The sequence below is a fragment of the bacterium genome, assembly GCA_030648955.1.
Lineage (GTDB): Bacteria > Patescibacteriota > Minisyncoccia > Phycocordibacterales > JAUSHB01 > JAUSHB01.
The window spans coordinates 1-57,671 of record JAUSHB010000021.1 but is presented as its reverse complement, the minus strand read 5'-3'; the positions used below and the strand labels follow the sequence as shown (position 1 = coordinate 57,671).

Below are 57,671 nucleotides of genomic sequence, written 5' to 3'. Positions count from 1 at the left end.
CAAGCGATACAAAAAACTGTGTTTCACCAGGGTCTCCTTGACGGCCTGCGCGACCGCGCAATTGATTATCGATTCTCCGCGCTTCGTGTCGTTCGGTACCAAGCACAAAAAGTCCACCGAGATTTTTCACTTCCTCATATACTCCTTGCGTAGAAGGATTTCCTCCCAGTTTGATATCAACACCGCGACCCGCCATGTTGGTTGCAATGACCACCCCGCCCTTCTTTCCCGCTTGCGCGATAATTTCTCCTTCACGTTCGTGGTTTTTTGCGTTAAGAACTTCATGTTTAACTCCTTCTTTTAAAAGGTACGCCGAAAGAAGTTCGTTTTTCTCGATAGACACCGTACCGATGAGCACTGGTTGTCCTTTGTCGTTTAATTCTTTTACTTTCTTTGCGATTGCCTTAAATTTTCCCTCTTCGGTCTGAAAAATAAGATCTTCACGGTCAACGCGTGACATTGGTTTGTTTGATGGAACAGAAACAACCTCGAGACTATACACCTTAAAGAATTCCTCAGATGAAGTCCTCGCCGTACCAGTCATCCCTGCAAGTTTTTCATACAATCTAAAATAATTTTGAAATGTAATGGATGCGTAAGTACGAGATTCTTTTTGCACCGCAACGCCTTCTTTTGCCTCAATTGCTTGATGCAGCCCTTCAGACCACCGTCTGCCGGGCTGCAACCTGCCGGTAAATTCATCCACAATCATCACTTCCCCACTCCGCACAACATAATCCTTGTCTCTTTGAAAAAGTGCTTTGGCACGAACCGCTGTTTCTAGGTGGTGGACATATTTAACCCCCTTATCGGTATAAATATTGTCAACACCAAGGGTTTTTTCCGCCTTACTTATGCCATTATCGGTAAGAGAAATTGCTTTGAGTTTCTCGTCCACCGTATAATCATCTTCAACCTTAAGTGTCGTTGCGATGCGTACAAATGTACCATACAAATCTTCTGAATCTGCATACGGAGCGGAAATAATGAGCGGGGTGCGCGCTTCATCAATCAAGATTGAGTCGATTTCATCAACAATCGCGTAATGGTAATTTCTCTGCACGATATCTTGCTCGGTATACGCAATATTGTCACGCAAATAATCAAACCCGAATTCATTGTTCGTTCCGTAGGTGATATCGGCTTCGTATGCCTGCCGTCTGGTACACGGTCTTAAAAATTCATGGAGAACTTTGAAGGCGCCAACCTCGTCGCGTCTTGGGTCAAGATCTTTATGGTTAGGATCATAGATAAATGATGAGTCATGATTGATCACCGAAACCGAGAGTCCGAGGAATGAATAAATTTGTCCCATCCACACAGCATCTCTGCGTGAAAGATAATCATTTACGGTAACCACATGCACTCCCTTTCCTGTTAGCGCATTAAGATATGCCGGAAGTGTTGCAACGAGTGTTTTCCCTTCGCCGGTCATCATTTCCGAAATTTTTCCTTGATGAAGTGCGATGCCGCCCATGAGTTGAACATCATAGTGCCGTTGTCCGAGTGTCCGACGCGCCGCTTCACGTACCGCCGCAAAAGCTTCGGGGAGTATATCGTCGAGTGACACACCCGCCTTTAATTGATCTTTAAACCAGGATGTTTTTTTTGTAAGATCCTCATCGGAAAGCGCTTGCACTGATTCCTCAAACGCGTTGATACTCTCCACAAGTGGTTGTAGGTTTTTAATCGCCTTCTGGGTATCGTCTCCAAATAATTTCTTCAGTAGTGACATAGCTATTTTTGAAATGTTGGCTTATTCTAGCACGAAAAAACCCTCAGCCCAAGGCTGAGGGTTTTTTCACGTAATTTCAAAAAATCTCTTGAAATTTATCGTTTACGCTTCGTGGTCTTCTTTTTTGAAGCCTTCTTTTTCGTTGCTTTTTTCTTTGCCATAATGATGTATGTCTGCAATTTTTTATTAAATAAAAAATGCAGTGTTGGCTTAGATATTAAATACAATAATGTTCGACCTTGCACGTAACGTAAAACATTTTAATGAGTACGTTCGACAATTTTTTAAAATAATTATTGTTTTTCAACTTGCTCGTTGCCGTATTCCTCCACTAATTATCCTACATCAAGAATTAAAAACAATACGCAACAAAAGAAAAGTGTGGATAACTCGAGCACAAGATGAAAATGTAAAAATCAAAGTTTAAAATTACAAATTAAAATTTAAAGATTTACTAAAATATATTGTGCGCCTTGCTTTGTTATTTTACATTTTGATTTTTTATATAATTATTACTTCTCGCTCAAGTGCGATGCCCGTTCGTTCAAACACATCACGTGTAATACATTCCGAAAGATGCACAATGTCATGCGCAGATGCATTGCCATAATTTGCAATTACTAGTGCATGCTTTTGGGTAATTCCCGCGTCTTTATAGCGAACGCCTTTCCATCCGCACATTTCAATGAGCCATGCAGCGGATATCTTTACTTTCCCTAAATACTCATGACCTTTTATGCCGGGAAATGCATTTTGAACCTTAAGATACTGATTTTTTGAAATTATGGGGTTTTTAAAAAACGAACCGGCATTGGGAAGCGTTTGTGGGTTTGGGAGTTTTTGTGCGCGAATTTTAATAATTGCCTCACGCATTTCAAGAATGGAGATAGTTTCTGGAGATCGGTCCAAAAAATATTTTGCAATATCGCCATACCGAAGATTGGGGATACCGTTTTTAGAAAGACAAAATACGACTTTCATCACAACAAGTTTTTTGCCTGCCTGCCCCGCTGGGGCGGTAGGCAGGCCTGCAGATTTTTTAAAAATACTCGTGCGATACGCAAACGCGCATTCATCACGAGAAAGTGTGACGAATATATCTCTCTGTATATCGTACGCACGCACCCATTCTATTGTGTCTTTTACTTCAACACCGTACGCACCAATATTTTGCACCGCTGACGCACCAACGGTCCCAGGAATTGCTGAAAGATTTTCAATTCCCCAAAGGTTATGTTTCACACTCTCTGCCACTAACGCATCCCAAGAAACCCCTCCACCACCATGCGCAAATATTTCCCTACCATGTTCTTCAAATACAATACCTGGTATTTCAATCTTTATAACAACTCCCAAAAATCCACTATCAGGGAAAATTATATTTGACCCGCCACCGAGTACAAAAAACGGAAGTTTGTTTTTGTGCGCGAAGCGTACTGCTTCGCACATTTCATCCTCCGTATGCACAGAAATAAAGTATCGAGCCGACCCCCCAATTCGCATGGTTGTATGGGAAGATAGTGATACATTTTCAAGGGGAAGTACCATTAGTATTTGAAGAAATAATTATGTAAATATATGACCGGCGGGGGCGAACTCCAAAATAAATGTCTTATGTGAGTGCAACCGCCGGTCATACTTTTACACAATTATCCATATAGTATACAAGTAATCGGACGTATTATGCAAAAAGCCTATGTAATACCTACTTACACTACCATTTAAAAACGTAAAACCCGCCAGAGGCGGGTTTTACGCAGACATTCATTGATTTTGAAAGTACCCATTCAGAGCACTCACAATGAGAAGGGTAGCATAAATCCTTAAATAGTCAAGAAAAATATTTTCGATTACGGATTTTTTCCGGCTTTAATTTCTTTAATGTAATATTCTCCCTGATCTTTAAATCCTGCATCAGCGTCTATTGCTTTTTGTATTTCCGCGATTGCTTTCTGGCGTTCACCTTTCTCCAAATACAGTGCGGCAAGAGATGTGTGGTAACGATAGTTTGAAGGGTCGGCGACTATGTATGCATTAAGTACTGCCTCCGCATTTTTATAGTCTTTTGTGTCGAGATACGCCCGAAGTAATCGCTCGTCAGGTATTCCTCCACCGCCTAATCTTTGTCGGATTGGAAGAAGAATATTGTCCGCTTGGGTTTTGTCCTTGTTGTATATAAGCGTTAGCGCGTAGATAATCCTTGCATTTTCATAGTTCGGCTCAAGTTCATATGCGATTTTTGCCGCATCCACTGCACTGGAATAATCTTTTTTTGTTAAGAATGATCCAATCATTTCAAAATATACCTGCTGTTTTTTAGGAGTAAGTATTTGTGCATTTTTTAGATATCGCAATGCTTCGTCATGATTACCTATTTGGTTTAAAAACGAACCCATGAAGATTTGGTACCGCGCATCATCGGGAGTACGAGCTATTTGCTTATCAAGTTCAGCCATCGCAAGTGTTACAAAATCATTCTTAGTTGTTTGGTCTGCATCAGATGTGAGAATGCGAGAAGCAGCCATAGTGAGTTGTTCACGCGCTTCTGAAACACCCAATGAGTCATGTGCGATTGATTTTTTGAAATAATCCAAATTGACACCCAAATTGCTTTGTTTTTGCAAAGCTTGAATAAGGTCGAGATTCGCGGATAGGGGGTGAAAGTTAACGAAATAAAGAACGAAAATAGTTACGATAATTGCAATGGGAGAAAAAATAACATCTGTTTCAATGGCACCTCTTCCCTCTTTTGAATTGTCAGCTATTTTCTGCTTAATCGGTTTCTGTAATACCAAGGGGGATGTTGCATGAATACTATGGAGATACGCAAGAACGGAAAAAAAGAGGACGTAGCTCGTGAGATTGTCGAATACAAAGAGATTATTGAAAAAATACCCCGCGAGAAGACCGGTAAAAATACTTTTTTCTGTTATAGAAAAAAATGATTCCCCCCTACGCCATAGGTAATACAATGAGGTGATAAACAAAGAAAGGTACGCGAGAAGACCGGGAAGTCCTCCCGCAATGAGCCAGTCAAAAAACACGTTGTGTGCACGATCAAACCATGGCTCTTGTTCGTACATCTTCGGATCATAATATTTATTGAAAACGAAGTTAAAGCTCTCTTGCCCCCATCCGAATATTGGTCGTTCTTTAAAACCTTGCAGTGCCATATTCCATACCATAAAGCGGGATTTTGTTGTTGTCTCTTGAAATGAAATTGAGGTGAAGCGAGAAAGGACAGGGCTTTCCTTTACCCACGATGCATTGCGAAACGTAAGAACGGTAGCAGGCACAAGAATCGCGACAATAAGCACGCCGATTGCCCACTTGCGAAGAATCACATTTCCTTTTTCGAATAGCGCAATAAGTAGCGTCGCGAGCATCACCCCACCCAAGAGTCCTAAGATAGCTCCTCGTGTCGCGGTGTGGTAGAGCATAAACAAATCAAGGAGAATGACACCACCATAGACCCATCGCATCCATGAAGCACCCCTATACCGCACAGCAAGAAATGCAGTGATAAAAATATGAAACAGAAGATATGCGGCAAAATATGTCGCATTACCGAACGTCGCATCTATTCGGGTGGAACCTTGATGAACTTCGAGTTTCCCTGCCATTTGCAATCCCCCATATCCAACAAGAATTACATTGGCCACAAGCGAAGTCTGCCAAAATCGCACCCAAAGTTTTTGTACTGTGAGTACGGAACTGGCAACTAAAAAATATGCAAAAAAATGAGTGAGCGCCACAAACCCTTCCATGCGCTCATAGTTGCTCCAAAAACTTTTAAACGGATTCTCGCTCAAAACATCAGCGACAGCGATGATCGCCACAAAAGCCCCGAATCCATACAACACCAAAGATTTTTGAGGACGATATGTTGCGTCTCGAAGCGCGAGAATAACCCACGCGCCAGTGATAAGTTCAACGATAATCCTAAACGCAAAGTTTTTCCCCGTGATAAAGGGAAAAAACATGGAGTCGGATACGTAGAGCGGGAGAAAGAGAATCAAAAACAACCCTCCGAAGATAAACCATTGTAAAAATTTATTTATGTTCATCCTGTAGTGAAATTTTAGGTCGTCCGTTCAAAATGGACTTTTTCAAAAATTAAAATTATTCTTTGGTAAATACACACTTGAGTCTCGTGAAAGAATTCTTGCTGTACGACATGAACTGAAATTCTACCACGGAATCCGTTGGTTGTAACTATAGCATATATTTAAAACAAAAAGCACAGGTCGCAATTGAATGGCCTAAATCTCTTGAGCGACTTTTTTTTGTTTGTTTTTGAGAGCGAAGCGAATTAGAAAACAAGAAATACTCTTATATAGTGTAGAACAAAAATTGGGGGTAATTTTTGGGTGGTACCAATTGACACCTTTTGACACTTCTGTATGATTATCTACAATGAATGAAATAAATCCCCATGAAGTATACACAACGGGAGAGACGCGCCGTCTCCTGAAGGTAAGCGAGAGTACTATTAAAAGATTGCTTAAAAAGGGTCTCATTAAAGCAAACAAGGTTGGCGGGCAATATCGAATTTTAGGAAAAGAAATCATTCGCGTTGTTTCTCCTACGCTCGAGAAAGAAGCAGTAAAATCTTACCTTACATTAAAGAAAAAGGTTGTAGGGAAAATTAATAAGTGGTAAGTTGCTGTATAATATGACAGTTACCAATTTTCAACCCATGACAACAACAATCATACGACCCAAAAAAGTATTCAGCCTTGAGGACCTCAAGGAGGTTTGGCGCTACAAAGAGCTTCTCTATTTTTTTACCTGGCGGGACTTCAAGGTACGCTACAAGCAGACCACTATTGGTATCCTGTGGGCAATCTTTCAGCCATTTATAACTATGGTTGTCTTTAGCATATTTTTTGGCACATTTCTCAAGATACCATCAGACGGAATTCCCTATCCGATCTTTGTCTACACAGGACTCCTCTTTTGGACCTTTTTTTCGAGCGCCCTTTCAGAAACAAGCGGCGTTCTTATTAACAATCAATCAATCATCACCAAGGTCTATTTCCCGCGACTCATCCTTCCTCTCTCGTCGGTCACAACTAAATTTGTCGACTTTGCTATCGCTGCAGTTATCCTCGGAGGCATGATGGTTTACTATGGTTACACACCACAACTCATAAGTATTCTTGTTCTCCCTATCCTTCTTGCCGTCACCTTTATGGCGGCAGTAGGAGGCGGGCTTTTTCTTGCCGCGCTCAATGTGAAATACCGTGATGTCCGCTTTGTACTCCCCTTTTTCATCCAACTTCTCCTTTTTATAACCCCCGTCATCTACCCAGCAAGTATCGCGGGAAAATATTCATGGATCCTCGCAATGAATCCCATGATGGGCGTCATTCAAAACGCCCGAGCAGTACTTTTGGGTACTGCGTCCATTAATTGGATTCTCATTGGTATCTCTTTCGCCGCATGTACCGTACTTCTTATTATTGGTGTCATCTACTTCAAAAAGGTTGAGCGTTATTTCGCTGATATCATATAAGGTAAACATACGAATTATGCGAATAATACCAATATGCAAATGACTACGAATAAAAAGATGGGCGAAAAAGTAATCTATCCAGAATTGTCTTACACAGTAACAGGTATCCTTTTTGCTGTTCATAATGAATTAGGACCGTATGCGAGAGAAAAACAATATGGTGATTTAATAGAGGAGAAATTAAAAGAAACCGATATACTCTACAAAAGAGAGGTGGCAATAGCTGACTCGGGAAATATCTTGGACTTTATCATAGACAACAAGATTGTACTGGAGTTAAAGTCTGTCAGGATTATCACAAGAGAAAATTACCGACAAATCCAAAATTATCTCCAACAGGCCCAAATGAAACTCGGCTTACTTGTTAATTTCCGAAATAAATATCTAAAACCAATAAGAATTATTCGTATAGATTCGTATAATTCGTAACATTCGTATATTAGTATGTCAAACTCAATTATCGAAATAAAAAATATCGGCAAGAAATACAACATCACACACCAGCGCGGCGGATATGTTGCCCTACGTGATGTGTTAACAAATATTGCAAAAAGTCCATTCCGATTTGCCAAGCATAAAATAAAAAGAGTTGTGGGGATGGGAATAAAGGAAGAATTCTGGGCGCTTCGCAATGTTAATCTCAATATCAATAAGGGTGACATCGTCGGTATCATCGGACACAACGGTGCCGGCAAATCAACACTCTTAAAGATCTTGACTGGCATCACACCTCCAACCGAAGGCGAGATAATCATGCACGGAAGGGTTGCTTCCCTTCTTGAGGTTGGTACGGGTTTCCATCCGGAACTCACTGGGAGAGAAAATATTTTTCTCAATGGAGCAATCCTTGGCATGACAAAAAAAGAAATTGCGAGGAAGTTTGACGAAATCGTCGCTTTTTCCGGGGTTGAGAAATTCCTCGATACCCCCGTAAAATACTACTCAAGCGGTATGTATGTCCGTCTCGCGTTTTCGGTTGCCGCACACATGGAACCAGACATACTTCTCGTTGATGAAGTTCTCGCCGTTGGCGATACAGAATTCCAAAAAAAGTGCCTAGGTAAAATGGAGGAGGTCACCCAAAAAGACGGTCGCACAATCCTTCTCGTAAGTCACAATATGGCCGCGATCGAACGGCTATGCCGTAAAACAGTTCTTCTCGAAAACGGGAAAGTCCGGATGGTTGGAAAAACGGAAGATGTCATTGCTGAGTACCTCAACACAAAAGAAACGCTTTCGAAACAACCCCTTGCCGAAAGAAAAAATAACAATGGAAGCAAAAGGGCTGTATTCACTCACTGCGAGATGAAAGAATATGACAAAGAAAAGCGCCGGCTTACATTTGAGATACACTATAAAAACAACTCAAAGGAAGCATTCAAAAATATAAAGATATCTTTTGATATACTAGATCAGCAGGGAGCACTTCTGGCTGACATTACCAATACTGTACTTGATCAAAAAATTGACCTTAACGCCGATAAGGGGGTAATCCATCTTACTATTGATGGCGTTAATCTTTCCACTGGAAACTATTATGTCTCTCTTTTCCTTGCCACCGATGCGGTAAATTCAGAAATCCTTAATTGGGTACTAGACGCGTGCATGTTTACCATTGACAACGATTCTTTTTACGAATCCCGTCGCTTGCCTCCAGTGCCAATTAAACTATTATTCGACTTTAAATATTATTAATATGTGTGGTATTTTTGGCGTTACCGGCAACTCTCTAGAATCACACAGAAAAGGCGAGATTGAGCGAGCGCTTGCCTCCCTCTCTAAGCGTGGTCCTGACGATCATGGCATATTCTCTTCCCCCGCCTGCATCCTCGGACAAACACGCCTCTCGGTTATCGATCTCGCAAGTGGGCACCAACCCATGAAAGATAGTATGCGCGACCACACCATAACGTTCAATGGCGAAATATATAATTATCGTGAACTTCGCGACGCGCTTTCACAAAAGGGATACATATTCTCAACTAATTCAGATACCGAGGTCATCCTTAAGGCGTATCAGGAATACGGCGATGACTGCCCAAAACATTTCGATGGCATGTTCTCATTCGCGATTTGGGATAACGAAAGAAAACGGCTTTTTATGGCACGTGACCGGTTTGGTAAAAAACCTTTCTACTACACGCTGGATGATCAGGGTAATTTTGTGTTTGCGTCTGAAATAAAAGCCATCCTCGCAACGGGGAAAATAAAGGGTGTGCTTGACCATGAAGCAATTGATAATTATCTCGCCTTGATGTACGTTCCACCATGGAAAACTGTGTATAAAAATATAAAAGTAATTCCTCCCGCGGGAAGCGCGGTCTTCAAAGACGGTTCCTTGAACATAGTACAATATTGGCAACTTGAAAAGAGCTCGACCTCGATATCGTATGAAAAAGCAAAGGAAGAAGTGCGTCGCCTTCTTACCGAGTCAGTTAAAAAAAGAATGATCGCCGACGTGGAGATCGGGTCGTTCCTCTCCGGCGGGGTTGACTCAACGCTCGTCACAACTATCGCACAATCTTTTTCAAAAACACCGATCAAGACTTTTTCGGTCGGCTACCAAGACTATATTAATGAACTTCCTTTTGCCGCAGAAGCAGCACAGAAGATCGGGACCGACCATCACACGCTCCAAGCAAAAGATGATATGGTGCAAGAGCTCAAAATCGCCGTCGAATATTTTGATGAACCACACGCTGATTCATCAGACTTTCCGCAATACCTCCTCTCAAAATTTACCGCAACAAAAGTAAAAGTTGCTCTCTCGGGCGATGGTGCCGATGAACTATTCCTTGGCTACGGGTGGTATACACGGCATAAAAACCTCTCTTATCGCGCGCATTTCAAAGAAAAAGTTTTTATGAGTCCTTTTTCCGGCTACCTTAATGCGGTGCAAGTATTCACCCAGAGAGAAAGAATGAGGCTTTGGAAAGATGGTGGGCATGTAAATAAAGACTTCATTAACAGTGAGGTAAAAAATTCAAAACTTTCATCTGCAGAAAAAATAAATCTGTTTGACCTTACCACCTATCTTCCCGGACAACTCCTCGTTAAAGCAGACCGAATGGGAATGATGAATTCCCTCGAGGTGCGCTCCCCTTTTCTTGACCACCATCTCGCAGAATTTGTTTATAGCCTTCCCGATGACTACAAGACAAGTACCACGACATTCAAGCGCATTCTGAAAGACATTCTGAGTGAAACAATGCCGCAGGAATTCGTCCACCGCAGAAAACAAGGCTTCGGCGCGCCGGTGAAAAAATGGCTGCGAGAAGAAGCTTTCAAAAATGAAATCTACGCAAAGCTCTATAGTACGAATGCGGACATCTACTCTATGATGGACGAGCAGTTCGTAAAAACAATGATTGACGACTTTTACCTCAAGGGTAATGACCGCTATAATTACAAGATCTGGGTTCTTTATTGTCTGGAATTATGGCTTAGGGGACATAAAAAATACCATGCCTGAGATACTGGCCGACAAAATACCGCGACACGCGGCGCCGTTTAAAACTCCGATCCTTTTTATATTATTCAATCGACCTGACACGACTCAGCGCGTTTTCAATGAAATAAGAAATGTCCACCCGAAAAAACTTTTTGTTGTGAGCGATGGAGCAAGAAATGAAGAAGAAAAGAAACTTGTCGAAAAAACCAGAAAAATAATCAACCAGATCGACTGGGATTGTGAAGTTCACAAAAATTATTCCGACAAAAATCTTGGCTGTAAAATCAGAGTATCATCAGGCATTGATTGGTTCTTTAAAAACGTTGAGCAAGGAATCATCCTCGAGGATGATTGCCTTCCTTCGGAATCATTTTTTAGGTTTTGTGAAGAACTGCTCGAGCGCTATGCCAACAATGAGAAAATAATGCATATAAGCGGCAATTTTTTCCAACAACAAAATAAGAACTTTAAATTCTCCAATAGTTACTATTTTTCAATCCTCCCCCACATGTGGGGCTGGGCGACATGGCGCCGAGCGTGGAAACATTACGACGTAAATATAAAGAGCTGGCCAGAAGTCAAAAAAAGTGGGAGGCTTGCGCAAGTGTTCAATAACCAAGGTGTCTACGATCACTGGTCGTATGTCTGGGACAGATATCATAAAAAAATAAAAAACAGCTGGGATGGGCAGTGGGCTTTTTCCTGTATTGCTAATAACGGGGTTTGTATCAACCCGATAATCAACATGGTCTCAAATATCGGATTTGGCAGCAACGCAACCCACACAAAAGAATCGACGTGGGTGGCGAACTTGCCGACACAGGAAATGGTGTTTCCGCTCGTTCACCCGACAGAGATCATCGTTAATCACCAAGCAGACGCCTTTACCTTTAGGAACGTACTCAATATAGATAAAAAACTACTGCATCGGATTGTCCGACCTTTAAAAACAGCCTTTCCTGGACTTTATCAAAAAATCAAACGGCTGTTCGGTAAACAGTGAGTATTGTGTTTTTTGTCATGTGTTAGGGTATACAAAAATATCATATATAAATAAGAAAGATTTAAAATGAGAGACCAATTCAAAAACTTCATCAACAACCTACTCAGAAAAACGGGGTATCAGATCTCCAGATTTGATACGGCTCCGTATGTGTTCCGAGATAAGCTTAAAAGCTTTCTCGATGAAAATGTACCGCGAGGTAAAATACTGGATATTGGTTCCGCGCAATGGAACTACCCCAAGGAACATTTTCAAAATGTCACCACACTTGACCTAAAGCCCCCCGCTGACATCATTGGAAACATTATGGACCTGCCATTCGACAATGGAAGCTTTGACTGTATTATCTGCCTAGAAACCTTAGAACATGTTGAAGATCCTCTCAAGGCCATGAGCGAGATGTATCGCGTTCTTAAGCCGGGTGGTAAATTCATCGGGTCGGCGCCATTCGCTTATGAGCTTCACGGCGAGGAGTACGGCGATTACTGGCGATTTACAAGACAATGTTGGGAAAAATTGTTGATGAAAAATTTAAAAAATGTCTCAATAGAACCATATGCGGGAAAAACACTTGCTCCGATGGGGTACTTAGTGGTAGGAATCAAATAGTATGAGTGATCCAAAAAACAAAATCATAGAAACCCCGGCAGTCGCGTTTATGATCTTCAATCGACCAAACTATACGAAGGCGGTGTTTGCAGAGATTCGAAAAGCACGACCCCCAAAATTATTCATCGTCGCTGACGGCCCCCGCACACCCTCGGAGGAAGCGGTGTGTAAAGAAACAAGGGCCGTCGTTCAAACTATTGACTGGCCATGTGAAGTAAACAGAAACTATGCTGAAAAAAATTTAGGACTTAAGGAACGATTTCACTCCGGCCTTAATTGGTTTTTTGAAAACGTGGAGGAGGGGATTATTCTCGAGGACGACTGTCTCCCCCACCCTTCGTTTTTTAGGTTTGCAGGCGAAATACTTGAAAGATACAGAGATAATGAACAAATCATGATGGTCTCTGGCGATAATTTTCTGCCTAACCTTAAAAACGATGAAAGCTACTTTTTCTCGCGCTATTTCTCTGTCTGGGGGTGGGCGACATGGCGGCGCGCATGGGGAAAATACGACGTTGAAATGAGGGGTTGGGGGAGTCGTAAAAACAAAGAAAAAATTAAAAAAGTATATCCTCAAAAATTTATGGTTAAACATATAATCAAGTTGCTCGACGATGAATATGCTAAAAAGCATACATGGGATCCGCAGTGGTTGTATGCATGTCTTATGCATGATGGTCTTTGTATAACACCGCACGTAAATCTAATTTCAAATATAGGAGTAGAGGGAACTCATCAAGGAGGATATAATCAGAATCTACCAACCTATGACATGTATGCAACGGGCGGTCTGCGCCACCCGGAAACAATTACAGAAAATACAAATTACGACAACACATTCTACGAAAGGGATTTCAAACCAAAACCACAAACACTATGGACATATCTGCGACGCAAGGTTATTGCGATTCTCGTTAAGTATGAATTCATAAAAAAAATATATCGATCTTTCGTTAAAATAAAAAAATTCCTCACCCCCGCAAAGCAGGGATGAGGAATAATAATCATTTAAGTTTCTGTCATTCGAAGGATATTTAGGGGAATTCCCCCCATTTGTCCCATTGAATGTTCATATTGCACAGCAGGCGCTCCCGGATTGAAAGGGATGTTCAAAATTTCACGAACATTCCTCTCGACTCCATCACGCAGTGTCACCAATTCCTCCGGTGAAAGAAAATCAGTAAAGACGTAGGATTGGTAACCGCCATCCGGCTTACCCTTATAGTAATCACTGATCGTCATATAATCGATCTCAACCTGATGAAGCCGGTCATTTGTTTTCGGACAAACATATGTCCAAATGCCCTGCTTATCCGGGTCTGGAACAGCGTGATCATAATAAGGGGTACCAGGGTAGCACGTGATAATGGTAACATCGAAGTCAGCAGGGCATACTTCCAAAAGCCAACTTTCAGTATCACAGACTGTTTCATTTGTTTCCCCGGGATGACCAATAGACATCAGAGCCTTAACCTTAAGGTTATGTCGACGGGCTATCTCAACGCAACGTGTATTTTCTTCCCTGGTAGCGATTTTGTTAATATTTTTCAGAATGCGCGGTGAGCCAGATTCAAATCCTGTTAAAATCCAGCGAAATCCGGCTTCATGCATCGCTTCTGCTTGTTCATCGGTAAAGAGCTCTGATTTTATAAAACCACGCAAACGCCATGTCGTATTAAGGTCACGTTGCGTCCTTGCAATTAACTCCATCAGTTCAACAATTTTTTTGTTAACATTCAACTCATCATCATAAAACATGAAACCGCGACGGCCCGTAGTTTTATAGAGATGAACCATCTCTTCTACAATATTCTCTGAAGTACGTGTTCTAATCCGCCGCAACATGGGAGATTCCCTTCCGCCGCAAAAACCACAATTAAACGGACATCCGAGCTGGGCAATGAGCGATAAAGCGGATACCCCCTCGATTGAATAATGATAACTCTCAATATCAACTAAATGCCGTGCAGGAAATGGAAGAGCGTTGAGGCGCGTATTGTCAAGAAATAAACTTGATTTTACATTATCTGCATCAACAAGTTTTGGTGCGCTTGGATTACAAGCAAGAAAAATTGCTTCTTCTCCATCTCCCGCAAGAAGCGTATCGAATGATGCTTCTAGCTTTTGCATTGCCAAAACAGCTCTTCCTGGAACACCCTGTAATACTTCCCTCTTGTATGCCGCATTTACGAGTGTCACATGGGGACCGCCGAGAATTGTTTTAGCATTGGGTCGTATCCTTTTAATTACTTCGACAATTTCTGCTACAGCAGGAAGTTGCGGAGTTGTTGCAGTAAAGCCGAAAATTTCAGCCCTTGAGCGTAGTGCGTGCTCTAAGGCGACATCTTTATAATTAATGATCCCAGAAAGATCTAATACTTCTACCTTTGTACCTACTTGCTCGAGAACAGCTGCCACCCGTAAAACTCCGAGGCTCATAAATACACGCTCGTCCAAAAGAAATATGGAGGGCGGTATGATTAAACAAATTCGCTCCGGAATATTTTTGTTCATAACATTCACCTCACGTTGGTTGGTCTATATTAAACTGCAAAGAACTCTACTCTATTATTTAGAGTAGAGTATTTTTAGATAAAGTCAATCCTAAGGGGTAATGATAAGGTTTGGTTATATAAAAAATAGTGTGATAAAATAAACCCACTAACTAAAACCCTATGAAAAACTTAGCGAGGAGACTTAAAAAAAAGATCTGGAATTATCTAAACTTTGATAACAAGATCCGAGCAGTTGAAAAATTGATCGTACGAGAATCAAATATTCAAAAGATGTTATTGGGACATATTCTTGTTGAAAATTTACTCAAAAAAGGTGATTTAAAAAACATACACGAAGCAGAGTTTAAAGTTTTTTCACAATGGGGCGATGATGGAATAATCCAATATCTAATAAATAAAATTGACACCCCAAAAACATTTGTTGATATCGGAGCAGGAACATACACCCAGCCAGATACCAGATTCTTATTAGAGCATGATAACTGGTCTGGAATTGCAATTGATGCTTCACCAGTAGACTCCCTTAAAAATAGCGAGTTGTACCCTTGCTACGATATAACCGCCAAGCAAGCATTTGTTACCGCAGAAAATGTGAATGAACTCATCGATTTTAAAGAAGTTGGATTACTTAATATAGATATTGATGGTAATGATTATTGGATATGGAAAGCTCTGAAAATTTCGCCTGCAATAGTCATTATGGAATATAATCCCTATTTTGGATTAAGACCGATTACTGTTCCTTATGATAAAGACTTTAAAAGAAATGTTGCGCATCACAGTTCTATGTATTACGGTGCATCGTTGATGTCGTTGTGCGACTTAGCAGAAGAAAAGGGGTACTCTTTTATTGGGTGTAATAGTAATGGAGGAAATGCTTATTTTGTTAGGAAAGACAAGATTGGTAAATTAAAAGTAGTTACACTGAAAGAAGGTTACCGAGAAACAAAGTCTAGAGAGCATCGAGATAAAGGTGGCAATCTTACTTTTACTAAACCACAACAGGCGGTGGAAGATCTTCGTGGGATGCCTGTTTTTAATACACAAAAAAATAAGGAGGAGGTATTTTAATACGTCACTATTTTTTATTTTTATGCCCACACTCAGCATCCTGCGAGCTTACAGTAATAAACTATCAAACAAGCTCTGGGGTGTTGTTCATGTACCAGCTATAGGCAAGAAAAAAGGTGACGTTCTTCTTTCTTACATCACTGAACCATTCACACGTGCGCCATGGGAGCGCTTTACTGACCCACATACCAACAAATGGGAATGTGCTGAGATTGCGCGTTTGTTTTCTATACGTGGATACGCAGTCGATATTATCAATTTCAATAATCCCAAATTCATCCCTCGCAAGAAATATGCGGTGTGCATAGATATTATGCAAAACTTTGAACACTTGACCAAATACTTACCGACTAACTGCAAAAAAGTTATGCACATCACTTCTGCTTATGGCGAATTTCAAAACACCACTGAGAAACAACGACTTCTAGACCTTAAGCGACGCAGAAATATCTCCCTCAAGCCACAACGTACAGAGATTGTCTCAAGCAACCCAGCATATGCTGATTTCCTCGAGGGGCTCGGGAATCAAACCACACATGCCACATACGCTCAATTCAAGAAACATATCTATCCAATCCCCATATCAGTTGCGCGGGAATTTGATTTTCCGGAACAAAAAGATTTTGAGACTGCGCGTACGCATTTTTTATGGTTCGGCGGGGGCGGCGCAATACTTAAGGGACTTGATATTGTAATCGAGGCATTCGCTACCCTGCCTGAATTATCTTTGCACATCATTGGCCCAGCTGCCTATGAAAAAGATTTTGAGCAGGCGTATGTAAAAGAATTTACCTTACCGAATATTACCCGCTACCCTCGCCCACGCATCGACAAAGGTGGTGTAATGACTGTGGGTGGTATTCCATTTACTGAGATTGCAAATAAATGCGCAGTAATGATTTACACTTCAGCTTCCGAAGGGACGTCGGGCGCGGTTGTACAGGCAATGCATGCCGGACTTATCCCGATCATCACAAAACAAACAGGGATTTCCGAGGATGCGCCGGTCATCATTTGCGATACACCTACCGTAGAATCGATCCGCAATCTCGCTATGCAAACCGCCAAAACCGACCCCTCCGTTCTCCGTAAAAATGCACGCAAGGCATGGAGTTATGCGCGCGAGCATCACACACAAAAAACTTTCAGTGAAGCATACTCACGTTTTATTGATGATATACTCCATCTATGAACGAACCTTTGATTTCAGTTATCATACCAACACACAATAACGCAGATACTGTTCATACTGCGATTGATTCAATTGTACGACAAACCTATAAAAATCTCGAAATAATCATTATTGATGACAATAGTACAGACGACACTAAAAAGGTTGTTGGATCAGTTACACAACAGGATGCGCGGGTCAGATACTATTCTTTGCCAGAAAATGATGCGGAGCGTTTTGACCCCATTCTCAACCGCAATACTAATGCCGGATATGCGGCACGCAATTTCGGTTTCACAAAAGCGACAGGCGCCCTCATAACCTTTCAAGATGCTGACGATGCATCACTGTTAAATCGCATCGAGGTGCAGTACGACCTTCTCACTAAATACAATGCGATACATCTTTGTACAACCGTCGCACCTTTTGATAAAAAGCGTATTGGAACTACGCTCAATATGAAAAATTATCCATCAGTAGAAGACAATATGGTTGGCCCAGACGAGCTCTACGCTCTCTCGCAAACAACAAAGGGCCTAATTGCAAAACTTTCCCCGATTCTCAACGCGCGTATCTCTTTTCATTTCAAACGTCTGCGCGTTATTAACAAACTTTTCTTTGGCTCGCTCGCGCCCTATCCCAGCGCAGGAAACAGTCCGCTTTTCAAGCGCGAAGTTATTGAGAAAGTGAAATTTAGAAAACTATCCGACCGCATTTGGCCATCCTTTATGGGACGCGGTGCAGATCGGGATTTTAATTTTCAAGTAGCAGAAACATTTAAAAATAGCTATGTATTCCCTATCCCACTCTATATGTGGAGTAGAGAGTCCATAAAAAAATAATTTAGAATTTGTAATAAAAACGAGCTCCTCCCCGCAGTTCCTGCGGGGTTTCCCAGTAAAGAAAAAGCGCCACAATCCCGAAGGAGTGTGGCGCCGAAGAACTGCAAAAATTACGCTGGAACCATTGAGATTGTCGCTGACAGCGCACAGTGGTCGCTTACACCAGGGCGCAGGATTACTTCTGACACCTCATGGAGATCGTAGGAGACAAAGTCCCCGCCGTATCCTTCGCAAATCATGAAGTAGTCTCTCACGACCCTGATACCTTTGCGTACAGCCGGATGTTCCGGATCAAGCGTGTTGTCGATTTCGAGTGGCACGCAGTCACGAAACTTTTTGTCGATGAACATTTTGTAGATCTCACTATTGCGACCAAAATTCATGTCGCCTACCAGCACAATCCCATTACGTCTGCCGGCCTGTGCGAGAACAAAATGAATCAGTGAGCGTGTACTCTGTCGTTGCACATCGTTGGTGACACCGCCACGCACCCACTGACCATGAGTGGTGACCATACCGTACTCAATGTCGTCTTTGATAATATTGGCACAGATCACTACACGATCTTCCGTTGATTCGACCAACCGATCGTTTTCAGTCGTCGGAGTGATACGCTGATTTTTATTGTCGACACCTTGCAAGTCCTTCAACTTGCCGTCGCCCCATGTCGTGTGGTACACGATGTCGGTCATCGGGTAACGCGAAAGCATCGCGATACCTACCACCGCTCGCTCGCCGTTGATCAAGTGATTTGCCATTGGACCAAAGGCAATATGCGGGAATTGCTCAAGAAGTGACAAATCGCGAAACGGAATGTCTTGCAAGCACAGGACATCTGGCAGAGCCTCAGTGTTACCGAGGCTCTGTATGTAAGCGCGAGTCCGATCCTGAAGGAAACGTCCGACGTTGAGACTAGTAACTGTGAGACTTTTTTGCTGGGGCATTTTACCCTCCTTTCAATGTCAATGATTGAATACGCAGGGAAATCCTGCTCTAATACTCTGACTTAACTATAGCACGGAGATAGTCTGTCTGTCAATACTACGTTCAAGAAATATTCTAACAAAATAATAAACCGCCTCCCAACGGTTTATGTTGGTGGCGGTTTTACTTCACGGCCGACGCTCTTCCTTGAACTCAAGCACCGTGCCGGCTTTTGCGCCATCGAGGATGTGCAGGACCTGATGGTCCTTATACACGTCATGATGGCTAGGAGCCGGGTCGAACTTCACCACGTTGTGCACGGCGCATATGACCTTTGCGCCCAGCATCTCCATGCAGTTGTGGTCGCCGAAGATTTTCGAATGCAGTACGACTTCGGTCTTTTCGCCGGAATCTGACTGCAAGAGCACTTTGGTCAACCTTTGCTGGGGGACTACCTCGATAATATTTCCGACCACGAGCGCGACCATGGCCATGGCACTGCGGTTATTAATCGAGTCGAGACTGAAATACTCACGCATGGTTATCTCCTTGAAGGGTCAGATTGAACGTTCACAGCAAGCCGAATTGCCTGTCCTGGTATATTTTATATCATAAGGATGTATATCTGTCAATCCCTCTGGGGGGGTCTGGTTTAACTAAGTAGGAACGCGGCGACTATCGCCAGTATGAACCCGATTCCCTGCTTGAGACTTACTCCGTGATTTATGACTACATAGAAAATTGCAGGAATAGAAATCTGTACAATGAGAAGGAGAACATAAAGGGTACTTAAGTGGAGAGGAGATGTCTTCCCTACTACATCACTCAAAAAAAGAAGAGCGAGCGCCGCAAGAACCCCCGCGCCAATCGCCCACCACCAATTAACCGATGTTCCTTGAGTAAATTCTTTGAACCCACCAACCCACCAAAGAAGTCCGAATGCTGCAATAAGCGATACCGCGCTATAAACTATTGCCACGGGTGCGCCAATAAGCCCGCTTCGCTGCATAACGAGCGGCCAAGCGCCAGCGGCTATTCCGGCGATAATAACTTCGACGTAAGGGTTTAGTAAAAAATTAAGCATGATTTTTATTATATCGTTTCTTTCAATCTTATACAAAAGACATAAAAAGGCATGTAAATTATTTCTTCTGTATCTTATATCAAAACCAGCAGGTCATATATTTTACCCACAGCTATTGACAAAATATAAATAACGTGTACTATAAAAATTAGAAATAAGGTCGGGGAATACCCCTCGATCTCAACAACGGAGAAGCCGACCATGTACACACTCATTTTGCTTTTTTCGCTTTACACTCCTTACGGTAGTGCAGATATGGAAGCCATCAAAATTGATGGCTTCCCAACCATTGAGGCCTGCCAGACCGAGGGGAAAAAGACAACTACCGATATGGGCGACAAATCCCAAAAGGGCTCGGGTTTTATAGACTCAATACTACGAGCACAGTTCTACTGTATCAAGACTGGCAAGGCGTTGTAGAACGTCTTGCCGATTCCCAAAACGCCATGACTTCATGGCGTTTTCTCATATTTACCTCAATAATTCCCCTGTATCACCGTAACACCTCTGTGTTTGACTACTTCAGACGCGCACTCGTTTGCAAACATAATTGCTTTCTCAATATCTCCCGTTTCAACATATTTCACAAGCAGTGCTGCGAAAAAGCTGTCTCCTGCACCAGACGTATCTTTTACTTCGACCTTGTTCATCACCGCATATTGCTTGCCCCTAAAATAGGCCCCCTCTCCTCCTTTTGTGTGAATTATTTTATCTGAAATAATCTTAGATATATATGGTTTTGATCGTTCATACTCGTAGTTGTTTATTTTAATGAATTTCGCTTTTGCCGCCCAATCACCTAATATTTTTTTAGTATCAATAAACACATTATTATGGTGTTCAATAATGTAAGTTATATCCTCCTCATGTAAAAATCCTTTGTTGTAGTCAGAAATAGCAATGATGTCATATTTTGAAAGTGGGATGCTCTCTACATTAACTTGCGGGATATGGTGATCCGTATCAACACGAATAAATATATGGTTTGTATTAAGATGCATGTAGCGTGTCTTGGTCACTTCCCGCCATTTCTCGTTCGTATATAGATCGACTTGAGGGAAAATGCCCTTGATGTTTCGTTCGACATTAGCCGCCATCCCTGGATTTTCTTTTTGTTCAACGGCGCCGAGTACTGGAATGGGCAAATCCGGAGCCAGACGTTCGGCATTGCAATACACAAAAATATCTCTACAACTTTCCCCTATTACCAATATCTTTTTCATCCCATTAGAGACAGGAAACGTTTTAATCTATTCTTTATATATCGTTTACCCATTCCCGATTTTAAATATAACTCTCTCGACCTTGTATCTTCTTCGTTATGACACGCTTCATAATATATCAGTTCCCAAGGAATTCCCTTTTTTGTCCAACTAGATTTGCCATTGTTGTGCTCTTTAAAACGTTTCCGTAGATTATTTGTGCTTCCAGTATACCATCGTTTATTCTTCTTGCTTTTCAATATGTAGATATAATACATAATTGATTTATCTCTAACGGGATTCATATAATCGTCAACGTTGGTGCTAGGTGGAGCTCTTCAAAACTTAATTTTTTATCAACCTTTGGCTTATTGAACAAACCAAGAATTGAATTGGCGATATCTATTTTTGTCGGATAGTAAAATTCGGTCAATGCGGTGGATGTTGGGCATGGAACATTGGGACAAGCAAGAGAAGTGGGCTTATTTTTCAAATGTATTGATTGATTTTGTGCCACCTTGGAAATAATTTCTGACCCGATATTAAAGGCTTCATTGGTAGTATCAACACACAAGAGTCTTCCCGTCTTTTTGACCGATTTAAAGATCGTTTCGTGGTCAATGGGATTTATGGAGACAACGTCTATCAATTCAACGTCAACGCTATCGCCAATGATCGAAAGCGCTTCAAGCGCGGAAACCAGACCGTCCCCATAAGAGACGACGGTTATGTCTTTCCCTTCTTTCATAATCTTTGCTTTATCAAGCGGTTCACCATAGATCTCGACCGGAACATCTTGTTTTAGTTGAAAAAGCCATCGAGGTTCAAGAATAACAACAGGATTTTTATCTCTCAAAGCAGAGACAAGGAGCCCCTTCGCCATTTTAGGGGTAGACGGTATCACCACCTTAAGACCCAGAACATTCCCAAACAATGAATACAGGGCTTGGGTATGCTGTGGACCGTTACCCCACTGTCTGCCGACGTTGATTCTAAATACAATCGGCACGTTATTGTTCCCACCAAACATATAATTCCATTTTGCTGCTTGAGTGAAGATCGAGTCTGAAGCAAATAAAGCAAACTCCACTCTTCCGTGATGAACAATCGGACGAAGGCCATTAATCGCCGACCCGACTGCCATCCCCGTAAACGCAGCTTCGGACACCGGTACGTCAAATACCCTGTCGGCATATTTCATTTTTAGTCCCGAAGTGGTGCCATCTGCACCGTTTTTATATGAAACCCCAAGACCAATAACAAAAACACTTGGATCGATTTCCATCACTTGGTCGGTTGCTTCCTTGATTGCTTCAGTATACTTAATGATTCTTTCAGGCATAGAGGTTGGTATATAAACTTTCTTTAGGCGGATATTTTGAATCCATTGCAAATTTAATGCTTTCCAAAACGTTCTTTTTTATATCATCTTCAACATCAGACAATTCTTTTTCCGACATACCGCTTTCCAAAAGAACTTGTTTTATTTTTTTTATTGGATCTTTTTCCTGTCTTTTTTCCAAAACATCTTCTTCTCTGTATCCCTCATCAAATATAGGCGCGCTGTGTGCCATATGTCGATAGGTGATGCACTCCAAAACAACGGGGACCCCCGTGCGCACTTCTTCAACCAAATTTTTTGCTTTTTTTGAAACATCTTGATAATCATTGCCGTCGGCACGAACATACTTAACACCAAAACCAGTCACAATTTTTTCAATATCGTAATTTGGAGACCTTCTGTCATTCAATTTCGAATTAACGGCGAACAAATTATTTTCAACCACAAACAAAAGCGGTAACTTAAAAAGAGCGGCGAGATTGAGGGTTTCATACACTATCCCTTCTTCAAAAGCACCGTCGCCAAAGAACGCTACCGTTACGTCATTTTTTTTACTGTATTTCTGCTCAAAGGCGCTACCACAGGATAACGGCACGACACTGCCTAAAATCGGTGTTGTGCCGACAAAATTTACCGACTTATCGATCATGTGCATAGAACCTCCTTTACCGTGAGCAAGACCATTTTCTTTTCCTAAGAGCTCACAAATCATTTTCTTCAAATCTCCTCCCTTGGCCAAATAATGCCCATGAGAGCGATGATTGCCCAAAACCTTATCATCTTTTTTTAGAGCGTCACACACCCCGACAGCCACAGCTTCTTGTCCAACATAAAAATGCACAAAACTCATAATTTTGTTTTGTAGATACAGATTGGCGATCTCTTGTTCCGCCAGCCGCATGAGGAGCATTGTTTTGTATGCTTGCAAAAAATCCGATTTCATCGCCTTACATTTCTATGAGTATTCTGCTTGCCTGACCCGACCTGACCAAATCAACAGCCTCATTTATTTCATTCAGGCTCATCCTGTGCGTAATTATTTCGTCAACTGATATGATGCCCGCCTTATGCATTCTGATATATCTGGGGATTTGCTGGGTGGGTGAAAACTTACCCCCTTGGGTCGCTTTTATCATTTTCCCCTCACCGCCAAATAAATGATGGGCATTCAAGAGCTCAATACTCTCGCCCGGTTTTGGCTGTCCTACTAAAATATATCTACCGCTGCCGGAAAGTAACGGGATTGTGTCCTCTAAACTTTTTTTATTGCCGGAAGTATCAATAATCACGTCAATATCTTTCATTCCAAAAACTTTATGCATTTCATCCTTAATAGAATTTGTTTTACAATTTACATAAAGATGTGCTCCCAAAGATTCAGAAACTTCTTTTTTATTGTCATGAATATCTATGACGATAATCGGGTGGGCACTGGCGGCCTTTGCTGCTTTTATTAAATTAACACCGAGACCGCCTGCGCCGACGATCATGACACTTTCACCAAATTTCACGTTCGCCTCTTCATTTATCGTTCCCAGAGCAGTTGAGAGTCCGCATCCAAGCAGAGCACAGAGTTCATTGGGCGTATCGTGGGGAACGGGAGTGATCCTATTTTCGGATACGATGGAATATTCGCTTAAGGTAGTAACCTTTCCGCTTTTCATTGGTTTCCCTTTGAACATGTAAGTCGGGAAGTCAGACTCAATGCCATCCCCCTTGCGCCAATGCATAACAACCTTGTCCCCCTTCTTTACTTTGGTGACCCCGGGGCCAATATCGTCCACGATACCACACCCTTCATGTCCAAGAAGATGCGGAACAAACTTAGCATTGCCCTTGTTCCCCGCAATCTCCTGCAGTTGAGAGCCGCAAATCCCGCTCACAAGAATTTTAACCAAAACCTGCCCGAATGACAGCTCAGTTAAAGTGACTTCGCCAACGGTTAATGGACTATTTATTTCGACTAGAATAACTGCTTTCATTTGCCAATATTAACACAATAACTTAACATGATACATGTTACGCTTCCTAGAATTACAAATCTTACTAAAGGTCAATTTTAAATTAAAAAACGAAGTATGTCCAGTATACTGCTTTATCACCATCTTGGTCTCGGCGATCATTTCATGTGCCATGGTATCGTTCGTGAATATTGTAAAAAATATGAAAGGGTGGCAATTTTTTGTTACGCACACAATTACCCTACGGTGTCATTCATGTACCGAGATCTGCCGAACCTCACAATCATCCAAGGAGATGATGTGGCGGCGAAAGAATTCATTAGCCGAAATGCCTCTCAAAATGGAAAATCAAAATACGATGAAGTAAAGATTGTTGGATTTCAAAATTTGAATAGGAGCGACGGCATCCCCCTTGAATGGCAGTTTTACCAGATCGCTGGTGTCCCTCTCGAAAAAAAATGGGGTAGTTTTTTCATTAAAAGAAATATTGAAAAAGAACGGGCGCTTTTCAAAAAAGTTGCCCCGCAAGGAAACTATGCGTTCATCCACGAGGACGTCCCTCGAAAATATGTCATCAAAAAAAACCTAATCGGTAATGATTGCACTCTTTTCACTCCAGAAAAAGAGTTTACAAATAATATTATTGACTACTGTACCATCATCGAGAAAGCAAAAGAGATTCACGTTATTGATTCATCGTTCATGTTTTTGATCGACTGTCTTCCTTATAACAATCCAAACCAAAAACTCTACATCCACAGATATGCCCGAGACAATAACGAGTGGCAATTACCTATCCTCAAAAAAGATTGGTATATTTTTATTGAGAGACATGATAAGCGAGAGCCGGTTAGAGACATACTCCAAAAATTTTCTAACTCCAGCGTGTCTCTATTGAATACCACTCTTATAAAAAGGATGGTACGCAAGATTTTCATGACCATGAACTGGAGCATGATCCGACCAAAGCGACCCGATCTTAAGGCCCTCATTCAGCGGTATGTTCCCGGGAAATCTCTTGTAATTATTTCCACCGAAAAAACCACGAAGAACTCCTATGCAGCAGCCGCACAAGAAATGGGAGCAACAGCGACAAATACAACCACTATAGAAAAAGCAATGCCCGCAGATATTGTATTTTCCCCAGAGACATCTTCAAAAAACTCGAGCCTACTCGTCCTATTTAAACAATTACGTTCATTAACAAACCAAATTCTTATTCTCAATATCTCTTCCGTTGTAAAATCATCAAACAAAAAAGATAAGGATGATCTCGTGGCGAATGAGATAGAATCGATGCTTACGCAAGCAGGATTTGAAGTAAGAGAAAAACACTTGTTCCCCCTTGAAACATGTTTCGTATGTCGAGCCGTTTCCGCTCAATAATATCGTATGAAATTTTCTATCGTCACTCCGGTCTATAACGGAGAAAAATACATTGCCGAAACCATTGAAAGCGTCCTCTCGCAAAAAGGGGATTTTGAGATTGAATATATTATTGCTGATGGCGCTTCGACAGACAAAACAATTGAAGTCATAAAATCTTATGCGTCTCGCGTAAACATGGGACAATATCCCATCTATTGTAAAAAAGTAACGCTTCAATGGTTCTCCGAAAAAGACCGCGGTATGTATGACGCAATAGAAAAAGGATTCGCACGAGCCACAGGTGATGTGATGGCGTACATCAACGCGGATGACAAATATTTTCCGGAGGCATTCGCCACAGTCGCAGGAATTCTTGTTCAATATCCCGACATAGAATGGGTCAAGGGTATCAACACTACCTCCAACGAAAGGGGTGATATCATTGCGCAAGGGTCTTGTTTTCTGTATCGACAAGATTGGCTTCAGAAAGGCATTTACGGTCGCAACGCATATTTTGTACAACAAGACAGCGTATTCTGGAGACGGTCGCTTTGGAAAAGGGCCCGTCTGCACATCTCGTCATTGCGCCTTGCAGGAGACTATGCACTTTGGACCGCCTTCGCTTTGCACACACCTCTTTGGTCATTTAATAAACGCGTGAGTGTCTTTAGGGAACGAGCTGGGCAATTAAGTGGCACAATGGAAGAATCCTACCGACAGGAACAGGAAGCCATAGCGCCGCACAATTTTTTTATCGAAAAAAAAGTTATGTCGTTCTTCTTATTGCAACGCTTTTTAAAATTAAACCAAAAAAATATCATTACAAGAACCATGTTTTTCATCCTCTTTCCTTTCTGTAAACAACAATGGTATATTGACTTCGACACTCGCGGAAACCCCATAAAAAAGAAGGCACTATCTTATATTGTATGACCTTACGCACAACCCTTAAACAAATATCCATATTCAAATGGGCGATTATGTTTTTACGTTCCCTTAAAAGGAAACACGGCATCACGACAACCATCAAAGAATTCGTTGGATTCTCCAAAGATTGGCATGAGTACCAGAAGCTCCCTAAAAACCTATCATTCACCCTTGCAACGGGCGACATATATCCTCGCCTCTTTGATAGAACGGCTATAACAGGGATCGATCCGGTTTATTTTTATCAAGATACATGGTGCGCAAAAAAGATTTTTGAAAATAAACCTGCGCATCATTGCGACGTTGGCTCAAAAGCCGATCTTGTTGGCACGATCTCTCAATTCGTGCCAACCACTATGGTTGATATTCGTCCGCTTGAAGTTTCCCTACCAGAACTTTCATTTGTGAAAGGGAGCATCCTTGCACTTCCCTTTAAAGATGGCGAGGTCGCGTCTTTGAGTTCGATTTGTGTCATCGAACATATCGGCCTCGGACGCTATGGCGACCCCCTTGATTCCTTTGGCTCTGAAAAAGCAGCTAAAGAACTTACGCGTGTTCTTGCGCCAGGCGGCTCGCTCTATATTTCCGTTCCTGTCGACAATAAGAATAAGGTGTACTTCAACGCCCACCGCGCTTTCACACGCGATTACCTTCTAAAAATATTTTCTTCACTTGTACTTTTAGAAGAAAAATATATCTATGGGTATAAAATTTCAAACACCTATAATCCTGCTCGGGGTTTTGGTACCGGACTCTATTATTTTAAAAAAGAAAAGATATGAGCGGCTATGTGGCACGATCAAAAGCACGGTTGATTGACCTAATGTTATTCTTTGGGTTTTTCCAAAGGATCATAGGAATGAGATGGGTTTCTCGGTGGAAAAAAAATTATACGCTTGCGGAACAAGAGCTCTCTATTCTCCCCCAGATACTCAAGAATGGTTCGACTGTTTTTGACATCGGAGCTAATCGTGGCGAGCTTAGTTTCTTTTTTGCCATCAATTGCGATGCTAAAAAAGTATTTTCTTTCGAGCCACAGCATAGGATGTTTGGGATACTCCAAGGTGTCGCAGAAAGCATAAAAAATATAACGCCCGTCAATATCGCTCTTTCTGATTTCATGGAAGAAAAAATATTGCGAATCCCTGTCAAAACTACCGGCAGATACACTCCTGCGGCATCATTCGAAGAGCTCCATGAAAAAAATCTCAAAGAAGAAAATGTGCGCGCCGAAACGCTTGATGGTTTTGTTGCAAAAAATAACATCACTAGGCTGGATTTCATAAAATGCGATACCGAGGGTCACGAACTTGCGGTATTGAGAGGGGCAGAAAAAACACTTGCGACATTAAGGCCGATATTATACATTGAAATAAAAGACGCAAATAAAAAGTTTGTTTTCGATCTACTTGAAAACAAAGACTACCTTCCCTACCAGTTGAACAACGAGATCTCTTGTCTTACTCCAGTGACCGAAATGCAAACGAGTCGATCAGAAAATTATTTTTTCTTTCCCGCCGAAAAGAAAAAACAGATAATGAGAATATTTAATCGAGAATGAAAAAAGTGATCATCTTAAAACATGGCGGAGGAGAGCTGGCAAACCAGCTATGGAACTATATAAGTATCTATGCTTACAGCCTTGAGAGAAATCGTGAATGCGAAAATCATTCATTCTTTGAGTACGCCCATTTTTTCGACATTCCCCAGATAAAAAATAAGACTATTTATTCCGTTTTTTTTAGTCCATTTCGCAATTTCATTGGTCGCCGAAGCGCTCTCCGTACGCGTTTTTTTCGCGCGCTCTATAAGGCTTACATACTCTTCGTGTATACGACAAGGCGAGGTTCTATCGTTTCTTCAGTAAATAGCACAAATACGCCGTTCTATCTGCCGCCGTCACATTTATCTAAGAAATTTTTTTTTGATGCTGAAAAAAATAATGACATGCTTTATTTTGACGGCTGGCTTTTCAGAAACCCTGACGGGATTGCGAAATATCGCGATAAAATTATTCACTATTTCACCCCCAAAGAATTTGTTCGCCGTACAATCGACTCGACCATTACTCCACTCAGAAAACGATATGCTCATATCATAGGTGTCCATATCCGCCAAGGAGATTACGCGACTTTCAAGAATGGACAATATTTTCTTGAAACACTGCGTGTGTTTGAAGTATTAAAAGAATATCTCAAGGAAAATGTGAGGCAACGAGAAGAAACCATATTCATTATCACTTCAGACGGCAGTATTGACGAGAATGATTTTCCCGGTCTCAATATTATTTGCCCAAATGGTAATACTGTGGAGGATCTTTTCACACTTGCGACAACTGATGTCATTATCGGCTCTGACAGCAGTTACGGAAACCTTGCTGCGTACTTCGGCAATATCCCGCATATTGTCATGACGAAAGAACCGATTGATTGGGTGTACTATCGAGGTAAAACAAAGTACTTCCCCACAAAATACTGCACGATGGTGCACTTTTAGAACCCGTCTCAAAATAAACCGTGGTGGATATAAGGAAAACGATACCTGACTACTGCGAGCATCTTTTCTCGGCTACGACTTGTCGCTCAAACAAGCCGTATCTTAATACGCCTTGTTCTCCGCAACTGCGTCTCGCATGAGAAAAAATGCTCTCGTTACGCCATTTATTTTGAGATGAGTTCTAGTTTCTTTTTTCTACAAAATTTAAAACCCTCCCCGCTCGCTTGTTCCACGTATGAAGTTCTACAAAACGATATGCGGTATCGGTGATCCTGCTTACCAAGCTCTGATTCTCAAACGCAGTAATAATGCCACGCGCCATTGCTTCAGGATTATCAGGGGGAACGATGATTGCATTAGTGGTATCAAGTATCTCTCTTACCGAAGGAATATCGGTCGCGACAATGGGCCGCTTGCTTGCCATATATTCAAAAAGCTTCATGGGTGAAGTATAATACTTTGAAATATTTTCCCGTGCTGTGTTCGGAAGCACAACAACATCCGCCGCTTTCTGCCATAGAGAAATTTCACTATGTGGACGATGCCCCACGATATGAAGATTCAAAATGTGTCCGAACGATTTCTTAAACCGTACGACATCTTCACGAGTCCCTCCTACGACATACACTTCTGCACGACCACTTAAAATCCCCGCTGCACGCGCGAGGGTGTCAACACCTTTCCAGCCATAGAGATGCCCCGTATAGAGGGCTATGGGTGTTTGAGACTTAATACCAAGTTTTGCACGGGCTTCTTCTTTTATGGTGACAATATCAAATTGAGCTATCTCGACTGCATTAGGTTCGTAGAGAAGCTTCGTGCGGGATATATTAAATACTTTTGCGATATGTTCAAGCTTCCAGTGGTTTGTAACAATCGCACCCTTGATGCAACGCAAGAGTAACGCATAGAAAGAACGGTTTCTCTCCGGCATATCGTGAATCTCATAAAAAGTATTCTTCCTCACGAGTGACGTAAGAAGGAGTGGCAAGTGCTCATTGGAGTAAATAATGCTTGAGCGATCGCTTCGCATGAGGATGTATATCAATGTCGCGAATGAAAAGACTGTCATACTCACGTAGAAGGCGACGCGTGAAAGAACCGGGATTCCAAAAAGATCGAGTGTCGGGAGATAGACGATACGAAAGTTTTTACGAATACCGTAAAAGCCGTAGGGATCGCTATGATCCACCCCCAGGCGACGCGGCACTAAGAGCGTCACCATATACCCCTCATCCGCAAAAGCCTCACTGCTTTTCGCAGTAAACAAAGAAGCAGCTTTTTCGCTGGGGAACCGACCGTGGAATATAAGAAAAAGTGTTTTCATGATCTTTCGTGGTAAGAATACTATAGCAAATTTGGTGATATACTTGTATAAATATGAGATTTTGCTATATACAAACCAAAAACAATTATGCCCCGGACAAACACCTTATCGATGGGCTTCGGGAAAACGGGCATACGGTCATTGAGCTTATTGAAGAGAATCTCGGAATAAAAAAATACATGCGACTAGGAGCAAAGTTCCTTAAAAACAAAGGCTCCTATGATGCGGTGATCGTGGGATACACATTACCGCACTTCGTTCCACTCATAAGATTTCTCACTCTCAAAAAACTTATTTTCAATGCAGTCGCATCCCAATATGAAGCGAGCGTTATCTCTCGGAACAATCAAAATCCATGGTCATTGAGAGCGGTGAAATCGTGGCTCATTGATTTTTTTTCTTTCCACCTATCGTCAAAAATACTTCTTGAGAGTAGCGCACAGGTCAATTTCGTACACGATCTTTTTGTCGTCCCGAGAAAAAAGTTGGTTAGGTCTTGGATAGGCGTTGATGAAAAAGTATTTTTCCGCGATCCATCGATAAAAAAACATCCGAAATTTACCGTGCTTTTTCGCGGAAAGTTTTTGCCAGAGTCGGGTATTGATACCATCATCAGAGTAGCGAAACTTCTTGAGAATAAAGATGTGCATTTTTTCGTTATCGGCCATGGGTTTCTCTATAAGATGGTAAATAGCCTTGTTGACGAACTTAAACCAAGGAATCTAAGTATCACCCAGGAGATACTCCCTAATGACGAACTCAGGGAAAAGATGCTTTCCTGCCATATAAGCCTAGGCCAACTCGCCGACCATCCACGGCTTTCTCGCACACTGCCATTTAAACTCTACGAAAGCTTAGCGCTTGGTCTCCCTTATTTGACCGGCAAAAACCCCGCGATTCTTGAACTCCTCAAAGATGGCGAGAATTGTATTACTGTAGAGCCCGGCAACCCTACAAAGCTTGCGGAAAAGATTCTCTTTCTTAAAAATAATCCGGCGATGTTGGCAAAAATTGGAGAAACGGGATACAAGCTCTATAAAGAAAAACTTACCTCAAAAAAATTGGCTCATGAGTTTATTGAATCTTGTTTCTAGAACAGACTAGCGGATATATTCTATTTTTTTGCCGTAACAAAATAGCCGAGCGGGTATCGTTCTTTCCCGTAAAATTTCTTTTGATCGATCAAACCAATGAAACGATCTGCCCACTTGCTCAAAAAAGCATTCGATATTCGTATGATCGCGAATTTCTGAAGATTGTACCTAAGCTGATTCCCGGCGCTCATACTTCCGTAACCAAGAGACTCGACAATAATGTCTTTAAAGCCAACTTCCTTTAGAATGCGCTCCAGGGCTTCTCCTGAAAAACGAAAATAATCGTGCGGCGAAGGATGGATCTGTATCAAAAAAGGGACGAGCATTATGAATGTTCCGCCCTTGCAAAGCGTGCGGTGTGCTTCGCTTAAAAACTGCCGGTAATTGAAAATATGTTCAAGAATATTCATACACACGACCGCGTTATATGCGTCGCTTTTTACCGGGAATACTTGCTCAAGATCGGCATAAATATCACACCCGTTCGTTTTATCCAGATTCACGGTAGTGAATGTGTGTTTCCCGTGGATGAGCGTATGATAATCGGCATTACGCGATCCACCAAGATCAAGAATAGCACCATCGATTGATACAGTGGACAATTTTTCGTATGAAAGTTTTCTCCATGGTGTCATAGTGTAAGATGTTTAAAGAGCGTGCGTGCAAGTAACGTCAGGCTTTGTTGATCGATCACATGTGTTCTCAAAATCGTGCCATATTTTTCTTTTACTTCAATATCAAGCTCCAATAGAGATTTCAATTTCCTTGAAAGATCCTCGTCGTTATTTTCCTTGAAAATAAACATATCGTCTACTTGACCCTTAAGGTTGAGGTTCGAGGTGAGCACCAGACTTTCACACGCCATCGCCTCGAAGATCGTTTTGTCATACATGCCACTCGGACTCGCATTGATAAAAATATCGTGCCGAGCATAAACATGCGGCGTTTCGTGATTGGGGATACTATTTTTAAACGCCACACAATCACCTAAAGCATATTCTTTGACCTTCTCTTTTAAGGATGCGAGATACGGAGCATCTTTTGATAAAGAATCGCCATAGAAATCAGCGGTAAAATCAGTCCCTGTCTCGTTTAAGCGATGCAGGGATTCCATAACAAGCTGAGGCTTCTTTACCGGCGACATGCGTGCCAAAAAGAGAACTGATTTATTCTTCCGTTCAATACTCTTGTCACGATGGAAATAATCCGTATCAATTCCCACTGGCATAAAAACTGTTTTTTTGAACTGTGCGGTGAAAGAATATTTTGATGTGCAAAATACTACATCGGAACAAAAAACTGCGATACGGGTGAATATAGTGCCAAAATGGTGATTGCGCCACATGGTTATTTTTTTTCTCAATAATTTCCACAGAGGCGCTCCGAGAAGTACGTATTCCTGATTCATGTGCACGAACACGGTGTCATAATTATTTCGCAAAGACCAAATGTGGCGATAAAACTGAATTAGGTATTTTGTCCGCGCAAGTCCGCGTGCTAGTCCGCGCAAGTCCGCGCTGAGTTCTTTACCGAGTGAATATACGGTTACATTTTTAGGCAGATCGTACTCTCCTTGTTCAAGGCATATCACAGAAATATGATCTGCATGCTTTGCAAATTCAATAATCCAGCGATGAAAAAATCCCAGGATTGGGTCATTTTTGTCTACTTTTTGCGTAATAATCAGTAACTTCATGGCGTGTTGAGACAATACTCCCACGATGCCTTGTAGCGGTCAAGATATGACTGCTCATCGGTCGTGACAATATTCCCTGCGCGTGCCTCAAGTTTAAGCGCGTATACCCTCCTTACACTCTCGTGTTCGATGAGCCGTGCAATGTTTTGTGTAATACATGATTCGTTTCCAACAGAACAAATGAAGGAACTCTCGTCGTCAAGAATAAGCTCCCGTGCAATTCCAACATCCGTGGTGACAATGGGGCAACCGACTGACGCCGCTTCAACGAACATTCTACCAAACCCCTCATAATTTGAGGTGACAAGAAGCATATCGGCGGTTTTATAATATGAAGGGAGATTTTGTCGCCATCCTTCAAAAACTATACTATTCTCGAGCATCTTTTCACTAAGAGCTAATTTTTTCAGACGTATTTTTTCACTTCCCTCCCCCACAATTACAAGCCCTGTTTTGGGGTGACGCGGCAAAATATTTTTGAGTGCTTGTATAGCCAGAGGAATGTTTTTCTCGTGTTCAAGGCGTGCGACCATAAGTATAATGAAATCAAACTGGGGGTATTTCTCGTGAAGATTGAGTAATGGATCAGTAATTTTTATTTTTCCGAGATCGACAAAAACAGGAAGAACGGTTATGGCCTTAGGGTTCACACGAGGAAATCGTTTGAGAATGAGATTTTTAATCGTATTTGATACAACGCGGATACAATTTGCTTTTGGGATAAGAAATGTTGCAAGTTTTACACGTATTTTATTGAGTTTTGACTCATGGACAAAATGGGGGTTTAAGAAGTCGGTATGTATCTGAAGTTGAAGACCGAGTTTAAAACGTTTGGCGATTTTGTAACCCGCGTATCCTGACTCAAACGGGTCTTGCGCAGTGACCAACCACAGTGAAGCGCTCGTCGAATGCGCAGAAAGTAATTTCTTTCCGATAGAAACCGCGCTCCAGACATAGAACCATCTGTCAAGGGAGTTTGTCGGATAAATCCAGGTGTTCTCTGATATCTGTTGTGGGGTAAGATTCGCCGAACGTTGAGAAAAAACAACCACATGAAGTTCTTCGGTAAGGCGACCATACTTCACCATACGCTCGCGCACTTCCGTACCTTCCATAAAAAGATTTCTATCACTGCCGATACTGATAACTTTCATATAGTTTTGTAAATTCCCAATAGTTCCCGGGCAATTTCGTCGTATGAATGAGTGTATGAAAAACGCGTGATGTGTTCGACATACCCATTATAATGGTTTTGGTCGGCAAGGTACACAAATTGCTCCGCAAGTTCTAATGCATTGAGCGGATCAATAAAAATACCGCACCCCGCAAGCCTTTTTTGAAGACCGGTATGTTGTGTAAGAATGAACGGCTTCCCGAACATGATTCCTTCAAGTACAAGATTCGGACTTATATCAGAAATCGACGGAACCACAAGTGCGTAACACTTTCTTATTCTTTCCATGAGAGCATCGTGGGAAATATTAGTAAGAAGTTCAAGGCTAATGTCGGCAACTTTTTCTTTTGCTTTATCGAAGGCAGCGTTAAGTGTGTCGGTATTCTTTAATATAATAGTTCTTCCTGCCCATAAGAATTTTTTTTCAGCAGGAATGGTGTTTTTTATCTTTTTTCCATAGAAATTTTCAACAATAAAGGTTTTCTGTTTGTCGAGACCATACCCTTCCGCAAAAATATCTCTTTGCCATTCAGTGCTAAACACAATTGCATTCGCGTTATGGAGTAAATTTTTAGTAAGGCGGAAGATTATTTTTTCTTTCAGCGAAAGATTCCGCTTCAATCTATAAAATTCGGAAAGTGGTATCTTTTCTCCCGTTCGCTCAACATATGACTCCCAGAGAAAATCCCCTCCGGTGCGCACAATGATTTTTTTGCCCGTGATACGTGCCGCCCAAACTGCTGGAACACCTGTGCTTAATGTATCAAGTGCGATAATGCATTCAACGCCACAAAGAGAAAAGCTGGCACGCAAAAAATACACAACGTGGCGCAGACCTACAGGAATCTTTCTTTCAATTCCATAAGTAGCAACACGCACGGTATTGCCAAGTTTTTCAAATGAGTTTTTTAGCTCTTGCGCATAATGCGCTGGCCCACCAATATGGGGAGGATATATGCCCGTGGCAATAAGGATTTTCATATCTCACAGAATATCGTACTAGACCTTAAGTTACAACCGGTCTCCTATTTTGACTTTGTGAGTAATGGCTTAAATACTTTTTCTTGCATATCCACCGCAATTTTATCCCAATCATACTTTGCGAACGCAAGCTCACGGGCATTTTTGATAATTTCATCACGCAATTTTTTGTCTTCAAGAAAACGCTTCACTTGCCGTGCAATACCTTCCGGGTCGTGAGGATTAACAGCAAAACCTGTCGGCTTTTTATCGGGATTGCGATCAGGGTCAAATAAAAAATCGGTAATCCCTCCCTCTTGGGTTGCGATCACCGGAATCCCTGCCGCCATTGCTTCTATAAACGAGTTCCCCATTCCTTCGGAGAGCGACGGGCGTATAAAAATATCACAAGCTTTAAGATATTTTGGTATTTTATCCACGGGAACATACGGATGAAAATGCATTCGCTTGGATACCTTCAAGGACTCCGCCAAGTCTTTATACGTCTGTTCTTGCGGTCCATCTCCAATCATGAATAGGTGTACATTTTCCGGCAACATGGGAAGCGCTCGGATAATATCATCAAGACCGTTTTTCGTAACATAACGTCCTGTATGAATAAGCCACGTTTCATTAATCTTTTTTCCAAGCCCCTGTTTGAGTGTGTCAAGCTCTTCTTTCGTATAATCTTGTGAAAAATGTTTTGTATTCACCCCGTTGGGGATTATATGTATTTGCCCCTTAAACCCCATTTCTTCCCCCCACCGAGCAAGAAATGTTGAAATTGTCTGCATAACATCAGCTTTTTTAAATCCACGTACAAAAAGTGGGTAAAGTGGAAGCATGGTGCGCTTGATATGATCAATCGGGTCTCCTTCTTGGAGTGTAAGGGCGTAGGGTATGGAAAGATGGTGTGTTTTAAAAATACCTGCGGGCACTGCGCATGAATGCGCCATCATCGCCCAAATGCCGTCGTAGTGATATTTCTTATGTAAACTCCCTGCCTTCCATGCGGCAAGAAACTGAAATAAGAATTTATTCAAATGAAGCGGAAATTTTTTGATGTCCACCATGGTCGGATTTTTTGATGTAAATCCGATGCGATGGACAGTCACATTACCAATTGTTTCTGTTTTTGGGAGTGTTGAATCAAACCGAAGTGTCACCATGTGAAATTCAATTTCTTTCGGATCAATCCTGTCAGTAATCTCTTTGACGGCAACCTCCGCCCCGCCCACGTGTTTTGGGTAGTATGCAAGAGAAAAGATGAGAATTTTTTTGACTCTTTCTTGTGACATTGTCTCTATAGTAACCCCTAAAGTACAAAAAAAGAAGCGCACGGATTTTTAGTCCAATGCGCTTCACTTGTTCAAATGATTCAATAGTCCGGATTTACAAGCGGACTGAGGTAGTTCGATTTCGTCCGCCAATTGAACCAATAGTGATGCGGTTCGAAAACAGCATAGTAACTTCCCTTCTCATCCCGCGGGTAATGAAATCCGACAACCCGCCACTTATCACTTCCCTGGCCTTGAAGAACTACTACACGAAACAATATGTCGTAATTGTCGCGTTGACCAATATAGACAATCCGACTACGGCATGATGTTTCGGTGCTGATAGAGTCTGGCACAATCCGTTCGCACAACACTGAAGACCATTGTGGGTTAATACGTACGAGATCCTGTTGTGCTTCCGGAAGTTTCCCTAATCGAGCACGGAAGAAGAAATCAACAGCAACTGCAACCGAGTTTGTGAAGTTGTATCCATAGTCGCCTAGATAGCGGTCGAATTTCCTTTCTTCATCCAGTATTTCCGGCGGTTCTATAACTCTTGTCTTTCTCCTTAAGAAGCTAAGCATTTTCATCTCCTTGTAAAAGGACGATTCTTTAGGTGAGTAATCACATAAAAGTTAAGCATACGCTTAACATCAAACATGATAGCATATCTTTATATTTTTGTCAAGCTACTTCGGGCGATGGAGTTTTCGCTCTTGTTTATTGAGGAGATCCGCATAGGTTCGCCGTACTTGATTCACAAAACCACGCACATTTCCCCCACGTTCGGTCATTTGCGGAGTAATTTGGTAAAGCAATGATTTTTCGTCTTCGCTTAAATTAGAAACATACACGGATGATGCTTTGCACAAAATACCTTTACGAATTAAATCAATGATTTTTTCTGCAACCCCCTTTTTTCGAATAAGTTCTCGGTCATCCAAAGAGATGAGAAACATGGTATCCGGGTGAATTCTTGAAAAAAGAATTCCTCCTAGTCCCCCATAGCTTGCCATAATAGACCATACAAAACGATATTGATGTTCTTTGTGAAGTGCGTGCGCTTTCATGGTCCCCAAAATCGGAAGAAGGTATTTATCAAAAGAACTTCCCATACCGAGACGGTAAATTGTGTCGGTGCCACGCTGTTCAATAGAAGGAAGTCCGCTGCGAAAACGTGTCGTGATAATATGAAATTCAGTATCAGGCATCTCTTGAGAGAGTTCATAAAGGGCGCGCTCAGCAGGACCAAGGTCGGGATGATAGGTTGTTGCAAAGACAAGTACTTTTTTGTCCGATCGCTCGGCGGTACGAAAATATTCAATCGTTTTTTCAAGCCCTTTTTCAAGTGGTATCTTCGGCTCCCACCCGAGTTTTTCTTTTGCAAGCGAAATATCGGGACAACGACGTTTGGGGTCATCCGATGCTCCCTTCACATATATAATTTTTGATACGGAATTTGTTTTTTTGATTACGAATTCTGCAAGTTTCTTCATGGTGATCTCGCCGGGATTACCCAAATTTACAGGACCGGTAAATCCGTCTTTTTTTATCATCGCATCCATTCCCGCAACAAGATCATCAATGTATTGAAAACTCCGTGTATTGCTTCCATCGCCGTAGATCACCAAATCTTTGCCATCCAAAGCGTTTAAAATAAAATTCGTCATTGCGCGACCATCATTGGGATCCATTTGAGGTCCGTAACTATTGAAGATCCGAATAATTTTAATATCCACGCCATACTCGCGATGGTAATCCATAAAAAGCGTCTCGGCACAGCGCTTACCTTCGTCGTAGCATGCTCGCGGACCTAAAGTATTTACATTGCCTCGATATGATTCTTTCTGCGGAGTTTCAAGCGGGTCGCCATAAATTTCCGAGGTGGACGCCTGAAGAATACGTGCGTTGTTCTTGCGCGCAATATCAAGCATATTAATAACGCCTGTCGTATTACTTTTTGTGGTATGCACCGGATCATATTGATAGCTTGTATACGATCCCGAACACGCAAGGTTGAAAATCCAATCAATCTTTTCATTGATCACCAGCGGATCAATAATATCCTGTTTAATGAATGTGAAGTTTTTATTTTTGAAAAGGTGCGTGATGTTCTTGGGCTTGAATGTGGTCTGGAGATTGTCCACACAAATGACCCGATGCCCTTCACCCAAGTATTTTTCAGACAAATGCGAGCCAATGAAGCCCGCCCCACCAGTTACAAGTATTGTTTTCTTAGCTTCTTCTTGTCTATTCATGGAGAAACTATACCTTAAAATGGGATTTTGTCATCTTCTGTTTCTTCAATGATTTCATACGCGTCGGCTTCATTTTTTGCCAGTTCTAATGATGGATTACGCTTGGTGAAAAATGCACTTGCAATGCCAACCACCGCAAGCGCGCATACGCCCATGATCCACCAAAACAAAGAGTGAGTTTCTGGATAGATATTGTCCAGAGAAGCGGTTTGTGTGTTTTCTTCGGGAAGTTTCTTTTCGGCAACAATATTTTGAGAAAGAACGGTGTTGGTCATAGAACGTGAATCGTTAAGCGTAGAGCCCGTAGGTGCGGGGAGCACGGGTAGTTTTACGGTTTTGGATGCAACGATTGTTTTAGTATTATTCTTCGGCGCGACGGATATATTTGAAGGTGCCGCGGGAGAATATGGGTGTGCAAGGATACCATTGGGATAATAAAGAGCAACACTGGCCAGTGCGTTTGAAGTGACCCCGGTTACTTCGCTCCCAAATTTAATTTTTGCTCCTGCGGTAATAAACGTGTGCTCTGGGATAACGAATGTGAGATTGCCGGCGCGAATACTCCAAAAAGAGAGGTCAAGTTCGTATTGCGACTTATTGTGCAATTCAATAAATAAAGATTGCGAATCCCCAACCGAGGAAATAACGACATCGGCAGAAACCGCTTCAACGGTCACTCTATCAGAAGCGGAATAATATCCTGACGAGGCATCAATGGTAACAATGTACGTGCCTGGATAGCGATAAGCATGCGCAACGGTCTTTCCCTCGGCAGTATTCCCATCGCCAAAATTCCAAAGCATTCGAGCATTCTCAATCGGCTCTTTCTTGAGCCCCCACACCCTTCCAGAAAATGTAACGGTTCCTCCGACAACTGCCATTCGCTTCTTCTCCCCCGCAGAAGCGAAAATCTGCGGCTCTACGGAGAAAGACGAGCTCGCTGCGACGGTGGTGTTTGTACTTCCACTTCCCGTGCTTGTGGTGGAAGTTTCTTGTTGTGAAGTCCCGTTCTCTGTTGATGCGGAAGTAAGAGTATTGGGTGCACCCGGGGTTGGTGTTCCCCCCTGCCACACACTACCCACTTTCTGTAATGAATTTCCATCCCCGGCTCCCCCTTGGGTTGATGTGTAAATTACTCCATCAATATCGGCAAGATTTGCGTCATGAATACTCAAACTTTCGCCTGAGTTTAAAAGTGAGAATGAACTATCAAAAATGGTGCCAGAAAATCCTACATGATCTGTAAGAAACTTCGTAGAATCATTCGCAATAATCGCAAAACCACCCACAGGGATTGTCTCGCTTCCTTGCAAGAGCGTGATTGCGTGATTGGTATTTGCTTCATATAATTTCCATCCCGTGAGATTAACCGATTCGCTCCCCATGTTGGTAATCTCGACCCACTCACGTCCCGTATCGCTTCCTTCTTTGAGATCATACATAATCTCACTGAAAACAACCGCCGCGGAAGCAGTGGTTGCGGAAGTTACGAGAATAAAAAATATACAAAATTTATTAAGAAACCTCATTTTGTAAATTGACTTACCTGTCTACCTGTAACATTTTTCGCAACACATCTTCAGGAATTTCATTTTGTTTTTGACCGCCAGAAGTAGCCCCCAATTGCTGTTTTTGCGTATCGGCGTTTGGTTGCATTGGTTGCGTTGTCCGAGGAATTACCTGATTCAACGCCTTACTGTCATGTTTTATTTCCTTTATCCCCTGAATGGTATTCTTAGTACCATCGTATCTTGCCTCCTGGAGTACTTCTTTGAGCGCTTCTTTGAGTCCTAATATATTTTTTGAGAGAACCGTTAAACGCTTCCCTTGGGTTATGACTCCGGGGCTTTTCGTCTTAAGCGCATCAAGGGTGATGGGAGTTGGTTTTTTGGGTTCTACTTTTTTACTCCATTCTTCGGGAGGGTGATTTTCAAGCAAAGTATGAATCTGCGTTGGTGCGGGATGAGATTTTTCCAGGGGTTTAGATGCGCCTCCTAACGCTGGTATGGAAGTTTGGTTAATGGGTGTAATAGGCTTTGCGGGAATAATTGGCTGATACCATATCCGAATCGCTTCTTCCACTTCAGGACGAGGATACGCAAATGCTTTTTGAGAATTTTCTATCACTTGATTACGAGAGGATTTTTCGGGAAGAAGAATCGGCGGAAGGGTTGTCGCTGAAAACGGATGAGATGCGACGCCATCGATCATAAGTTTTAGATAAATTTGGTAAATCCCAAGATTAACCATATCTTCCGCCATAAATGCCGGCGCAAATTCTTTTTCGAGTGTTTCAGCATCAAATGCGCCCACCCGAAACATAATCATCGTACCCACGTTACCAAACACTGCGGCGCGCACTTCTTCAGACATCTGTTCAACATACTGATGGGCAATCGTAAGATTAAGTTTGTATTTTCTCGCTTCCGAGAGAATATCCGCAAATGATTCATTCGCAAATGACTGAAACTCGTCAACATAGAGATAAAAGTTGGGGAGTTTCTGCATCTCACGGTCGTGTATGTCGGCACGAGACATTGCCGCAAGATAAATTTTGGTAATAAGCATGCTTCCCAAGAGGTTTGCGTTACTTTCACCAATGCGCCCCTTGGAGAGGTTGATGATGAGAATCTTCCGTTCGTCTATTACTTTTCTAAAATCAAAACTTGATTTTGGTTGACCGATAATATTTCTAATGAGTGGATTCGCGGTAAATTGCCCAACTTTATTTTGAATTGCCGGAGTTGCTTCTTGAGTATAGCGGTCGGTATATTTTGCAAATTCATCAACCCAAAAAGATTTAACTGACGGATCTTTAATATTCTCAACCACGCGCTTGCGATATTCTTTGTCCGTAAGCATTCGATTAACACTCAAAAGTGTTGAATCGGGATATTCGAGGAGAGCCAAGAGTGTGTTGCTTAAAATATACTCCATGCGTGCAGACCATGCATCGAGCCAAATTTTCTTGAAAGCGCTCATGAGACCCGCTACTACCAAATGTCGCTTATCATAACCCACGTCTTCCATCACGTTAAATGAAATCGGATGGTCGGTATCAAACGGCGCGAAATAAATCACATCTTTGATACGTTCCTCGGGTATATATTCAAGAAGAAGCTCCGCGGTTTTACCATGCGGGTCAATAAACGCAAATCCCTCGCCATTCTTGATATCCTGCACTGCCATATTTTCAAGAAGTGTTGACTTCCCCATACCCGTTTTCCCAATTACGTAAACATGCTTGGTACGGTCTTTTGACTTAATGCCGAAAGGAACCCGCTTGTTACGGGCATCGGTTTGCGCAAAATACGTGACGGTATCTGACATTCCCTTCATAATACTATAGACATCGGTAAGAAAAAAGCCCCGTTACTATCCGTGGCTTTTTAAGTACCCTAGCAGGTATCATAGTTTACTATTTCCTGATTTAATATCAGGTGATTATTATTAACAAACTCGTCCATACAATCAGACAACCTGTCGGCATGGGATTTACTTAACGCTTCAAAACTTACTTCAAATACCTCGATTAACTCATCTTCTCCGGAAACTTTAGTTTTCGCTATAGTGCGTATTGTATTTGGACTTAATCCATTCCTTTGACATACATTCGTAAAATCTCTAATGATTGAGTATACTCGAAATACTTTTAATTCCGAAGAAAAAGTAACCACAAACAAGTTTTTATTCATAACCCCCCCCCATTGCATAAAGACATATTTCTACCATAACGCTACCACCATAACCACTCTTTGTCAAGAGTCTCTTGTTTTAGGCACTGACATTCTTTAATTGCCAAGTAATGCTTCTCGTGTGTATGTGTTCCCCGCGTCCCACAGCATCCATGAAGTTAGCCCCGCGTCGTAGGTTGCTTGTATCTGCGCGCGTACCATATCTGCTGTATACACCGCCCCCAAGTCGAAGTCTTGAATCCATGGACGAAGTTTAAGCGGGGTTGTACTTGCAGTCTTAAGGCGAGTTACTGCGGAATCCATTGAAAATTTTACAATCTCATAAGGATGGTCGGCTGGATTTTTGAAACCACGAAACGTAGGCGGATAATGCGATGGATATACCATGGGCGCGATAAAATCAAAATAAGGAGAAGTTTTTTCAAGCACTTGTCCGATATTGAGATCATCAGTATTTGTTGTTGTCATCCCAAAAAGATCGGCTGACAATGGGATTCCAGGAATCTTTTTTTTGAGAGTTCCACTCAAGTATTCAAAAAATCTGCGCATTGCTTCTGATTTTCCATTTACTGGATCCTTGCTTAGCACTTCATTGCTCCACGGAAAGTAGATATCTTGCATATTTCCATCAGATGGGAAACGAATGTAATCAAAATTGATTTCGTCAAAGCCAATGTTATATGACTCCTCCGCGAGCGTAACAAAATAGTCCCAAGCTTCATGGGCACCGGGGTCTATGTAACTAATCCCCTTCTTGTCTTTCCATAGCGCCCCCTTATCACTTGCTTTTTTGATTGCGAAATCAGGGCGCATTTTTGAAAGATACGGATCTTGGAATACGGTAATTCTTCCTATTACATAAATACCTTTCTCGTGTAATGTTCCGATAAATTTCATCATATCGTCCGCGCGACACGTCGGTGAAAGCTTATCTTTTAAAAGAGGGTTCTCGCTCCTGAATGAAATTCTTCCGCTATAATCTTTGATATCTATAATAATAGAATTTAGTTCCGTCGTATTAACAAGATCGAGAAGGCGCGCTCGAAAATCTCTTGTTCCTGCAACACACTGCGTCATATAGATTGCTTTAACTGCATTGGGTGTTTTTATGTGCGTTACAATAAATTTTTGTTCTTTTTTTACTTCGAGAGAAGAGCTTCCAATGACTTTGATGGTTTCTGGTGTCATAGAGGAATCATAGACCGTTGCGGTGAGTGGCGGAAGTGCGAAGTATAATACAGAAAAGGAGCCTATGATCAAAGCTCCACCAAGTAGTGATTTTATTCCACTCTTCTTCATTGTTAGGTAGACATTCCGATATTATCCTTCCGTGATTGTCTGCGTTCACGCACCAGTGGACGTCTTTGCTCTGATGGGTTTAATAATTCTCCGCCAACTGCAGGCTGTTTGCTTCCCTCTGACTGCGAGCCTGTTTGTATGCCTCGATTAGACGAGCTTATTCCGTGTTTACCGTTCTCAACTAATTGATTGCAATTGTTGCAATACTGAATATTTGAAAAATATGCAATGACGGCAACAGTAAGACCGATAATTACAAAAAATACATCTTTGACGATAAGAGGAAAACCCAAAAATGGCATGAGAGCGACAAGAATTCCCAGACCGATAATTGTTGAATGTTTTGACATAATGATAAAAATTAGAACGCTTTATGGAAAGTATTATATGCTACAAATTACTTTCCTTCAACCATTACCACAAACTCCCCCTTCACTTTATCTTTATTTTTTTCAAAATATTGGAGAATCTCTTGTGCTGTTCCCGTTACCATTTCCTCATATATTTTTGTAAGCTCTCGGGCTAAAACAATTTTGCGATCGGCACCCAAATGCTCCTTGAGTGATTCAAGTGTTTTTAAAATTCTGTGCGGGGATTCATAGAATACAGTCGTGCGCTTTGAGAAGGTGATCTCTTTAAAAAGCGTCTCCCTCCCCTTCTTGTGTGGAAGAAAGCCTAAAAATAGAAAGTCCGACGAGGGTAAACCGCTTGCCGAGAGCGCCGCGATAACTGCCGAAGGGCCGGGGATGGGAATAATGGCGACATCTTGTCCAAATTTTTCTTTGACTTGCAACACCAGTAAAACCCCCGGATCAGAAATGGTGGGAGTTCCCGCATCAGATACCAGTGCAAGATTTTTTCCTTCTTCAAGCAGTTCAAAAATTTTCTCCACTTTCGCAAGTCCACTATGGGAATGATAGCTCAATGTTGGCGTTTTGATATCGTACTTCTGCAAAAGTTTTTGTGTTGTGCGCGTATCTTCACATAGGATCATATCAACTTCCTTAAGCACGCGAATTGCTCGAAGGGTGATGTCTTCAAGGTTTCCAATGGGCGTTGCGACTATATAGAGCGTGGGCATGAGAGCATACTACGCAAAAAAAACGGCGTGAGCAAGTTTGCTCACGCCGAATCACACTGTTTCTTGTTGTTAATCAAGAAGAAAGGAGTTTTCTTAGGCGGACCCCACTCTTTATTGCCATTTGTTCGATTTGACCAAGATAAGAAAAGAATTCCAGGTTAAGTGGAATAACTTTGAGGTTGTCGTGACGACCAATGCATTCCCTTGACGGCCTCCATAGGTTTGAAAGGGTTAGGCACCATTCACCGACGCATTCTTGTTCTGGTAATTTTAGCACACCGTTCATAGTTTTACTCCTTTTTCAATGAAACAATACATCTATCCTTAATATACCTGCATAAGAGTATTTATCTAGAAAAACACTATTGTTGCCTTGCGCTTTGGGAATAAGTTTTGTAGTCTTCACTAAGAGCCTAACCACCTGATTGAGGAGAACCGTATGAATAGAAAGATCATTGTCATTGGATTAACTGGCCAGATTGGTGCGGGGAAAGGAGTTTTGGCCAACATTTTAGTGGAAGAATTTGGATTCATTTATTTCTCACTCTCGGATCGTGTTCGGAAAATTGCTACGGCGCGAGAACAGGGGCCGCGAGATGAACAGACTGGTCGTGAATTTCTACAAAATATTGGAAATGACGCGCGCATACAATTTGGCGGAGAGGCGCTCGCAGAACTTACCGCTGGTTGCGCCTTCGCTGATTTAGCTGGTGGTAAAGATCGCATCATCTTCGACGGCATTAGAAACCCCAATGAAGTATCCTTCTTGAAACGAATCCCGGGATTTAAATTGATCGCTGTTATCGCGACGCAAGAAAAGCGATTTGAGAATGTTATTGCCCGTGATAGGCCAACAGATCCTAAATCGTGGAAAGACTTCCGTCGCCTTGATGATAGGGACCTGGGAATCGGTGAGAATGCGCTCGGTCAAAATGTCATGCAGTGTATTGAGATGGCTGACCTCACACTCTTAAATGCTGACACCAAAGAGAACTTCACGATTAAAGTACAAGGGCTTGCAAATAAACTCGTGGGACAAAATCGCCGCAAGGTGGCGCGACGAGTTTAACCATTTTTTTACTCGATACGCGCCAGTGTATAACACTGGCGCGTTTTTTATTGGAGGTGCAAATTATTTTTTCTTAGTGATCAATTTTTCACCGATCTCATAAATATTCCCCGCGCCCATAGTGATGACGATATCATCTTTTTTTGCCTTTTTCCTAAGGTAGCTTTCAATCGAAAAAAATCCGCCTTTATAGTGTACATTTTTATGATACTTTCCCATCCGCTCCGCAAGTATGCGCGAAGAGATACTTCCATCATCAACTTCACGCGCCGCATAAATATCCGCGAGAATAATTTCATCAACATCTCTAAAACTTTTTGCCAAATCACTGAGAAGCAATTTCGTGCGAGAAAACAAATGGGGCTGGAATGCAACAATAATTCTCTTGTTCGTATACATCGCGCGAAATCCGGCAAGGGTCGCTCGGATTTCTGTTGGGTGATGCGCATAATCATCAAAAAGAAGAGCTCCGCACTTCATTGTCCCCTTATATTCCGTTCTTCGCCATGTACCATGAAATTCTTTAAGTGCCCCAAGTACTACCACTTCATCAATATCAACAAGTTTTGCCACGGCAAGTGCCGCTTTTGCATTCTCTATGTTGTGATAACCGGGAATTGGTATGGTGATGTTTGTTTTTGTCTTTGTGTAATCAATGATTTTTCCGCGAATTCCTTTAAGCGCAGGTTTTACCCGTTTATCGCCAGGATTACAAACAATGAAACCGCCCTTGGGAACCTTAAGCGCAATCTCGTTGAATGCTTTTTGAATATTTTTAAGATTGCCATAGTAATCGAGGTGGTCGTTGTCGATGTTGGTAATAACAAGAATCTGGGGTGAAAGATTGAGAAATGATCTGCGGTATTCACATGCTTCTACTACAAAATATTTGCTGTTTCCGGGAACAAAATTATCTTTCTGTTTCTTAAGGAAACTGCCCACCACAACCGTCGGATCCTTTTTTGCCGCAATCATAATCTCGGCAATCATTGCCGTTGTGGTCGTTTTACCGTGTGTCCCCGAAACCGCAATGGTATACATCCCCTGTGAAATACGCCCCAGCATTTCGGGATATGAGTACGCGGGAATACCTTCGCGTCGCGCTTTTACAAGCTCGGGATTATTCCCGGGTACAGCGGGAGAATACACCACAAGGCCAACACCATCTGCAATGTTTGATTCCTGGTGTCCGATATATATTCGTGCACCGAGACGTTTAATGCGTTCCGTCACGGGAGATGGAGCGCTGTCAGAACCACTTACTTTTTTTCCATTCAAAAGCATCATACGCGCAATGGCTGACACGCCGATCCCGCCGATACCGATGAAGTGGACTTTTTTAAATTTTAGAAGATTTACTTTTGACATACTTGATATAATTTCTCACTATTTGAGACTCATCTAAATCATTTCTATTATTATATCTACGTCCTTGTTCCATAAAAGCGCGGTCAAGGTCTTCTGCTTTGATCCATTGAATTACACTTTTAGATTCTACTTCATCTTGGTCCCTAGTAATAGGGTTGAATTCGGTCATTCCAACATGAAAATAGAGAGTTATTTTTTCAACTTCAACTTTACTTACCCTGAGCGGGAAAGATGATTTTATTGAACCAATATAAGCCTTCAATGTTCCTCGTGCTCCAAATTCTTCTTGTAGGCCTCGACTTATTGCTGTTTCCAGAGACTCGTTGGGTTGAATGGTCTCGCGCATTAATAAATATAAGTCGCTCTTCCCCTCGGACTCAATGGGCAAATCTGCTCTTTTATAGAAATGACAACAAATCAGCCCGTCATTATTTGTCAAAACTACTCCTACTGAAATATGAAATGGATATTCCTTACTAGCCTGAAAAATATTTTGATTCATGTTTTATAATTTACTTACTAATTTATTAAACTGATCCCCCCTATCATACTCATTTTTAAATATACCAAAACTTGCCGCGCCAGGAGAAAGAAGGACGGTGTCTCCCCTTCTTGCATGCACGTGCGTGAATCGTATGGCATCTTTCATATTTCCCACAACAGCCATCGGATATTTTGTTTTCTTGGGTAATAGCTTCACAATCTTATCAGTCGCGGTTCCCTTAATGAGCGCTAATGCTTTTACGGTCCGGTTAATATTCCGAGCCATTTCATCAAAAATAAGCTCCTTGTCGTTCCCACCCGCAATGAGAATGATATTACGCTTCTTTCCGGAAAGCGCTGCGAGCGCGACGCGATTGCCATCAGGTGTTGTTGCGGTAGTGTCATTATAATACTTCACTCCGCGCACTACGCGCACAAACTCAAGACGTCCGGGTACTCCCTTAAAATTCTCCACTCCCTGTTTGATTGCTTTTTCATCAACACCAAGCGCCTGACACGCCCTCATTGCAAGAGCAACATTCTCACGATTATGTATTCCCAAGATTTTCACTTTCCACGAGATAGGTACACTTGACCTTCCTACAATCCAAAGCCTCGCTTTGGATTGTAGGTTTCCAAAGTTTCCAAAGCGAGGCTTTGGATTGTTGTGTGTCATTATTTCAAGTGCTATTTGTTTACCAAGCACCAATGTATCGCCCTTTTTTTGATATTTAAAAATGTTTGTCTTGTCGTTAAAATACTGGTCCATATCGCCCCGATAATAATTCATATGGTCACGCATAAAGTTAGTGAACACTGAAACGTGAGGACTTAGTTTTGCATCCCCGAATCCTTGAAGTTGCCATGAGTCAAGTTCGAGAACAACCACGTCACCAGGTTTTACTTTTTTTAAAAGAGGCAAGGTGGCAATGCCACGAATATTTCCACCAAGAAACACCCTCTTCCCCGCACACTTGAGTATTTCATAAATAAGATTAGTCACCGTTGTTTTTCCCCGCGTGCCCGTGATGCCGACAATTGTAACTCCACGGGGAGCTAGGCGCATGAAGAGAGAAGCATCCATCTCTATGGGAATTTTGTTTTTTTGCGCTTCTTTTATAAAAGAAGAATCGAGAGGAACGCCTGCCGCCTTGATAATCATATCGCGGTTACGGAAATCTTTAAGTCGATGTTCTCCTAAAACATAGGTGATGTTTTTAAATTTTTTCAGTTTCTTAAGAGAACTTTTGAGCTGTTCTTTTGTTTTAAGGTCGGTAATCGTGAGCTGCGCGCCATTCTCCGCAAGAAATTTTCCTACATTCACTCCTCTCCCCAAAAGCCCCAAGCCGAGCATAGTGATCTTTTTGTTTTTAAAATAATCCTTAAATTCCATAATTATACTGATTCTAGCACAGCAAAACAGGAGACAAAGAATTTGCCAAAAATCTTGATCTTATTGAGAAAATAGATACCGCCCTGTGTGCGAGCGGAAGGAATCGGACCTTCGACCTCTGTCTTATCAGGACAGCGTTCTACCACTGAACTACGCTCGCACGCATGGTACTATCTTAAAAAGTTCTTACTTTTGATTCGAGCACCGTGGGTTACATAACCTTGTTATTAGGACAGCATTCTATCACCGAACTGCACTCGCAAAAGTAAATTGCACTATATCAAAAAAGTCCTGCAATCGCAATAACTTTATTCATTGCATTCCTTACGACCATTGTGCTACTTTATATACAGGTAAACAACCGCAGAGAGGACATATTCGCATGTGCAGAACAAAAAGGCTGGCGAAGAACCATACTCATATTCGCAGAAGCGAGGGTGTTATCCGTACAACAAAACCACAAGCGCGATTGCGTCCCCCGCAAGCCGTGATCCAATTGGGAAAAGACACGCGTTCACGTAATTACGATCGCAGGCAACGACACGAATCTCACGCACATTAATTCTATTTTTCTGAAAGATTCCTCCGATTCACCCCGGCAAGTATCTATGCCGGGGATTTTTTTGCAAAAAAAGACCGAGCTGTACTTATCGTACTGACTCGGTCTGGAGAGTGACGGCCGTTGTTTAACGGCTACCGCCTAAAAGACTTACTATGTCCAATAACCATCAATGCTTTTAAATGCGGCGGCAATACCAATTATTGCCATTACAAGGCCAGCACCAAGTGAGCCAGCTTCTATTGTCGAAGCTCCTCCGAAAACAAAAAACAGTCCAGTGAAAAAAAGGATTTTTGACCGTTTTTCTGCAATAGCAACCGCCTTGGCAGAAAATTTCGGGGTATTCTTCATTTCTTTCATGACGGACATAGTTCCCTCCTTGGGAAAAATTGTGACGAAAAGGACTAAAAATAAAACCTATGCTAGGGAAAAGTATAGCATAGGTTTACAATTTTGTCAAGCATTATTTCATTAATACGTATTGAACCGAATAATTGCGGTTATTATAGGCTCAAGAAACATAATAATCGCAATTATAATGATCGCGATGACATAAGCCGGTTGAGCGCATTTGTTAAGCACCCGATCAAAGGTTGGTATAGGGGTTGGCATAGAAATCCCTCCGAAACAAGGTTGATTTGTCCTTCTCTACCCTACCACCTTTGCATAAAACTTGAAACCCCGCCCTCCCTGTACAGGGAGGGCGGGGTTTCTTCCGCTCCTTTTTCAATCCACATTAAATTAAAGTAATATTCTTTCTCTTGTTCCGTTCCAACCCAGTGGGTTTTTTATCCCGATAATCCTCGGGACTGGAGATTCACATTTAAGATTGAGAATCATCATCTCTCTTTGCGCGAAGCAAAGAGACCGACACGATAAGTTCTTCCCTCCGAAGAGTTAAGAACGGTTTTCACCTTGAAATAATCCACGACCAGCTTCCGCTAGCCGTGCCTTGTTACGACTTCGTCCCTGTCACCAAACTTACCTTAGGTCCTGCTACGCAGGAACTTCGGGTATTCTCGGCTTCCTTGACGTGACGGGCGGTGAGTACAAGACTTGAGAACGTATTCACCGCGGTATAGCTGACCCGCGATTACTAGCGATTCCGGCTTCATGAGGTCGAGTTGCAGCCCTCAATCCGAACTGAGGCCACCTTTATAAGGATTGGCTCGGGCTTTCGCCGTCGCGACCTGTTGTAGTGACCATTGTATCAAGTGTGCAGCCCAGGGTATCAGAGGGACATGCTGACCTGGCGTCATCCTCGCCTTCCTCCCAGCCCGGTGTTCGCGAAGCGAACACAGTTTTTAGTTAATAGTTTGTAGTTTCTAGTAAAAATAATTATTTATTTCACTAAAAACTAAAAACTAAAAACTAGTAACTGCGCACTCCGTGCGCACTGGGCTGGGCAGTCTCGCCTGACAAATATAACAGGCAACGAGGGTTGCGTTCGTTACCCCACTTAAGGGAACAATTCAAACCACGAACTGACGACGGCCATGCATCACCTGTCCAAACGTCCTTGTGAGACTACCTACGTTTCTGCAGATATTCGTTTGGATTTCAAACCCTGGTGAGGTTCTTCGTTTACCGTCGAATTAAGCCACCTGATCCACCGCTTGTGCAAGTCCCCGTCTATTCCTTTGAGTTTTAGCCTTGCGGCCGTACTTCCCAGGCGGATCTCTTAACGCGTTAGCTTCGCCTCTCAGAGGGTCGATACTCCGAAAAGCTAGAGATCATCGTTTAGGGCGTGGACTACTGGGGTATCTAATCCCATTCGCTACCCACGCTTTCGTGTTTCAGTGTCAGAAATGCGCCAGCATATTGCCTTCGCTTTTGGTGTTCCCCATGATATCAACGGATTTCACCCCTACACCATGAGTTCCATATGCCTCTCACACTCTCAAGCAATGCCGTTTCCCCTGCGAGTTCCCGGTTAAGCCGGGAAATTTAACAGAAGACTAACATCGCCACCTACACACCCTTTACGCCCAGTAATTTCGGATAACGCTTGGGGCACTCGTTTTACCGCTGCTGCTGGCACGAGTTTAGCAACCCCTTATTCGTAGAGTACTATCAATAACTTTCTCCCCTACAAAAGATCTTTACATCCCGAAGGACTTCATCAATCACGCGGCGTCGCTCCATCAGGCTTTCGCCCATTGTGGAAGATTCTCGACTGCAGCCACCCGTAGGTGTATGGTCCGTGTCTCAGTACCATCGGTGGGGGTCAGGCTCTCACCTCCCCTAAACGTCATAGCCTTGGTAAGCCATTACCTTACCAACTAGCTGATATTGCATAGGCTCTTCCTGAAGCGATAAATCTTTACTCCGTAGAGACTATCGGGAATTATCCAATCTTTCGACTGGTTATGCCCGACTTCAGGGTAGATTCCTATGTATTACTACCTCGTCTGCCAAGGATTTAAACTTGCGTCTAAACCCTTTAGACTTGCATGCCTTATCCACGCCGCCAGCGTTCATCCTGAGCTAGGATCAAACTCTTAATATAAATCTGCAAAGCAAATTTATTGGAACGGAACAAAAGAAAAAATATTAACTAACTTGGACTTACTTACTTATTGTGGACTATTCTGTTGTTAAGGAACTGAAAAAGCGCTCTTACAGCGCTCCACAATTATACTTATATACGAAAGAAGGTCAAGCCCTTATTTTAAAGGTAAAAATAAGATGGGGGAAGAAAAAAGCACCCCCGTAGAGACGGGGGTGCCAAAGTAAAAACTGAGACAAACCAACAACCGATATTCCTTGATTTAAAACGGAACCGCCGGAACAAAAAATGGATCCGGGGTTTCGAGGAATTCCGGAGTAATGCCGAATTTTTTGAGACCTGTCGCCAGGGGATTTTTCCAGGTGAAAGGATTTCTCCACGTGAAAGAAAATTCATTCCCGATAATGATCACACTCGAAGGGAACTCCTTGGTTTTGATTGCTGTCGCAAAACCTTCGAGACTAAATTTTCCCTCTCTTATTTCGAGAATATGTTCTTGGGGAATATATTCGTGTGAATCAAAACAACATCGTATCTGCTCGATTGCTTCATTCCGCTCACGTTTTCGTCTGTCGAAAGACGTGATCGCAAGATAGACCTTGTTGGTGATTCTTGTGTCTACCACGGAACCGTTCCTTCGTCGGTTAATTATTTTTGTCCTCTGGTAATACTCCTTCACCGCACGCCTACAATGCAGACGAGTTTGGGGATCCAGCTGAACAATGCCCGCTATGCATGAAACTCTCCCAACAACAAAAATTGTTACTGAATTGTCTTCTTTCTTTTCTGTCTGTTCGTCCTTACCAGTAAAAATTGTATCGGCGACCATGATGTCTCCTTTATCTGTTTTTCCGGTTATGTGATTATAAGGTACAAAATTCCAAAAAGAATCGTACCACGTTACTATAAATAAGTAAACACCCATCAATTCTGCAAGGTAAAGCCCGCACGAACATAGTTCGTGCGGGCTTACAAAAATTTAATTACGCTACAACTTGAGTAGCAACAATTGGCTCATAGAGGAACAGGGATGGATGTACTGTCCTGCGGTCATGAAGACATTGAACGTGGACAGTACAGGTATGTGTTTTTTTGTTTTCATCCGTAAATGCAAACTGAAGAAAATCCTTGTTTTTCTTGTCTCTTCCTATAATACGGACCAAAACATTTTCCCTCCCCTCACTGATTCGCTCATCGATAAAGCTTTGAAGGTCACCACAATTTGTTTGAAAAAACGCTATTCCTTGTGTTTTCCCCATCCTGTCGACTAAACCTCTCCTGTGGTCGACGAGCGTTGCGTGAGTATCTTGAAGAAAGATTGTCGCCTCTTGCTCTCTGGTTGTCTTGACGCCAACCTTAAGTAGGATTGATGTGCGATTCACTGGTTCATTCATTGGTAGTTTCTCCTTATTGCCATGTTGTTTGCCGTTGAATTCACTTAAGCATCCTGATGACACTATGTTGCGCGTGTTATCTGGAATTCATTATAAATAAAAGACAATGATCGAGTCAACGAAGTTGTGCACAGCAGACAGTCAAGAAAAAATTAGGTTTTTTTCTTGTCTTGAAGTAATTTCATCGTCACCAACAGCGGCGAGCCGAGAAAGATTGATGAGTAGGTTCCAAAAAATATTCCGATGAGAAGAATGAGGGAGAAATTTTTTGTTGCGTTGCAGTTTTTCAATTGAAACGAGCAATGGACTTCCTAAGAAAATAGACGAGTAAACAGTGGTGGCTGTCCCCTTTATCTTATCTTTATCCTTTATCTTTATTCTTTATTACTGTTTTCTTTTTGGCTTTTGTAGGTACCTTACAAAAAAAGACCCGACCGCGATTTCTCGCTGTCGGATCAATATGTTTATCGACTGAATGGTAGCCCAAGTTCTCCAACTTTCGAAAAGTACAGGTGATTAAGAAACTTAGCTTCTTTTTCAACTTCTAAATGCAAGTGAGATTGATTTATTTTTGCTGTCGAATACACAATGTCACTATTTTTTGAAGGAGTAACAATTTTACCCAACAATACCCCCTTTGACACGATAGCCCCTTCTTGAACAAAAAGTTCTCCAAGCATAAGATAACGAACAATTAAGTTATCTCCCATAATAGATACCCCAAAAGATTTTTCAATATCGTCACCAATCAGAGACACTTTGCCAGACAAAGTAGCGTACACGCAAGTACCTTCATTGACATAGATATCGAGCCCTTTGTGAGCCAAGCGTGTTGCTCCAGATATGCAATATTGACGCACCCCTAAACGCCCGAACTTAGGAACAAGAGTGGTGAGTCTCAATGCTTCGTTAGCCACGAAAAGATCAAAAACAGTCTTTGAGAATGTAAACCGCTTAAGTCCACCTTTTTGATCAAAATCTGTTACTTTGGAGAGACGAACTCCGAACTTACTTGTTGATTCAATAAGCCATTGTTCTCCATCAAAGTCGCGCCCTAAATAAAGACCGACATGATTCCATGTTTTATCAGGAGCCTCATTTAATGAGGCGTACTTTACTAACACGTCCCCGGGAATCATTTCACTCAATGAAGAGACTGTTTGTCCTGACATCGCCGTCCGCTGATTTTCTGCAACAAAAGGAATGCCGATTGCCGCTCCTTCCCAGTAAGACTGGGAAACTAAAGTTGAACAATCAATGGTAGTCTTATCATCCAATTCCTCACTTCTCTGGTAAGAGAAATCTAAAAATTGAATAGCTCTTTTGCAGATGTTGTGAGACTCAGTTCCCAGTAGAAATCCCTCGTCTACCATTCGGGCGATTATTTCGTTAATAACCACTTGACTATTCATGAGTATTACTCCTTATGTAGATAGGTTAAATTCAGAACGCTTGAATGTATTTTCCCAAGCAACAGGATTGCACGCCTGCTTCCCAAAGAAATTTTTAAGTTCCTCTAATTCCCCGCTCATCATTGATTGAAGTAATCGAGCGACAAAATCTTTGCCACCCCAATGCTCAATAAATAATCTGCTTGGTTCAGTAACTGCCCTAAAAAATTTATGGGCACGAGGAAGTACAACTGTGTCGAATGACTCAAGAAAAACTTCTTTCATGATTTCAGCTTCAAGTTTTTTTGTAACAGGTGGATATCCTCTGGTTGCCTGTTTCATTGATTCTGCAACGATTAGTACGATTGCTCCATCCATAAGCACATTTAGATTGATTGCTTGGGGCGATTGCACCGTGAGTTCTGGTGATGAGTACGAAAGACCATCTTGATTTCGAAAATTGACTCCATACTGCTCTCGGTATATCTCGGGAACTCGACGCTTACCTGCTTCTATTGAAGTTGCAGGAACGCGTAACGCCCTTCTGAATGACCTAAAGGTTGAATGATGGAAAAAGTCGTGCAAGAATCCTCGTGCAAGTTCAACAGCCAAGACTTCTTTAGAAACTATCCCTTTATTCAACGCTACAGAAAATGCCGCGTGATACCAGTATTGGTATCCGAAGCAGTGCTTGTCATAGAATCCCCCAATTTCAGTTTTTTCTGGAGGTTCTGCGATGTAATACCGACTACTCTCAATGTGATGCAACTGAACACCGTATTGCTTAAAGCATTCCTCAGTACATTGCTGCACGATGTCCCAAAAAAGACCGGTGTCCACCATATCTTGAATACTCGAGTCAGATAAATTAACGGGATTTACGATAGTGGCAATTTCCAAGGGGTCAACACTTCTGATATTTTCGAGATAGGTTCTAATATATCGTTGATCTTCTGCTGTGCCTATGTATCTTTCGTTCACGCTACACCTCCGTTACCAATGTTGACTGACAGGTTTTTGCTTAAGCCATTCTTGTATTCGGCGTACGGTGCCCGGCGATGTTTCATCGGGCAACATACGAGGATTAAAGAAATTCCACATTTCTATTTCGAAATGTTTTTTCGCGGAAATGTTAAACGAAGTGACGACAAAAACGATAACGGTATCTTTTTTATACTCATGTTCATTTTGGTATTCTCCAAGGATGGTGACTTGAGACAGGGCAGTAATCCCAAGTTCTTCCTTGAGTTCCCTCCGCATTGTTTCCTCTCCAGACTCATTTTTTTTTGACTTACCTCCCGGAAGAAACCATCCTTCACCGTATTTATGTCGAAGGAGAATAATATTCCCAGCGGGGTTTACCAGAATAGCGCGGGCACCTTTTGTGGTTGGACGGACAAGCCACCAATAAAACCGCCTTATTTTTAGGACAATTTGTAAAAGTAATTTCATCATAGCGATTCCTTTTCATTTTAGTACTTTTGCAGGTTGGGTGAGTGATGCTCATATTTGTCAAAGAACGAAAAACTCTGTTCGCAGGGTAAAACAAAAACTAAGAAAAATATAGCTTTTGTTGTGTACAATTTTGATAAAACCATGCCTACCTTTTCCTGTTATTTTTATAGCATAGATTTGTATTATATACAAGCCCCTGCACGCTAGATTCAATCTGTTAGTGCAACACTTTGATTAGTTAATGGGGACAGCCACCATTTTTTTGTCTTTTATGTGGTCTAATACTAATATCTACACAAAAACAGGAATGCCGGTTTTTATAGAACTTTTAATCTGTTTTTCTGATACTTGGGATGAAACATCTAAAACTTCTATACCAATCACCTTGCCCTTTCTATCAAGGTCAACGATGACTGAATCTTTCATTTCCACAGTCTTAAAAACCTTTCCTTTGTGGAAATGGATATACATAGCGTCTGCAATTTTGTCGTAATCTATTTTCATATATAGTAAGCGGTTAAAACAATGACATCTTCTCTTGATTTTAAGTATACAACTACGAGTGTCTTGCCGTCAAATGATCTCCTGCACTTTATTTTATCGTTAGGAAGAACTTCTGAAAGATCGGGCTTATTGATAACGGACTTGATATTTTCAATGCTGATTTTTCTTTCCAAAATTCTGTATTGCGCATGATTAGTAAATCTAAATTTCATATCAATATATTACAAAAGTCCAACCTTAAATACAATTTTCAGGGTCAAACTTTTATTGGTGACTCCCGAGTGAGTGTATTACTTTTTCTTCTTATCTTGAAGCAATTTTGTCGTCACCAACAGCGGCGAGCCGAGGAAAATAGATGAGTACGTTCCGAAGAACATTCCGATGAGAAGAATGAGTGAGAAATCTTTTGTTGATGTAGGACCAAAGAAATAGAGGGCAAAGAGCACAAGGATGATGGTGAGCGAG

56 protein-coding genes, 1 tRNA gene, 1 rRNA gene and 1 pseudogene (1 of these 59 running past the window's edge) are annotated in these 57,671 nt (G+C 41.9%); 19 read left to right on the top strand and 40 right to left on the bottom strand.

The genetic code is table 11. The annotated features are described in order from the left end of the window. The 3 genes from secA to Q7S11_05110 form a co-directional block, all read right to left on the bottom strand. Window positions 1-1,735, bottom strand: the 5' portion of a protein-coding gene (gene secA, locus Q7S11_05120; GenBank protein ID MDO8573103.1) for a preprotein translocase subunit SecA. It extends 758 nt beyond the left edge of the window; the window shows 1,735 of its 2,493 coding nt (coding positions 1-1,735); its start codon is at window positions 1,733-1,735; its stop codon lies off the left edge, out of view. A 501-nt stretch (window positions 1,736-2,236) separates the two neighbouring features. After that, complete coding sequence (murB, locus tag Q7S11_05115) at window positions 2,237-3,283, bottom strand: UDP-N-acetylmuramate dehydrogenase (protein MDO8573102.1); 1,047 nt, start codon at window positions 3,281-3,283, stop codon at window positions 2,237-2,239. 302 nt (window positions 3,284-3,585) lie between these two features. After that, entirely contained in the window at window positions 3,586-5,802 is a 2,217-nt protein-coding gene (locus Q7S11_05110) for an O-antigen ligase family protein (GenBank protein ID MDO8573101.1), read from the bottom strand. A gap of 349 nt (window positions 5,803-6,151) precedes the next feature. On the opposite strand from Q7S11_05110, the gene Q7S11_05105 reads away from it, so the two are divergent. The 8 genes from Q7S11_05105 to Q7S11_05070 all read left to right on the top strand — a co-directional run bounded on the left by Q7S11_05105 (window position 6,152) and on the right by Q7S11_05070 (window position 13,310). Further along, on the top strand, window positions 6,152-6,397 hold the full coding sequence (locus tag Q7S11_05105; protein ID MDO8573100.1) for a helix-turn-helix domain-containing protein: 246 nt from the start codon (window positions 6,152-6,154) through the stop codon (window positions 6,395-6,397). A gap of 13 nt (window positions 6,398-6,410) precedes the next feature. Then, complete coding sequence (locus tag Q7S11_05100) at window positions 6,411-7,253, top strand: ABC transporter permease (GenBank protein ID MDO8573099.1); 843 nt, start codon at window positions 6,411-6,413, stop codon at window positions 7,251-7,253. Window positions 7,254-7,292: 39 nt separating this feature from the next. Then, window positions 7,293-7,682, top strand: a complete 390-nt coding sequence (locus tag Q7S11_05095; GenBank protein ID MDO8573098.1) for a GxxExxY protein — start codon at window positions 7,293-7,295, stop codon at window positions 7,680-7,682. A 15-nt stretch (window positions 7,683-7,697) separates the two neighbouring features. Next, window positions 7,698-8,948, top strand: coding sequence for an ABC transporter ATP-binding protein (locus Q7S11_05090; protein MDO8573097.1), 1,251 nt, complete (start codon window positions 7,698-7,700; stop codon window positions 8,946-8,948). A gap of 1 nt (window position 8,949) precedes the next feature. Beyond that, window positions 8,950-10,725 carry an asparagine synthase (glutamine-hydrolyzing) gene (gene asnB / locus Q7S11_05085; GenBank protein MDO8573096.1) on the top strand — a complete coding sequence of 592 codons (1,776 nt, stop codon included), beginning with the start codon at window positions 8,950-8,952 and terminating at the stop codon, window positions 10,723-10,725. After that, the gene (locus tag Q7S11_05080; protein ID MDO8573095.1) at window positions 10,718-11,707 is read left to right on the top strand and encodes a glycosyltransferase family 2 protein; all 990 of its coding nucleotides are present in this window, start codon (window positions 10,718-10,720) and stop codon (window positions 11,705-11,707) included. Before asnB ends, Q7S11_05080 begins: the two co-directional genes overlap by 8 nt. A 66-nt stretch (window positions 11,708-11,773) precedes the next feature. After that, window positions 11,774-12,316 (top strand): class I SAM-dependent methyltransferase, encoded by a 543-nt coding sequence (locus Q7S11_05075; protein ID MDO8573094.1) that lies wholly within the window; start codon window positions 11,774-11,776, stop codon window positions 12,314-12,316. A 1-nt stretch (window position 12,317) separates the two neighbouring features. Next, the gene (locus Q7S11_05070) at window positions 12,318-13,310 is read left to right on the top strand and encodes a glycosyltransferase family 2 protein (protein MDO8573093.1); all 993 of its coding nucleotides are present in this window, start codon (window positions 12,318-12,320) and stop codon (window positions 13,308-13,310) included. Window positions 13,311-13,324: 14 nt separating this feature from the next. Here Q7S11_05070 and Q7S11_05065 read toward each other — a convergent pair whose 3' ends face one another. Next, window positions 13,325-14,830 carry a radical SAM protein gene (locus Q7S11_05065; GenBank protein ID MDO8573092.1) on the bottom strand — a complete coding sequence of 502 codons (1,506 nt, stop codon included), beginning with the start codon at window positions 14,828-14,830 and terminating at the stop codon, window positions 13,325-13,327. 161 nt (window positions 14,831-14,991) lie between these two features. Here Q7S11_05065 and Q7S11_05060 point away from each other — a divergent pair, with 161 nt between their 5' ends. The 3 genes from Q7S11_05060 to Q7S11_05050 are packed head-to-tail and all read left to right on the top strand — an operon-like array spanning window position 14,992 to window position 17,916. After that, window positions 14,992-15,903, top strand: a complete 912-nt coding sequence (locus tag Q7S11_05060; protein ID MDO8573091.1) for a hypothetical protein — start codon at window positions 14,992-14,994, stop codon at window positions 15,901-15,903. Window positions 15,904-15,925: 22 nt separating this feature from the next. Beyond that, window positions 15,926-17,095 (top strand): glycosyltransferase, encoded by a 1,170-nt coding sequence (locus Q7S11_05055; GenBank protein MDO8573090.1) that lies wholly within the window; start codon window positions 15,926-15,928, stop codon window positions 17,093-17,095. Then, complete coding sequence (locus tag Q7S11_05050; GenBank protein MDO8573089.1) at window positions 17,092-17,916, top strand: glycosyltransferase family 2 protein; 825 nt, start codon at window positions 17,092-17,094, stop codon at window positions 17,914-17,916. Before Q7S11_05055 ends, Q7S11_05050 begins: the two co-directional genes overlap by 4 nt. Before the next feature lie 110 nt (window positions 17,917-18,026). On the opposite strand, the gene Q7S11_05045 is transcribed toward Q7S11_05050, so the two are convergent. From Q7S11_05045 to Q7S11_05035, 3 genes are all read right to left on the bottom strand, one after another. Beyond that, window positions 18,027-18,566: a hypothetical protein gene (locus Q7S11_05045; protein MDO8573088.1), complete on the bottom strand. Its 540-nt coding sequence runs from the start codon at window positions 18,564-18,566 to the stop codon at window positions 18,027-18,029. A gap of 462 nt (window positions 18,567-19,028) precedes the next feature. Beyond that, window positions 19,029-19,379 carry a hypothetical protein gene (locus tag Q7S11_05040; GenBank protein MDO8573087.1) on the bottom strand — a complete coding sequence of 117 codons (351 nt, stop codon included), beginning with the start codon at window positions 19,377-19,379 and terminating at the stop codon, window positions 19,029-19,031. 113 nt (window positions 19,380-19,492) lie between these two features. Then, window positions 19,493-19,924, bottom strand: coding sequence for a hypothetical protein (locus tag Q7S11_05035; protein MDO8573086.1), 432 nt, complete (start codon window positions 19,922-19,924; stop codon window positions 19,493-19,495). A gap of 201 nt (window positions 19,925-20,125) precedes the next feature. Between Q7S11_05035 and Q7S11_05030 the strand changes: the two genes are divergently transcribed. After that, the gene (locus tag Q7S11_05030; GenBank protein ID MDO8573085.1) at window positions 20,126-20,344 is read left to right on the top strand and encodes a hypothetical protein; all 219 of its coding nucleotides are present in this window, start codon (window positions 20,126-20,128) and stop codon (window positions 20,342-20,344) included. A gap of 56 nt (window positions 20,345-20,400) precedes the next feature. On the opposite strand, the gene Q7S11_05025 is transcribed toward Q7S11_05030, so the two are convergent. From Q7S11_05025 to Q7S11_05005, 5 genes are read right to left on the bottom strand one after another with little or no spacing between them, the layout of a single operon-like run. Continuing rightward, window positions 20,401-21,147, bottom strand: a complete 747-nt coding sequence (locus Q7S11_05025) for a PfkB family carbohydrate kinase (GenBank protein MDO8573084.1) — start codon at window positions 21,145-21,147, stop codon at window positions 20,401-20,403. Then, window positions 21,144-21,404, bottom strand: coding sequence for a GIY-YIG nuclease family protein (locus tag Q7S11_05020; GenBank protein MDO8573083.1), 261 nt, complete (start codon window positions 21,402-21,404; stop codon window positions 21,144-21,146). The genes Q7S11_05025 and Q7S11_05020 overlap by 4 nt, the downstream gene beginning before the upstream one ends. A gap of 23 nt (window positions 21,405-21,427) precedes the next feature. Further along, complete coding sequence (locus tag Q7S11_05015) at window positions 21,428-22,468, bottom strand: transketolase C-terminal domain-containing protein (GenBank protein MDO8573082.1); 1,041 nt, start codon at window positions 22,466-22,468, stop codon at window positions 21,428-21,430. Continuing rightward, entirely contained in the window at window positions 22,461-23,411 is a 951-nt protein-coding gene (locus Q7S11_05010) for a thiamine pyrophosphate-dependent dehydrogenase E1 component subunit alpha (protein ID MDO8573081.1), read from the bottom strand. Before Q7S11_05010 ends, Q7S11_05015 begins: the two co-directional genes overlap by 8 nt. A 4-nt stretch (window positions 23,412-23,415) precedes the next feature. Beyond that, a complete protein-coding gene (locus Q7S11_05005; GenBank protein ID MDO8573080.1) occupies window positions 23,416-24,450 on the bottom strand; it encodes a zinc-binding dehydrogenase in 1,035 nt (344 codons plus the stop codon). 96 nt (window positions 24,451-24,546) lie between these two features. On the opposite strand from Q7S11_05005, the gene Q7S11_05000 reads away from it, so the two are divergent. Genes Q7S11_05000 through Q7S11_04980 form a run of 5 tightly spaced genes read left to right on the top strand, consistent with a single transcriptional unit; the run spans window position 24,547 to window position 29,220 of the window. Continuing rightward, window positions 24,547-25,815 carry a hypothetical protein gene (locus Q7S11_05000; protein MDO8573079.1) on the top strand — a complete coding sequence of 423 codons (1,269 nt, stop codon included), beginning with the start codon at window positions 24,547-24,549 and terminating at the stop codon, window positions 25,813-25,815. Between the two features lie 6 nt (window positions 25,816-25,821). After that, the gene (locus Q7S11_04995) at window positions 25,822-26,730 is read left to right on the top strand and encodes a glycosyltransferase (protein ID MDO8573078.1); all 909 of its coding nucleotides are present in this window, start codon (window positions 25,822-25,824) and stop codon (window positions 26,728-26,730) included. Next, entirely contained in the window at window positions 26,727-27,506 is a 780-nt protein-coding gene (locus tag Q7S11_04990) for a class I SAM-dependent methyltransferase (GenBank protein MDO8573077.1), read from the top strand. The genes Q7S11_04995 and Q7S11_04990 overlap by 4 nt, the downstream gene beginning before the upstream one ends. After that, on the top strand, window positions 27,503-28,285 hold the full coding sequence (locus Q7S11_04985; GenBank protein MDO8573076.1) for an FkbM family methyltransferase: 783 nt from the start codon (window positions 27,503-27,505) through the stop codon (window positions 28,283-28,285). Before Q7S11_04990 ends, Q7S11_04985 begins: the two co-directional genes overlap by 4 nt. Continuing rightward, entirely contained in the window at window positions 28,282-29,220 is a 939-nt protein-coding gene (locus tag Q7S11_04980) for a hypothetical protein (protein MDO8573075.1), read from the top strand. Before Q7S11_04985 ends, Q7S11_04980 begins: the two co-directional genes overlap by 4 nt. Before the next feature lie 181 nt (window positions 29,221-29,401). Here the strand turns inward: Q7S11_04980 and Q7S11_04975 are convergent, their stop codons facing one another. Continuing rightward, complete coding sequence (locus Q7S11_04975) at window positions 29,402-30,547, bottom strand: glycosyltransferase family 4 protein (GenBank protein MDO8573074.1); 1,146 nt, start codon at window positions 30,545-30,547, stop codon at window positions 29,402-29,404. Between the two features lie 53 nt (window positions 30,548-30,600). Between Q7S11_04975 and Q7S11_04970 the strand changes: the two genes are divergently transcribed. Next, entirely contained in the window at window positions 30,601-31,641 is a 1,041-nt protein-coding gene (locus Q7S11_04970) for a glycosyltransferase family 4 protein (GenBank protein MDO8573073.1), read from the top strand. A gap of 20 nt (window positions 31,642-31,661) precedes the next feature. On the opposite strand, the gene Q7S11_04965 is transcribed toward Q7S11_04970, so the two are convergent. The 12 genes and pseudogenes from Q7S11_04965 to rsmI all read right to left on the bottom strand — a co-directional run bounded on the left by Q7S11_04965 (window position 31,662) and on the right by rsmI (window position 45,081). After that, on the bottom strand, window positions 31,662-32,276 hold the full coding sequence (locus tag Q7S11_04965; protein ID MDO8573072.1) for a methyltransferase domain-containing protein: 615 nt from the start codon (window positions 32,274-32,276) through the stop codon (window positions 31,662-31,664). Next, complete coding sequence (locus Q7S11_04960; protein MDO8573071.1) at window positions 32,273-33,337, bottom strand: glycosyltransferase family 4 protein; 1,065 nt, start codon at window positions 33,335-33,337, stop codon at window positions 32,273-32,275. The genes Q7S11_04965 and Q7S11_04960 overlap by 4 nt, the downstream gene beginning before the upstream one ends. Further along, complete coding sequence (locus Q7S11_04955; GenBank protein MDO8573070.1) at window positions 33,334-34,491, bottom strand: glycosyltransferase; 1,158 nt, start codon at window positions 34,489-34,491, stop codon at window positions 33,334-33,336. The genes Q7S11_04960 and Q7S11_04955 overlap by 4 nt, the downstream gene beginning before the upstream one ends. After that, window positions 34,488-35,492, bottom strand: a complete 1,005-nt coding sequence (locus Q7S11_04950) for a glycosyltransferase family 4 protein (GenBank protein ID MDO8573069.1) — start codon at window positions 35,490-35,492, stop codon at window positions 34,488-34,490. Before Q7S11_04950 ends, Q7S11_04955 begins: the two co-directional genes overlap by 4 nt. 44 nt (window positions 35,493-35,536) lie before the next feature. After that, on the bottom strand, window positions 35,537-36,769 hold the full coding sequence (locus Q7S11_04945) for a glycosyltransferase family 4 protein (protein ID MDO8573068.1): 1,233 nt from the start codon (window positions 36,767-36,769) through the stop codon (window positions 35,537-35,539). An 80-nt stretch (window positions 36,770-36,849) separates the two neighbouring features. Beyond that, complete coding sequence (locus Q7S11_04940; protein MDO8573067.1) at window positions 36,850-37,338, bottom strand: hypothetical protein; 489 nt, start codon at window positions 37,336-37,338, stop codon at window positions 36,850-36,852. A 720-nt stretch (window positions 37,339-38,058) separates the two neighbouring features. Further along, window positions 38,059-39,006 (bottom strand): annotated as a pseudogene (locus Q7S11_04935) (SDR family oxidoreductase). A gap of 14 nt (window positions 39,007-39,020) precedes the next feature. Continuing rightward, window positions 39,021-40,535: a lamin tail domain-containing protein gene (locus Q7S11_04930; protein ID MDO8573066.1), complete on the bottom strand. Its 1,515-nt coding sequence runs from the start codon at window positions 40,533-40,535 to the stop codon at window positions 39,021-39,023. A 13-nt stretch (window positions 40,536-40,548) separates the two neighbouring features. Continuing rightward, a complete protein-coding gene (locus Q7S11_04925; GenBank protein ID MDO8573065.1) occupies window positions 40,549-42,345 on the bottom strand; it encodes a type IV secretion system DNA-binding domain-containing protein in 1,797 nt (598 codons plus the stop codon). Between the two features lie 452 nt (window positions 42,346-42,797). Continuing rightward, a complete protein-coding gene (locus tag Q7S11_04920; protein ID MDO8573064.1) occupies window positions 42,798-43,889 on the bottom strand; it encodes a putative glycoside hydrolase in 1,092 nt (363 codons plus the stop codon). A gap of 113 nt (window positions 43,890-44,002) precedes the next feature. Next, the gene (locus Q7S11_04915) at window positions 44,003-44,350 is read right to left on the bottom strand and encodes a hypothetical protein (GenBank protein MDO8573063.1); all 348 of its coding nucleotides are present in this window, start codon (window positions 44,348-44,350) and stop codon (window positions 44,003-44,005) included. A 47-nt stretch (window positions 44,351-44,397) separates the two neighbouring features. Further along, entirely contained in the window at window positions 44,398-45,081 is a 684-nt protein-coding gene (rsmI, locus tag Q7S11_04910; protein MDO8573062.1) for a 16S rRNA (cytidine(1402)-2'-O)-methyltransferase, read from the bottom strand. 439 nt (window positions 45,082-45,520) lie between these two features. On the opposite strand from rsmI, the gene Q7S11_04905 reads away from it, so the two are divergent. Further along, window positions 45,521-46,150, top strand: coding sequence for a hypothetical protein (locus Q7S11_04905; protein MDO8573061.1), 630 nt, complete (start codon window positions 45,521-45,523; stop codon window positions 46,148-46,150). A gap of 63 nt (window positions 46,151-46,213) precedes the next feature. Here Q7S11_04905 and murC read toward each other — a convergent pair whose 3' ends face one another. From murC to Q7S11_04830, 15 genes are all read right to left on the bottom strand, one after another. Next, window positions 46,214-47,518 carry a UDP-N-acetylmuramate--L-alanine ligase gene (gene murC / locus Q7S11_04900; GenBank protein MDO8573060.1) on the bottom strand — a complete coding sequence of 435 codons (1,305 nt, stop codon included), beginning with the start codon at window positions 47,516-47,518 and terminating at the stop codon, window positions 46,214-46,216. Further along, window positions 47,490-48,020, bottom strand: a complete 531-nt coding sequence (locus Q7S11_04895) for an NUDIX hydrolase (GenBank protein MDO8573059.1) — start codon at window positions 48,018-48,020, stop codon at window positions 47,490-47,492. Before Q7S11_04895 ends, murC begins: the two co-directional genes overlap by 29 nt. A 3-nt stretch (window positions 48,021-48,023) precedes the next feature. Next, complete coding sequence (gene murD / locus Q7S11_04890) at window positions 48,024-49,394, bottom strand: UDP-N-acetylmuramoyl-L-alanine--D-glutamate ligase (protein ID MDO8573058.1); 1,371 nt, start codon at window positions 49,392-49,394, stop codon at window positions 48,024-48,026. Window positions 49,395-49,482: 88 nt separating this feature from the next. Continuing rightward, window positions 49,483-49,554: transfer RNA gene (locus tag Q7S11_04885), tRNA-Ile, on the bottom strand. 552 nt (window positions 49,555-50,106) lie between these two features. Continuing rightward, window positions 50,107-50,322: a hypothetical protein gene (locus tag Q7S11_04880; protein MDO8573057.1), complete on the bottom strand. Its 216-nt coding sequence runs from the start codon at window positions 50,320-50,322 to the stop codon at window positions 50,107-50,109. Window positions 50,323-50,866: 544 nt separating this feature from the next. Further along, window positions 50,867-52,462 (bottom strand): 16S ribosomal RNA (locus tag Q7S11_04875). A 262-nt stretch (window positions 52,463-52,724) separates the two neighbouring features. Then, window positions 52,725-53,291, bottom strand: coding sequence for a hypothetical protein (locus tag Q7S11_04870; protein ID MDO8573056.1), 567 nt, complete (start codon window positions 53,289-53,291; stop codon window positions 52,725-52,727). Window positions 53,292-53,445: 154 nt separating this feature from the next. Further along, window positions 53,446-53,856: a hypothetical protein gene (locus Q7S11_04865; protein ID MDO8573055.1), complete on the bottom strand. Its 411-nt coding sequence runs from the start codon at window positions 53,854-53,856 to the stop codon at window positions 53,446-53,448. A gap of 152 nt (window positions 53,857-54,008) precedes the next feature. Further along, window positions 54,009-54,146 (bottom strand): hypothetical protein, encoded by a 138-nt coding sequence (locus tag Q7S11_04860; GenBank protein ID MDO8573054.1) that lies wholly within the window; start codon window positions 54,144-54,146, stop codon window positions 54,009-54,011. 174 nt (window positions 54,147-54,320) lie between these two features. Then, a complete protein-coding gene (locus Q7S11_04855; GenBank protein ID MDO8573053.1) occupies window positions 54,321-55,268 on the bottom strand; it encodes a peptidoglycan DD-metalloendopeptidase family protein in 948 nt (315 codons plus the stop codon). 12 nt (window positions 55,269-55,280) lie between these two features. Next, window positions 55,281-56,228 (bottom strand): hypothetical protein, encoded by a 948-nt coding sequence (locus Q7S11_04850; protein ID MDO8573052.1) that lies wholly within the window; start codon window positions 56,226-56,228, stop codon window positions 55,281-55,283. A 12-nt stretch (window positions 56,229-56,240) separates the two neighbouring features. After that, window positions 56,241-56,702, bottom strand: coding sequence for an NUDIX domain-containing protein (locus Q7S11_04845; GenBank protein MDO8573051.1), 462 nt, complete (start codon window positions 56,700-56,702; stop codon window positions 56,241-56,243). Between the two features lie 291 nt (window positions 56,703-56,993). Continuing rightward, window positions 56,994-57,206 (bottom strand): DUF2283 domain-containing protein, encoded by a 213-nt coding sequence (locus Q7S11_04840; GenBank protein ID MDO8573050.1) that lies wholly within the window; start codon window positions 57,204-57,206, stop codon window positions 56,994-56,996. Continuing rightward, window positions 57,203-57,418, bottom strand: a complete 216-nt coding sequence (locus Q7S11_04835; GenBank protein ID MDO8573049.1) for a DUF4258 domain-containing protein — start codon at window positions 57,416-57,418, stop codon at window positions 57,203-57,205. The genes Q7S11_04840 and Q7S11_04835 overlap by 4 nt, the downstream gene beginning before the upstream one ends. Window positions 57,419-57,496: 78 nt before the next feature. After that, entirely contained in the window at window positions 57,497-57,658 is a 162-nt protein-coding gene (locus tag Q7S11_04830) for a hypothetical protein (protein MDO8573048.1), read from the bottom strand. Window positions 57,659-57,671: the final 13 nt, after the last annotated feature.

What these genes read in the sequence shown, in the direction of transcription:
- Q7S11_05000 (MDO8573079.1), top strand. Translation starts at nt 24,547, where the DNA reads ATGTCCAGTATACTGCTTTATCACCATCTTGGTCTCGGCGATCATTTC.
- murB (MDO8573102.1), bottom strand. Translation starts at nt 3,283, where the DNA reads ATGGTACTTCCCCTTGAAAATGTATCACTATCTTCCCATACAACCATG.
- Q7S11_04980 (MDO8573075.1), top strand. Translation starts at nt 28,282, where the DNA reads ATGAAAAAAGTGATCATCTTAAAACATGGCGGAGGAGAGCTGGCAAAC.
- Q7S11_04985 (MDO8573076.1), top strand. Translation starts at nt 27,503, where the DNA reads ATGAGCGGCTATGTGGCACGATCAAAAGCACGGTTGATTGACCTAATG.
- Q7S11_04940 (MDO8573067.1), bottom strand. Translation starts at nt 37,338, where the DNA reads ATGAAAATGCTTAGCTTCTTAAGGAGAAAGACAAGAGTTATAGAACCG.
- Q7S11_04945 (MDO8573068.1), bottom strand. Translation starts at nt 36,769, where the DNA reads ATGTCACAAGAAAGAGTCAAAAAAATTCTCATCTTTTCTCTTGCATAC.
- Q7S11_05100 (MDO8573099.1), top strand. Translation starts at nt 6,411, where the DNA reads ATGACAGTTACCAATTTTCAACCCATGACAACAACAATCATACGACCC.
- Q7S11_05005 (MDO8573080.1), bottom strand. Translation starts at nt 24,450, where the DNA reads ATGAAAGCAGTTATTCTAGTCGAAATAAATAGTCCATTAACCGTTGGC.
- Q7S11_05075 (MDO8573094.1), top strand. Translation starts at nt 11,774, where the DNA reads ATGAGAGACCAATTCAAAAACTTCATCAACAACCTACTCAGAAAAACG.
- Q7S11_04840 (MDO8573050.1), bottom strand. Translation starts at nt 57,206, where the DNA reads ATGAAAATAGATTACGACAAAATTGCAGACGCTATGTATATCCATTTC.
- Q7S11_04880 (MDO8573057.1), bottom strand. Translation starts at nt 50,322, where the DNA reads ATGTCCGTCATGAAAGAAATGAAGAATACCCCGAAATTTTCTGCCAAG.
- Q7S11_04970 (MDO8573073.1), top strand. Translation starts at nt 30,601, where the DNA reads ATGAGATTTTGCTATATACAAACCAAAAACAATTATGCCCCGGACAAA.
- Q7S11_04975 (MDO8573074.1), bottom strand. Translation starts at nt 30,547, where the DNA reads ATGAAAACACTTTTTCTTATATTCCACGGTCGGTTCCCCAGCGAAAAA.
- Q7S11_05070 (MDO8573093.1), top strand. Translation starts at nt 12,318, where the DNA reads ATGAGTGATCCAAAAAACAAAATCATAGAAACCCCGGCAGTCGCGTTT.
- Q7S11_05090 (MDO8573097.1), top strand. Translation starts at nt 7,698, where the DNA reads ATGTCAAACTCAATTATCGAAATAAAAAATATCGGCAAGAAATACAAC.
- Q7S11_04960 (MDO8573071.1), bottom strand. Translation starts at nt 33,337, where the DNA reads ATGAAGTTACTGATTATTACGCAAAAAGTAGACAAAAATGACCCAATC.
- Q7S11_05030 (MDO8573085.1), top strand. Translation starts at nt 20,126, where the DNA reads ATGTACACACTCATTTTGCTTTTTTCGCTTTACACTCCTTACGGTAGT.
- Q7S11_04895 (MDO8573059.1), bottom strand. Translation starts at nt 48,020, where the DNA reads ATGAATCAAAATATTTTTCAGGCTAGTAAGGAATATCCATTTCATATT.
- Q7S11_04905 (MDO8573061.1), top strand. Translation starts at nt 45,521, where the DNA reads ATGAATAGAAAGATCATTGTCATTGGATTAACTGGCCAGATTGGTGCG.
- Q7S11_05080 (MDO8573095.1), top strand. Translation starts at nt 10,718, where the DNA reads ATGCCTGAGATACTGGCCGACAAAATACCGCGACACGCGGCGCCGTTT.
- Q7S11_04865 (MDO8573055.1), bottom strand. Translation starts at nt 53,856, where the DNA reads ATGAATGAACCAGTGAATCGCACATCAATCCTACTTAAGGTTGGCGTC.
- Q7S11_04965 (MDO8573072.1), bottom strand. Translation starts at nt 32,276, where the DNA reads ATGACACCATGGAGAAAACTTTCATACGAAAAATTGTCCACTGTATCA.
- Q7S11_05020 (MDO8573083.1), bottom strand. Translation starts at nt 21,404, where the DNA reads ATGTATTATATCTACATATTGAAAAGCAAGAAGAATAAACGATGGTAT.
- Q7S11_05050 (MDO8573089.1), top strand. Translation starts at nt 17,092, where the DNA reads ATGAACGAACCTTTGATTTCAGTTATCATACCAACACACAATAACGCA.
- Q7S11_05010 (MDO8573081.1), bottom strand. Translation starts at nt 23,411, where the DNA reads ATGAAATCGGATTTTTTGCAAGCATACAAAACAATGCTCCTCATGCGG.
- murC (MDO8573060.1), bottom strand. Translation starts at nt 47,518, where the DNA reads ATGTCAAAAGTAAATCTTCTAAAATTTAAAAAAGTCCACTTCATCGGT.
- Q7S11_04990 (MDO8573077.1), top strand. Translation starts at nt 26,727, where the DNA reads ATGACCTTACGCACAACCCTTAAACAAATATCCATATTCAAATGGGCG.
- Q7S11_05060 (MDO8573091.1), top strand. Translation starts at nt 14,992, where the DNA reads ATGAAAAACTTAGCGAGGAGACTTAAAAAAAAGATCTGGAATTATCTA.
- Q7S11_05055 (MDO8573090.1), top strand. Translation starts at nt 15,926, where the DNA reads ATGCCCACACTCAGCATCCTGCGAGCTTACAGTAATAAACTATCAAAC.
- murD (MDO8573058.1), bottom strand. Translation starts at nt 49,394, where the DNA reads ATGGAATTTAAGGATTATTTTAAAAACAAAAAGATCACTATGCTCGGC.
- Q7S11_05025 (MDO8573084.1), bottom strand. Translation starts at nt 21,147, where the DNA reads ATGAAAAAGATATTGGTAATAGGGGAAAGTTGTAGAGATATTTTTGTG.
- Q7S11_04845 (MDO8573051.1), bottom strand. Translation starts at nt 56,702, where the DNA reads ATGATGAAATTACTTTTACAAATTGTCCTAAAAATAAGGCGGTTTTAT.
- Q7S11_05105 (MDO8573100.1), top strand. Translation starts at nt 6,152, where the DNA reads ATGAATGAAATAAATCCCCATGAAGTATACACAACGGGAGAGACGCGC.
- Q7S11_05035 (MDO8573086.1), bottom strand. Translation starts at nt 19,924, where the DNA reads ATGCTTAATTTTTTACTAAACCCTTACGTCGAAGTTATTATCGCCGGA.
- Q7S11_04955 (MDO8573070.1), bottom strand. Translation starts at nt 34,491, where the DNA reads ATGAAAGTTATCAGTATCGGCAGTGATAGAAATCTTTTTATGGAAGGT.
- Q7S11_05110 (MDO8573101.1), bottom strand. Translation starts at nt 5,802, where the DNA reads ATGAACATAAATAAATTTTTACAATGGTTTATCTTCGGAGGGTTGTTT.
- Q7S11_05095 (MDO8573098.1), top strand. Translation starts at nt 7,293, where the DNA reads ATGACTACGAATAAAAAGATGGGCGAAAAAGTAATCTATCCAGAATTG.
- Q7S11_04855 (MDO8573053.1), bottom strand. Translation starts at nt 55,268, where the DNA reads ATGAATAGTCAAGTGGTTATTAACGAAATAATCGCCCGAATGGTAGAC.
- Q7S11_04835 (MDO8573049.1), bottom strand. Translation starts at nt 57,418, where the DNA reads ATGAAATTTAGATTTACTAATCATGCGCAATACAGAATTTTGGAAAGA.
- asnB (MDO8573096.1), top strand. Translation starts at nt 8,950, where the DNA reads ATGTGTGGTATTTTTGGCGTTACCGGCAACTCTCTAGAATCACACAGA.
- Q7S11_04870 (MDO8573056.1), bottom strand. Translation starts at nt 53,291, where the DNA reads ATGGTCGCCGATACAATTTTTACTGGTAAGGACGAACAGACAGAAAAG.
- Q7S11_04915 (MDO8573063.1), bottom strand. Translation starts at nt 44,350, where the DNA reads ATGTCAAAACATTCAACAATTATCGGTCTGGGAATTCTTGTCGCTCTC.
- Q7S11_04930 (MDO8573066.1), bottom strand. Translation starts at nt 40,535, where the DNA reads ATGAGGTTTCTTAATAAATTTTGTATATTTTTTATTCTCGTAACTTCC.
- Q7S11_04950 (MDO8573069.1), bottom strand. Translation starts at nt 35,492, where the DNA reads ATGAAAATCCTTATTGCCACGGGCATATATCCTCCCCATATTGGTGGG.
- Q7S11_05015 (MDO8573082.1), bottom strand. Translation starts at nt 22,468, where the DNA reads ATGCCTGAAAGAATCATTAAGTATACTGAAGCAATCAAGGAAGCAACC.
- Q7S11_04925 (MDO8573065.1), bottom strand. Translation starts at nt 42,345, where the DNA reads ATGAAGGGAATGTCAGATACCGTCACGTATTTTGCGCAAACCGATGCC.
- Q7S11_05040 (MDO8573087.1), bottom strand. Translation starts at nt 19,379, where the DNA reads ATGCGTGAGTATTTCAGTCTCGACTCGATTAATAACCGCAGTGCCATG.
- Q7S11_04920 (MDO8573064.1), bottom strand. Translation starts at nt 43,889, where the DNA reads ATGACACCAGAAACCATCAAAGTCATTGGAAGCTCTTCTCTCGAAGTA.
- Q7S11_04995 (MDO8573078.1), top strand. Translation starts at nt 25,822, where the DNA reads ATGAAATTTTCTATCGTCACTCCGGTCTATAACGGAGAAAAATACATT.
- rsmI (MDO8573062.1), bottom strand. Translation starts at nt 45,081, where the DNA reads ATGCCCACGCTCTATATAGTCGCAACGCCCATTGGAAACCTTGAAGAC.
- Q7S11_05065 (MDO8573092.1), bottom strand. Translation starts at nt 14,830, where the DNA reads ATGAACAAAAATATTCCGGAGCGAATTTGTTTAATCATACCGCCCTCC.